Below are 54,993 nucleotides of genomic sequence, written 5' to 3' on the forward strand. Positions count from 1 at the left end.
ACGCCGGCCGGGCCGAGCAGGTACTTGTACCAGGTCTTGTCCCGCTGGCCGCAGGCCACGGTGGGCTCGCCGGGCTTGGCGTTGGTGCCGGCTTTGGCGCGCTCGGCGGGCTTGGCACAGTTCAGGGCCGTGTACTGGGCCTGAAGCTTGGCGGTGTCCGTGTTGCCCGTGGCCGAGGCGGACGGGCTGGCGGAGGTCTTGGCGCCGGACGAGGCGCTCGGGGAGGACGAGCCCGACGGCGAGGCGTCGGCCTTCAGCGCGTCGGTGACCGCGCGGCCCTGCGAGGTGGCGGAGGCCGTCGGCGAGGCGGAGGAGGACGAGGACGCCTTCTCCTTGCTGGAGCCCGACGGGCTCGGCGAGGCGCCGCCGCTGGAGGACGCGCTCGGCGAGGGGCTCGCCGGGGTGGCGCCGCTGGGCTCGCTGGCGAGCACCGGGCGGAAGTACAGCTTGGCGGTGGTGCCGACCTGCTGCTGGGCCTCCTTGGAGTTGGTGCCCTTGGGGATGTTCACGATGATGTGATCGCGCCCCTGGGTCTGCACCTCCGCCTCGGAGACGCCCAGGCCGTTGACACGGCGGTTCATGATGTCGACCGCGGTGTCCATGTTGGCCTGGTTGATCGCGGACCCCTGGTCGGCCTTCGCCTTGAGCGTGATGCTCGTACCACCGGCGAGGTCGATGCCGAGGCGCGGTGTCGTGTGCCCGGAGGCGAACATCCCGCCGGTGAGCGCCACGATGGCGATCAAAATGAGGGCCAGCGAGCGCCCTGGCTTGCTCTGGGCGCTCGCGCTCCGGCCCCTCTTAGGTGCTGCCACCTTCTCGTACTCCCTCTCGGGCCGCCCCGCGCCAGGTCGGCGCGGTCAGCCATGACATGGTGTCGGGCTCCGTGCGGCGAACAGAAGCGCCCGCGCACCCCGGGGGCGTGACTACTTCGCCTCGGAGTCGCCGTCGGTCTTCTTCGGCTCTTCGTCCGTCTTCGCCTCGGCGACCTCGGCGGCGTCGGTACCGTCCTCGGCGACGTCCTTCTTGCCGAAGTCGACGGCCTTGTCGCCGGAGGCGGCGGCAGCGGCGGGCTCGTCGGTCTCGCCGGTCTCCGTGAGGGAGGAGGCGTCGTCCGGGACGACGTCGCCGCCGGTCTTCAGGTCGTGCTCGATGCCGTGGACGATGCGGTTGTACTCGTCGTCGGTGAGGACGGCGCCGATCGCGTTCTTGGCGAAGAGGAGGTCCACGCCAGGTCCGGCGTCGAGGAGGACCGTGTCCTCGCTGACCTCCTTGACCGTCGCGTACATGCCCCCGATCGTGCGGACGCCGGAGCCGGGCTGCATCTCATTGCGCATGTTCGCGGCCTGCTGCTGCTTCTTCTTGGCCGAGCGCGTCATCAGGAACATGGCCGCGATGAGCACAATGAACGGGAGAAGGGTCAAGGTATTCACGGGACGGGGTTTCCTTCGCGCGACCGCGCGGTGAGGGCGGCCTGTTGATGGGGGTGGGTCGGCGCCGCCCGCAAGGGCGGCATCGGCGGAGTCTAAGCGAGTCCGCGCGCATGGAACAACGCTCAGCATGGCACCTGGGTTCCTGCCCCCGCCATTGCCCTCGCCGTCACGCCCCGAACAGGTCCTGTTGTCCGTTTCCCCCGGCAGCCGTGCGGGGCGGGGTCAGACCGAGGTGCGCCCAGGCGGCCGGGGTGCCGACACGGCCGCGCGGGGTGCGGGCCAGCAGGCCCTCCCGGACCAGGAAGGGCTCGGCGACCTCCTCGACCGTCTCCCGCTCCTCCCCCACCGCGACGGCGAGCGTGGACAGGCCCACCGGACCGCCGCCGAACAGCTTCAGCAGCGCCTCCAGCACCGCCCGGTCGAGCCGGTCGAGGCCGCGCGCGTCCACTTCGTAGACGGCGAGGGCGGCCCCGGCGATCTCGCGGGTGATCACGCCGTCGGCCTTGACCTGTGCGTAGTCCCGGACGCGGCGCAGCAGACGGTTGGCGATGCGGGGCGTGCCGCGGGAGCGGCCGGCGATCTCGGCGGCGCCGTCCGGCTCGATCCCGACGTCGAGCAGGCTCGCCGAGCGGTGCACGACGCGCTCCAGCTCGTGCGGCTCGTAGAACTCCATGTGCGCGGTGAAGCCGAAGCGGTCGCGCAGCGGGGGCGGCAGCAGGCCCGCGCGTGTGGTGGCGCCGACCAGGGTGAACGGGGGCAGCTCCAGGGGGATGGCGGTGGCGCCGGGGCCCTTGCCGACGATGACGTCGACGCGGAAGTCCTCCATGGCCATGTACAGCATCTCCTCGGCGGGCCGGGACATGCGGTGGATCTCGTCGAGGAAGAGGACCTCGCCCTCCTGGAGCGAGGAGAGGATCGCGGCGAGGTCGCCGGCGTGCTGGATGGCGGGGCCGGAGGTGATGCGGATGGGGGCGCCCATCTCGGCCGCGATGATCATCGACAGGGTGGTCTTGCCGAGGCCGGGGGCACCGGAGAGCAGCACATGGTCGGCGGTGGCACCGCGCGCGCGTGCGGCGCGCAGGACGAGGTCGAGCTGTTCGCGGACTTTCTCCTGGCCGATGAACTCGTCGAGGTCCTTGGGGCGCAGGGCCGCCTCGACGGCCTGGTCCTCGCCGTCGGCGGCGGAGCCCACCAGCCGCTCGGGGGCGGCGGAGTCGGTCGTGTCGTCCCAGTTCATGTGGTGTGCCTCGGGGTGGAGTGGTCGGTCAGCGGGCGCGGTTCAGGGTCTGCAGCGCTGCCTTCAGCAGCTGACCCACCTGCGGGGTGCCGCCCGCGGCCTCGGCCTGGGGGGTCACGGCGGCGACGGCCTGGTCGGCCTCGCGGGTGGCGTACCCGAGGCCGATGAGGGCCGCGTGCAGCTGGTCGCGCCAGCCCTGGGTGACGGGTGCGCCCACCGCGGGCGCGCCGACCGGCTCGCCGAGGCGGTCCTTCAGCTCCAGCAGGAGCTTCTGGGCGCCCTTCTTGCCGATGCCGGGCACGGCGGTGAGCGCTTTTTCGTCGGCGGTGGCGACGGCCCGGCGCAGCGCGTCCGGCGTGTGCACCGCGAGCATGGCCTGGGCGAGTCTCGGTCCGACCCCGCTGGCGGTCTGGAGCAGCTCGAAGACCTGGCGCTCGTCGTCGTCGGCGAATCCGTACAGCGTCAGGGAGTCCTCACGGACGACCAGGGAGGTGTGCAGCTTGGCGGGCCGGCCCTGGCGGAGCGTGGAGAGGGTGTTCGGCGTGCACTGGACGGCCATGCCGACGCCGCCCACCTCGATCACCGCCGCGTCGGGGGCGAGTGCGGCGACCGTGCCGCTGAGGAAGGCGATCATGCCGTACGGCCTTTCGTTGCGTGGGCCGAGTGCATCGCAACGGCCTGCTGGAGTCGGTACTGCGCGGGGGCGCGCCAGATGTGGCAGATGGCGAGCGCGAGGGCGTCGGCGGCGTCGGCCGGTCTGGGCGGCGCGGCGAGCCGGAGCAGCCGGGTGACCATGGCGCCGACCTGCGCCTTGTCGGCGCGTCCGCTGCCGGTGACGGCGGCCTTGACCTCGCTGGGGGTGTGCAGGGCGACCGGGATGCCGCGGCGGGCGGCGCACAGCATGGCGACCGCGCTGGCCTGGGCGGTGCCCATCACCGTGCGGACGTTGTGCTGGCTGAACACCCGCTCCACGGCGACGAATTCGGGCCGGTGCTCGTCCAGCCAGGCCTCGATGCCCTGCTCGACGGCGACCAGGCGCTGCCCCAGCTCGGCGTCCGCGGGCGTGCGTACGACACCGACGCCGATCATGGTGAGCGGGCGCCCCGCGACTCCCTCGACGACACCGACACCGCACCGGGTCAGGCCGGGGTCCACCCCCAGTACGCGCACCGCGCCCTCCCCTTCTCTGCGGCTGGACCGCCGCCGCTCTCGCGGACCCGGCCGAGCACCATCGTGGTCGCTCGACCGACGGTTGCGGCCCGTGGACGGTGATCCACGGACGACGCCAGGCTAATCGCTGCCACTGACAACGGCGGCGGGCCGGCGGGACGCGTGTCCCTCCGGCCCGCCGGAAACCGCTCGGCACACGGCCGCGCTACGCGTCGACCTTCTCCATGATCTCGTCGCTGACGTCGAAGTTGGCGAAGACGTTCTGCACGTCGTCGCTGTCCTCGAGCGCGTCGATCAGCTTGAAGATCTTCTTGGCGCCCTCCTCGTCCAGTTCGACCTGGACGGACGGCACGAAGCTGGAGTCGGCGGAGTCGTAGTCGATCCCGGCCTCCTGGAGGGCGGTGCGGACCGCGACCAGGTCGGTGGCCTCGCTGATGACCTCGAAGGTCTCGCCGAGGTCGTTGACCTCCTCGGCGCCCGCGTCCAGGACGGCGCCGAGGACGTCGTCCTCGGCCAGCTCGCCCTTGGGGACGATGACGACGCCCTTGCGGCTGAACATGTACGACACCGACCCCGGGTCGGCCATGCTGCCGCCGTTGCGGGTCATGGCGACGCGCACGTCGGAGGCGGCGCGGTTGCGGTTGTCGGTGAGGCACTCGATGAGCACCGCGACACCGTTCGGGCCGTAACCCTCGTACATGATCGTCTCGTAGTCGGCGCCACCGGCCTCGAGACCACCGCCACGCTTGATCGCGGAGTCGATGTTCTTGTTGGGAACCGACTGCTTCTTGGCCTTCTGGACGGCGTCGTAGAGGGTCGGGTTGCCCTCGAGGTCGACGCCGCCCATGCGCGCCGCGACCTCGATGTTCTTGATCAGCTTCGCGAAGAGCTTGCCGCGCTTGGCGTCGATCACGGCCTTCTTGTGCTTCGTCGTAGCCCATTTAGAGTGGCCGGACATCTGCCTGTCTCCTTCGCGTAACCCATCTCTGCAACGAACTCCAGAGATCCTACAAGGACTCCGGTGTCCGTTTGGCGCGCACCATGTCGACGAAAAGCGCGTGCACGCGGTGGTCGCCGGTCAGTTCCGGGTGGAACGACGTGGCGAGCACGTTGCCCTGGCGTACCGCGACGATGTGGCCCTCGTGCTCGGCGAGCACTTCGGCCCCGGCACCCACGGACTCCACCCAGGGAGCGCGGATGAAGACGCCCTCCACAGGATCGCCCGCGATGCCCCGGACGTCGACCGCGGCCTCGAAGGACTCGTTCTGCCGTCCGAAGGCGTTGCGGCGCACGATCATGTCGATGCCGCCGATGGTCTCCTGGCCCGAGCGCGGGTCGAGGATCTTGTCGGCGAGCAGGATCATGCCGGCGCAGGTGCCGTAGACGGGCATGCCGTCGCGCACGCGCGCGCGGAGGGGTTCCATCACTCCGAAGAGGACGGCCAGCTTGGAGATGGTGGTCGACTCGCCGCCGGGCAGCACGAGGGCGTCGACCTCGGCGAGTTCCTCGGGGCGCCGCACCGGCCTGGCCACGGCGTCGGCCGCGGCCAGGGCGATGAGGTGCTCCCGTACGTCGCCCTGGAGTGCCAGGACGCCTATGACGGGGGTGTTCATGTGACGCGTCGCCTTACCAGCCGCGGTTGGCGTAGCGCTCGGCCTCGGGCAGGGTGTCGCAGTTGATGCCGACCATGGCCTCGCCGAGGTTGCGGGAGGCGTCCGCGATGATCTTCGGGTCGTCGTAGAAGGTGGTGGCCTTCACGATGGCGGCGGCGCGCTTGGCCGGGTCGCCGGACTTGAAGATGCCGGAGCCGACGAAGACGCCCTCGGCGCCGAGCTGGCGCATCAGCGCGGCGTCGGCCGGGGTGGCCACGCCGCCGGCGGAGAAGAGGACCACCGGGAGCTTGCCCAGCTCGGCGACCTCCTTGACCAGCTCGTAGGGGGCGCGCAGCTCCTTGGCGGCGGCGTACAGCTCGTGGTTGTCGAAGCCGCGCAGGCGGGCGATCTCGTTCTTGATCTGGCGCAGGTGGCGGACGGCCTCGACGACGTTGCCGGTGCCGGCCTCGCCCTTGGAGCGGATCATCGCGGCGCCCTCGGCGATGCGGCGCAGGGCCTCGCCCAGGTTGGTGGCGCCACAGACGAAGGGGGTGGTGAAGGACCACTTGTCGGAGTGGTTGACCTCGTCGGCCGGGGTGAGCACCTCGGACTCGTCGATGTAGTCGACGCCGAGGGACTGCAGGACCTGGGCTTCGACGAAGTGGCCGATGCGGGACTTGGCCATGACCGGGATCGAGACGGCGTCGATGATGCCCTCGATCATGTCCGGGTCGGACATGCGGGCCACGCCGCCGTCCTTGCGGATGTCGGCCGGGACCCGCTCCAGGGCCATGACGGCGACGGCGCCCGCGTCCTCAGCGATCTTCGCCTGCTCCGGCGTGACGACGTCCATGATCACGCCGCCCTTGAGCTGCTCGGCCATGCCGCGCTTCACACGGGCGGTGCCGGTCTCGGGAGCCTGGTTGTCGGTGGTGGACACGGGTGACCTCACTGAAGTGGAGAAGGGTGACTGCACCGATGAGGAAACGTGAGGAGACCAGTCCACAGCAAGGGCCAATGCCGACCCGGTGGATCCTTTTGTCCGGCGAGGGGTCGCGGCGCCCGGTTCAGGCGGCCCGTTCCACCAGGGCCGCGGGCGGCTCGTCGTCCATCTCGAAGGCCAGCGGGAACGGGGCGTGGCCGGCCAGCCGGAACCAGCGCACCTTGCGGTGCTCGCGGAGCCTGCGGGCGGCTCCCACGGCGTCGTTGTGGAAGCGGCGGGCCATGGGCACCCGGCGTACCGCCTCGGCCAGCTCACAGGCCGCCTCGTCGCCGCCCGGGGCGTCCCGGACGACCTCGACCTGCCGCGGGTCCTCGAACACCGCGCGCAGGGCCTGGCTCAGCTCGCTCTCCGCGACCTCCCGCTGGTCCTCCTCCGCCTGCCGGGCGGCGTGCGCGGCCTCGTAGAGCACGATCGAGGCGGCGGGGTCGAGCACGCCCGAGGTGGCCAGTTCCTGGGTCACGGAGGCCCGCCGCAGCAACTGGGCGTCCAGCGCGGCCCGCGCGGCGTCCATGCGCACGTGCAGCCGGTCCAGCCGCCCGGCCGTCCAGCTCAGATAGACGCCGACTGCGATGAGGGCGAGGAGGATCCAGATGAGGGTTGCGGTCACGGGCGAAGGCTATCGGGACGCCGCTGCCGTGCCGTCGCCCCCGTCGGGTCAGTCCCTGGCCAGCCCGAACCGGGAACGCCGGCCCGGGCGCTCGTCCGTGGCCACCGCCGCCGTTCCGGTCGTGACGGTCTCGTAGACCGAGAGGATGTCGGCGCCGACCGTCGACCAGTCGAAGCGCCGGACGTGCGCGCTGCCCCGCTCCCGCAGTTCGGCCCGTCGCTCCGGGTCCGCCAGCAGACCCACGGCGGCCCGGGCCAGTGCGTCGGCGTCCTCGTTGGCGAAGACCTCGCCGGCCTTGCCCTGGTCGAGGACCTGGACGAAGGCGTCCAGGTCGGAGGCGAGGACGGGGGCACCTGCCGACATCGCCTCGACCAGGATGATGCCGAAGCTCTCGCCGCCGGTGTTGGGCGCGACGTACAGGTCGACGCTGCGCAGGAAGCGGGCCTTGTCCTCGTCGCTGATCATGCCGAGGAACTCCACGCGCGAGCGCAGCTCGGCGGGCAGGTCCTCGACGGCCGCCTCCTCGTCGCCGCGCCCCGCCACCAGCAGCCTCGCCCCCGGTCGGGCGGCCAGGATCCTCGGCAGCGCCCGCATCAGCACCGGCAGGCCCTTGCGAGGCTCGTCGATGCGGCCGATGAAGCCGAGCGTCTCGCCCTGCCACTGCGGCCTGGGCTCGGCCTCGGCGAAGAAGTCGACGTCGACGCCGTTGGGGATGACCACCGCGTCCCCGCCCAGGTGCTCGACGAGGGTGCGGCGGGCGTACTCGCTCACCGCTATCCGCGCGCTGATCTTCTCCAGCGCGGCCTGCAGGATCGAGTAGGCGGCGATCATGGCGCGCGAGCGGGGGTTGGAGGTGTGGAAGGTGGCCACGATGGGGCCCTGCGCGGCCCAGCAGGTCAGCAGGCCGAGGGAGGGCGACGTCGGCTCGTGGATGTGGACCACGTCGAACGCGCCCTCGTGCAGCCAGCGGCGCACGCGCGCGGCCGACAGGAAACCGAAGTTCAGCCGGGCCACCGAGCCGTTGTACGGCACCGGGACCGCGCGGCCGGCCGAGACCACGTACGGCGGCAGCGGGGTGTCGTCGTCGGCGGGCGCGAGGACGGAGACCTCGTGGCCGAGCCGGATGAAGTACTCGGCGAGGTCGCGGATGTGGAACTGGACGCCGCCGGGCACGTCCCAGGAGTACGGGCAGACGATCCCGATTCTCACGAGGGTCCCTTCGTGGGGTCCAGGTCGGCGATCCACAGCCGCTGGAGCATGTGCCAGTCCTCAGGGTGCTCGGCGATCCCGGTGGCGAAGGCGTCGGCGAGCGACTGTGTCATGGCGGACGTCTTCTCGGCCCGCGTACCCGTCTCCGGTACCTCGATCGGGGGATGCACACGGCCCTTCATGACCGGGGAGTCGTCGTACCGGAGGGTGACGGGCAGCAGCAGCGCGCCGGTCTGCTGCGCCAGCAGGGCCGGTCCCGCCGGCATCCGGGCCCGGTCGCCGAAGAAGTCCACCTCGATGCCGGACGCGGACAGGTCGCGGTCGGCGACCAGGCAGACCAGCCCGCCGTCGCGCAGCCGCCGGGCGAGGGTGCCGAAGGCCGAGCCGCCGCTGTGCGGGAGCACCTCCATGCCGAGGCCCTCGCGGTAGGCGACGAAGCGGTCGTAGAGGGTCTCGGGCTTCAGCCGCTCGGCGACCGTGGTGAACGGGGTCCGCAGCTCGGTGGTGACCCAGGCGCCGGCCAGGTCCCAGTTGGCCAGGTGCGGCAGGGCCAGGATCACGCCGCGGCCGGAGGCGAGCCCGTCGGTCAGGTGGTGGAGGTCCTTGGGCTCGAAGCCGGTCCTGACGCGCTCGGGACTCCAGGCCGGGAGCCGGAAGGACTCCATCCAGTAGCGCAGGTAGGAACGCATGCCCGCGCGCGAGAGCTCGGCCAGCCGCTCCGGGCCGGCGTCGGGCACCACGCGCGCGTAGTTGGCCTCCAGGCGCTGCACGCCCTTGCCGCGCCGCTTCCAGGCGAGGTCGGCGATGGTCCGGCCGAGGCGGACCGCGACGGGTTCGGGGAGGTTCTTGACGGTGCCCCAGCCGAGCCCGTAGAGCGCGTCGGTGAGCCGGTCCGCGGTGCTCACTTCGCCGTCTCCCTCCCCTGGGAGGCGTTCTCGCCGGCCGCCGCCTCGGCCTCGGCGGACTCGCGGCGGACGGTGACGACCCGCTGGATCAGCGTCACGAGGCTGCCCACGGCGACGATCCACAGGGCGATCGGCAGCAGCCACTGGATGCCCGGCACACCGAACTTGTGCAGTCCCGCGAAACCGGCCGCGACCAGCGAGATCACCAGCCGCTCGGCACGTTCGACGAGCCCGTTGACGGCGACCGGCAGCCCGATCGACTCGCCGCGCGCCTTGGTGTACGAGACCACCTGGCCGCTGGCCAGGCAGAAGATCGTGACGGCGCACAGGACGTTGTCGTTCCCGTTGCCCGCGTACCACAGCGCGAGGCCGCCGAAGATCGCGCCGTCGGCGACCCGGTCCAGGGTGGAGTCCAGGAAGGCGCCCCAGCGGCTGGAGCGGCCGAGCTGGCGGGCCATGTTGCCGTCGACCAGGTCGGAGAAGACGAAGAGCGTGATCACGACCGTGCCCCAGAAGAACTCGCCCCGGGGATAGAAGACCAGCGCGCCCGCCATCACACCGGCGGTGCCGATGAGCGTGACCGTGTCGGGGCTGACGCCCCTGCGGATCAGAAACGCGGCGAACGGCGTGAGGACACGCGTGAAGAATGCACGCGCGTACTTGTTCAGCATGGCCTTCCCGACGGTCGTTGTCGCCGTGGCCCTGGTGGCCTCCGGCTGGCCCATCGTAGTCACGCGTGCGCATGCGTGACGGGCGGGCACCCACGAGCCCACACGGCCGCCCCGCGCACACCCCCGGCGCGGGCACGCGTGTGTACCCGGGCCGCCGTGGCCGCTTCGCGGCCGTTCGTATGGACGCGGCGTTACGGGAGTGGAAAGCTCGAAGGACCGCGGGCGTCGCCGGAGCCGCCAGAGCACGCGGGTCCCGCGTGTCCGCGCCCACAGTGACCTCACCGTGCACGGGAGGCAGGATCATGGGCGACAAGGCACAGACACATCCCGGAGCCGCCGGCAGGGCAAGGGCGGCCGACCACCCCGCGTCCATAAGGAATGTGGTGCTGGTCGGCCACTCCGGATCGGGCAAGACCACATTGGTGGAGGCCCTCGCGCTGACCGCGGGGGCGGTGAACCGGGCGGGCCGCGTGGAGGACGGCGGCACCGTCTCCGACCACGACGACATCGAGCACCGGCAGCAGCGCTCGGTGCAGCTCTCGCTGGTCCCGGTCGAATGGGACGGCATCAAGATCAACGTCCTCGACACCCCCGGGTACGCCGACTTCGTCGGGGAGCTGAGGGCCGGTCTGCGCGCCGCGGACGCGGCCCTCTTCGTCGTCTCGGCCTCGGACGGGGTGGACGGCTCGACCCGGATGGCCTGGGAGGAGTGCCAGGCCGTGGGCATGCCCCGGGCGATCGTGGTGACGCATCTGGAGTCGGCACGCGCGAACTTCGAGGAGATGACCCGGGTGTGCGCGGAGGCGTTCGGCGGCGACGACCCCGACGCCGTGCTGCCGCTGTACCTGCCGCTGCGCGGCCCCGAGGGCCCCGACGGGCACGCTCCGGTGACGGGCCTGGTGGGCCTGCTGTCGCAGAAGCTGTTCGACTACTCGGCCGGCGAGCGCAAGGAGTCCGAGCCCGGCGAGGACCAGCTCCCGGACATCGCGGAGGCCCGTGACCGGCTGATCGAGGGGATCATCGCCGAGAGCGAGGACGAGACCCTCATGGACCGCTATCTGGGCGGCGAACAGGTCGACGTCAAGACTCTGATCGAGGACCTGGAACGGGCCGTGGCACGCGGTGCGTTCTTCCCGGTCCTGGCCGCCGCGCCCGCCGCCGAGGGCGCCCGGCAGGGGCTCGGCACGGTGGAGCTGCTGGACCTGATCACCGGCGGCTTCCCGACGCCGTTCGAGCACCCCATGCCCGGGGTCACCACGATCGACGGCAGGGCGCGTGAGCTGAAGGCCTGCGACACGGAGGGCCCGCTGGTCGCCGAGGTCGTGAAGACCTCCTCCGACCCCTATGTCGGCCGGATCTCCCTGGTCCGCGTCTTCTCCGGCACCCTGCGCCCCGACGAGACGGTGCACGTCTCCGGGCACGGGCTGGCGGACCGCGGGCACGAGGACCACGACGTCGACGAGAAGATCGGTGCGCTGTCCACCCCGTTCGGCAAGCAGCAGCGCCCCGTGACGCACGCCGTCGCCGGCGACCTGGTGTCCGTGGCCAAGCTCGGCCGCGCGGAGACCGGGGACACCCTCTCGGCCAAGGACGACCCGCTCCTGATGGAGCCCTGGCGGATGCCCGATCCGCTGCTGCCGCTGGCCATCCAGGCGCACAGCAAGGCCGACGAGGACAAGCTCTCGCAGGGCCTGGCCCGCCTGGTCGCCGAGGACCCGACGATGCGCCTGGAGCAGAACCAGGACACCCATCAGGTGGTCCTGTGGTGCCTGGGCGAGGCACACGCGGACGTCGCCCTGGAGCGGCTGCGCAGCCGGTACGGCGTCCAGGTCGACGTCGTCCCGCACAAGGTGTCCCTGCGGGAGACGTTCGCGGTGAAGGCCTCCGGGCGCGGCCGGCACGTCAAGCAGTCCGGCGGGCACGGGCAGTACGCCATCTGCGAGATCGAGGTGGAGCCGCTGCCCGGCGGCTCGGGCGTCGAATTCGTGGACAAGGTGGTCGGCGGTGCCGTGCCGCGCCAGTTCATCCCGTCCGTGGAGAAGGGCGTGCGGGCGCAGGCGGCCAAGGGCGTCGCGGCGGGCTATCCGCTCATCGATGTCCGGATCACACTGCTGGACGGCAAGGCGCACTCCGTGGACTCCTCCGACGCCGCCTTCCAGACGGCGGGCGCACTGGCGCTGCGCGAGGCCGCGGCCGACGCGCGGATCCACCTGCTGGAACCGGTGAGCGAGGTGGGCGTGCTGGTCCCGGACGACTACGTGGGCCCGGTGATGAGCGACCTGTCGAGCCGGCGCGGCCGGGTGCTCGGCACCGAGCAGGTGGGCTCGGGACGGACCCTGATCCGCGCCGAGGTGCCCGAGTTCGAGATCGGCCGGTACGCGATCGACCTGCGGTCCCTGTCCCACGGCACGGCCCGCTTCGACCGCGCCTACGCACGGCACGAGCCGATGCCTCCGCAGATCGCCGAGCGGATCCGCGAACAGGCGGGCGAGACGCCGTAACCCACACCGGTCGACTCCGTGCGCCGGTGGGTGGCTTCGGCCGTCCACCGGCGCGCTGTCGGTGGCTGCGGATACGCTGATCACCTGATCACGCCGTGCCGAACTCGTGCGGTTGTCATGCCGATTCGGCAGGTTGGCCTGTTCAACAGGTGTGCGGGGCAGTGAAGTCGGGAAGGCCGCAGGAGCGACACCGGCGGCGAGGGGGCGGGAATGTCGGTTGGTACGGAGTGGGACGGCCCGCAGGTGCCCGTCTCCGGCGACGAGGGACAGGCGGCGACGTTCGCGCTGGCCTCGGCGGCCTACCGGGACAACGTGATCGAGGACATCAAGAAGACCGACAACGAGTGGCACCAGTCGACCGTCAAGGCCGGCCGGATATCCCTGCTCAAGCCCAATCTCGGCGAGGCCTTCTCGCGGGCCGTGGTCGACCGGATGCTGGCCCCGGGCCGCAAGCCGCTCATCCAGTCCTTCGGCGCCGAGCCCCAGGTCGTGGTGGAGCACGCGCTCGCCGCGAACAACATCCGGCGCGAGCGCGACAACCGGTTGTCCGTCGTCGTGGTGCTCTGCGGCCTGATCTTCCTGCCGGGGTTCATCGGCTGGCTGCTCGTCTTCCAGCTGCGCACGTTCGTCGCCAGGCGCGACGACAAGCGCGCCGGGACGCTGGCCACGGTCCTGCTCACCGGGGTGGGTGTGCTCGCCGCGCTCTTCCTGCTGAAGATGCCCTTCGGCGGATTCTGGGGGTGGTACGCGCGCGGCTGTGTCGTGATCCCGGTGCTCGGCTGGTTCTGGGCCAAGCGGATCTGCGAGCGCAGCGCCCGGGATCTGCGGGCGCGCTGGGAGGGCCTGCTCTCCGGCAGCAGCGTCGGCGCCAAGGTGCCCGAGGCCGTGCCGCGCGCGCCGGGCGAGACCGCGGCCGAGCAGTTGCGCCAGTCGCTGGCCCGGCTCGGTGCCGAGCAGCGGTCCAACTCCGTCTTCTACGCCGGGCCCAAGGGCATACTCGGCATGGGCACCCGCTGGGGCTCCTGGCAGCTCGCCGAGGATCTGGAGCCGGCCGACCCGGCCCGGGAGATCCACCCCTTCCGCAGCTGGGACGTCATACGCGCCATCCACGACCAGCTCCGCATGCTGGAGCGGGGTCCGCTGAACACCGGCGGTTTCCCCCGGCCCTCGATACGGCACTGGATCGTCACGCCGATCGGGGAGAACGCCAAGGAGGTGTCCCGGCCCGAGGGCACCGACGTCGAGGCGTTCCAGATCAAGCAGCACGCCATACAGGACATCTGCAACAAGCAGCAGTTCGGCAGCGGTGACCGGCACTACCTGGGCGTGCAGTGGACGCTGTGGGACGGGCAGCTGGTCATCACCATGATGATCACGGTGACGGTGCTCCACGAGACGTTGCGCATCGAGGTGACCGGGCACGCCCTGGGACCGGTGAACCCGCTGTTCACCACGAAGCCGACGGCGCCCACCAAGGAGGTCGCCAAGTCGCTCAAGCCCTGGGAGAACCGCACGGTCAACCTGCCCCTGGTGCCCACCGACGAGGTGGTACGGCTCACCGCGCGCGCCCCGCTGACCTGGTACCCGCCGATGCTCAAGTGGCTCGGCGGCTCGCTCGCCCTGCCGGAGCCGTTCGGGCTGCGGCACGCCTGGGCGGACCAGCCGTGGCGGCACCGCTTCATGGCCGACGACGCGCTGCGCGCGGCCACCCCGGTGCTGCGGGTGGTGCATTCGGCCGCGATCAGGGTGCTGAAGGAGAACGGCGTGGACACCGAGAAGTTCGGCAACCGCTCGTCCGTGCTCAGCGGCCTGGTGCAGGACCCGACGCCGAAGAAGGCCGACCTGTACGACGCGTGAACGGTGCCCTCGGGACCGAGGGCACCCATGGGTCTACGCCGCCGCCGGCCAGGCCTCCGCCAGCATCTTCCTGGTGTCCGCCAGCAGCTGCGGCAGCACCTTCGTCTGGCCGACCACCGGCATGAAGTTGGTGTCGCCGCCCCAGCGCGGGACGATGTGCTGGTGCAGGTGGGCGGCGATGCCGGCGCCGGCCACCGTGCCCTGGTTCATGCCGATGTTGAAACCGTGCGCGCCGGACGCGGTGCGCAGCGCGGTCATCGCCTGCTTGGTCAGCTCGGCCAGCTCGGCCGTCTCCGGCAGGGTCAGGTCCGTGTAGTCGGCCACGTGCCGGTACGGCACCGTCATCAGATGGCCGCCGTTGTACGGGTAGAGGTTGAGGACCGCGTACACGTGCTCGCCGCGGCGGACGATCAGGCCGTCCTCGTCGGACTTGGCCGGGATCGAGCAGAAGGGGCAGCCGTCTTCGGCCCCCGGGCCGGTCGGCTTGTTCTCGCCCTGGATGTAGGCCATCCGGTGGGGCGTCCACAGGCGCTGGAACGCGTCCTGCGTCCCCACTCCGATCTGCTGTTCCGGCTCACTCGTCATGCAAGGCAGCATATGGCTTCGCCCGTTCGCGGCGTGTCGCCGGGGCGGCGAGAAGGCCGTCACCGGCCAAGCTGGGTCGGTGGACGACGAAAGCCCCGCGGCCCGCTGGGAGCAGCGCACCGAGATCCCGCTCTTCATCGGTTCGCTGATCTTCATCGCCGCCTATGCCACCCGGGTCCTGGCCGTGAGCCTGGCGTCCTTCTGGCGGGACCTGTGCCTGGTCGTGATGCTCGCGCTCTGGATGCTGTTCGCCGCGGACTACCTGGTGCGCTGGCGGCTCGGCGACCAGCGGTTCCTGCGTTTCGTCAGCACGCACTTCCTGCACACCGTCGTGGTCGTCCTGCCGCTGCTGCGCCCGCTGCGGATCGTTCCGCTCTACGACGTGATCCAGCGCCGGCAGGGGGACCCGCGCCTCTCGCTGCACGCGCGCGTGATCGCCTACGCGAGTCTGTCCACCCTGCTGCTCGGCTTCTCGGGTGCTCTCGCGGTCTTCCAGCAGGAGCGCGGGGCGCCCGGCGCGACCATGGTGACGTTCGGTGACGCCGTGTGGTGGGCCGCCTCGACCCTGAGCACGGTGGGCTACGGCGACATCACCCCGGTGACCCGGCTCGGCCGGGTGATCGCGACCGGGATGATGGCCTGCGGTCTCGGCCTGCTCGGCGCGGTGACGGGCTCGTTCTCGTCGTGGCTGATGCAGACCTTCACCCGCGAGGGCGACGAAAGGCCCCCGGGGAAGTGATCCCCGGGGGCCCCTCGGCCGGTGCGGATCAGACCTGGGCCCGCTCCGCCACGACCTTCGCGATCTTGGCGATGGCCTCGTCGAACGGGATGCCGTTCTCCTGCGAGCCGTCGCGGTAGCGGAAGGACACCGAACCGCCCGACATGTCCTCGTCGCCCGCGATGACCATGAAGGGCACCTTCTGCTTCTGGGCGTTGCGGATCTTCTTCTGCATGCGGTCCGAGGAGGAGTCCACCTCGACGCGCAGGCCCTGCTTCCTGGCCGCGGCCGCGAACTTCTCCAGGTACTCCACGTGCGCGTCGCCGATCGGGATGCCGATCGCCTGGACGGGAGCCAGCCACGCCGGGAAGGCGCCCGCGTAGTGCTCGAGGAGCACCGCGAAGAACCGCTCGATGGAGCCGAACAGGGCGCGGTGGATCATCACCGGGCGCTGCTTGGAACCGTCGGGGCCGGTGTACTCGAGGTCGAAGCGCTCGGGCAGGTTGAAGTCGAGCTGGATCGTCGACATCTGCCAGGTCCGGCCGATGGCGTCCTTCGCCTGGACGGAGATCTTCGGGCCGTAGAAGGCGGCGCCGCCCGGGTCCGGCACGAGGGGCAGGCCCTGCTTCTCGGCGACCTGGCGCAGTGTCTCGGTCGCCTCCTCCCAGACCTCGTCCGAGCCGACGAACTTCTCCGGGTCCTTGGTGGACAGCTCCAGGTAGAAGTCGGTCAGGCCGTAGTCGCGCAGCAGGCCGAGGACGAAGGTGAGCGTCTTGTCCAGTTCCTCGGACATCTGCTCACGGGTGCAGTAGATGTGCGCGTCGTCCTGGGTGAAGCCGCGGGCACGGGTGAGGCCGTGCACGACGCCCGACTTCTCGTACCGGTACACGGTGCCGAACTCGAAGAGGCGCAGCGGCAGTTCGCGGTAGGAGCGGCCGCGCGCGTCGAAGATCAGGTTGTGCATCGGGCAGTTCATGGGCTTGAGGTAGTAGTCCACGCCCTCGTCGAGCTGCATGGGCGGGTACATGCCCTCGGCGTACCAGTCCAGGTGCCCGGACGTCTCGAAGAGCTTCCCCTTCGTCGCGTGCGGGGTGTAGACGAACTCGTAGCCCTCCTCCTCGTGCCGGCGGCGCGAGTAGTCCTCCATCACGCGGCGGACGATGCCACCCTTGGGGTGGAAGACGGCGAGGCCGGAGCCGATCTGCTCCGGGATGGAGAACAGGTCGAGTTCGTTGCCCAGCTTGCGGTGGTCGCGCTTCTCGGCCTCGGCGAGGAAGTCGAGGTGCGCCTTCAGCTCGTCCTTCGACGGCCAGGCGGTGCCGTAGATGCGCTGGAGCATCGGGTTCTTCTCGCTGCCGCGCCAGTAGGCGGCCGCGTTGCGCATCAGCTTGAACGCGGGGATCAGGCGGGTGGTGGGCAGGTGGGGACCGCGGCAGAGGTCCTTCCAGCACAGCTCGCCGGTCTTGGCGTCCAGGTTGTCGTAGATCGTCAGCTCGCCGGCGCCGACCTCGACGTCCGCGCCGTCGTCGTGCGACGCCGAGCCCTTGAGGCCGATCAGCTCCAGCTTGTACGGCTCGTCGGCCAGTTCCTCGCGGGCGGACTCGTCGGTGACCACGCGGCGGGAGAAGCGCTGCCCACGCTTCTGGATCTCCTGCATCTTCTTCTCGACGGCCTTGAGATCCTCGGGCGTGAACGGCTTCTCGACGTCGAAGTCGTAGTAGAAGCCGTCCTTGACGGGCGGGCCGATGCCCAGCTTCGCCTCGGGGAAGAGCTCCTGCACGGCCTGCGCCATGACGTGCGCGGTGGAGTGGCGCAGGATGTTGAGGCCGTCCTCGGAGGAGATCTCGACGGCCTCGACCTCGTCACCGTCGGACAGCTCGTGGCTGAGGTCCCTGAGCTCGCCGGCCACGCGCGCGGCGATGATCGAGCGCTCGCCCGCGAAGAGGTCGGCGGCCGTAGTGCCCGGCGTCACCACGCGTTCTTCCCGCTCCGAATCGCGTTGGATGATCACACGGACGTCTGACACCGGTCTCTCCTGACTGAAGGTGGGTGCGGCGCCATACCAGGAGCGCGCGCACCACGGATCGTACCGACCCGGGACCGCCGACCGCGAAACGGTTACTTTCGGTCCGCCTCCCGATACGCCACCGCCGGGCGTACCGGTTCGTCTCAGTCCCCGGTTCGTCTCAGTCCCCGGGTCGTCTCAGTCCCCGTCCCGGTACGCCTCCCCGCACGCCTCCTCGAAGAAGTCGAGATTCTCGTGCAGCGACTTCATCAGCCGGTCCCGCTCGGCGTCGTCGACCTGGACGGGTACGACCGAGCCGGCGCCGGTGAGCCTGCGGAAGCCGCCCCGGCGCTCCAGCCGGCCGTGCACCCGGACCGGGAGCCCGACGAGGTGGGCGTGACCGGCGATGCGGTAGTCCTCCTCGCTCAGGGTGACGCGGACGTGCGGGACCTCGGCGCCCGCGAGCACCCGCAGCCGCACGGCACCCTCGCCGTACGGTCCGGAACGGCGCAGCCGGACGACGGCGCCGGTGATCCGGACCGGTACGGAGGGTTCGTCGCGCAGATAGCGGGCGCCGGCCGCGCGCAGGGCGGGCAGGTCGCCCGGGGAGAACTCCACGGGTTCGGCCGGGGTGGCGCAGCCCTCGGGGACGCCGGCTCCGGGCGCCCAGGCGACGGCGACGCGGGCGCCCTCGGTGCCGCGCACGAGAGCGGTGAGCGCGTCGGTCAGTTCGCGGCTGGCGCCGGCCTCGACGGCACCGTCGAAGGCGTCCATGCCGCCGGTGGCGCGCTGGTAGTCGATGGCCTCGCGGACCGCGTACAGCGCCTGGTGGAGACGGACGGCGAGCGGGCGTCCGGTGGGCACGGGCACGAAGGCGGTGAGCCGGCCTCCCTCCGCGCCGGGGCCGACGAGCACGTTCTCCAGGAGGGTCGCGGCGGCCGAGCGGTGCCGGGCGCCGTGGTAGCCGGCACGCGCGCGGGTGGCGAGCGCGGCGGCGAGGAGCAGCCGGCGGGCGGCGTCGCGCAGCCGCTCGTCGGCATTCCATGGCGCGGCCCCGGACGGTCCGCCCGGGGCGTCCCGCCACCAGCGGATCTCGTCGCTGGGCACGGCGAGGGAGATCAGCACCTCGCGCGCGGACGGGGTGTCGCTGCGGGCGAGCGCGTCGAGGGCCTCGCCGAGCAGGTCGTCGCTGTCGGGGAAGGCGCGGCTCGCGGGGACCAGCAGGCTGGTGCCGGCGCCGCCGGGGCCCGGCGGGGTCCAGCGGCTGTAGTGCCCGGCCGCTCCCCCGCGCCACTGCCAGCCGTGCCGGTGCAGCAGGGCGCCGAGCACGGCGGGGTCGACCGCGGCGGGGTCGGGCGGCCGGTGCCGGGCGAGGTCGTCGGGATGCGGCCGGGCCTGGCGCGGAAGTTCCTCCTGGGGACGGCTCCTCATGGTCTGCCTCCCGTCCCGACCCGCGTCATGATCTCGCACAGCGCCCGGTCGTCGAAGATGCGTGCGGTCGGTATCCGCACGGTGGTCCGGTGCCGGCCGGTGACCGGCCGGCCGGCGAGGTTGACCCAGTAGCAGCAGTGCCTGAGGTCGAGCCGGTCGTGGCCGGCGCGCAGCCAGTCGTCCTGGGACCTCGGGACCAGCATGACGACCAGGATCTTGTGCACCGAGACAGGTGTGCGGGCGAGTTTGCGCAGGTGGTCGTTGTCGAGCGTGAAGGAGAAGGAGCGGCCCGGGGGGTTCGGCGCGATCTGGTAGGTGCACTTCAGCTGCACCTTGATGGTGACCTCGTCGTCGACGGTGTGGCCGGGTGCGCTGTGGCTGACGTGCCAGTCGATGCCGTTGTCAGGGAAGGGCTGGGACAGCGAGCAGCCGGCCGCGGCGGCGACCGCGTGCAGATAACCGACCTGCAGTGTCTCCATGCAGGCGGTGGTGGCAAGCGTGCCGCGGAGGTGACCCGTGCGTTCGGGCAGCAGCCCGCCCCGCTCGGGCTGCGCAATGGCCATGACCAACAGCCTTCCGAGCCAAGGGTTTCCCCGTTGTGAGCCGCTGAACTGCAAAGACCCGTACTCCTGTTGTGTCCTTCCGGCGTACGGCGCAAACGGCCCGGGTATCACCAAACAGGCAGAAGACGGGATGTCACCTGCCCCGGGCGGACGAGGAGTTGTATTGCGATGACGAGCTGGTACGAGGGGCCGCTGGCCGCCTTCGACACGGAGACGACGGGTGTGGACGTCGAGGCCGACCGGATCGTGTCGGCCGCCGTCGTGGTCCAGGACGCGCCGGGCACCCGGCCGCGGATCGCCCGCTGGCTGGTGAACCCCGGTGTGCCGGTGCCCGAGGCGGCGACCGCGGTGCACGGGCTGACGGAGGAACACCTGCAGCGCAACGGCCGCTGGCCGGCGCCGGTGATGTACGAAATAGCCGACCAGCTGGCCGAGCATGCGGCGATGGGACGGCCGCTGGTGGTGATGAACGCGCCGTTCGATCTCACCCTGCTGGACCGGGAGTTGCGCCGGCACCGGGCCGCCTCGCTGGACCACTGGCTGCGGGCGGCGCCGCTGCGGGTGCTGGACCCGCGGGTGCTGGACAAGCACCTGGACCGCTACCGCAAGGGCCGCCGCACGCTGACCGACCTGTGCGCGCACTACGGCGTCAGCCTGGAGGGCGCGCACGACGCGGCGGCGGACGCGCTGGCCGCGCTGGAGGTCGTACGGGCCGTGGGCCGCCGCTTCGCGACCCGTCTGGAGCGCCTCTCCCCCACCGAGCTGCACACCCTCCAGGCCAACTGGCACGCGGCCCAGGCTCGCGGCCTGCAGGCCTGGTTCGCCCGCAGCGGCTCGGAGGAGACGGTCAGCACGGACTGGCCCCTGCGGCCCGAGCTGCCGGCGGCGGCTTGACGGTGCGGGGCGCCGGTGCCGGCGCCCCGCCGTCTCACCAGGAGCCGCCGCCCCCGCCTCCGGCACCACCGCCGACGCCTCCGGAGGTGGAGCCGCCACCGCCACCGCCGGAGCTTCCGGAGGGGGCCGGCGGGGGTGCGCTGGAGAGGATGACGGCGGCGAGCAGGACGTCGCTGCCGCTGAGGGTGGAGGCGCGCCGCGTCGACGTGGAGGCCCCGACCGCCGCCTCCCAGGCGGATTCGACACCGAGGGCCACCGCCCAGGCCGCGTACCGGTCCGCCCGCTGCCCGGTGGGCAGTTCGTCCGGGCAGGTGGCGGGGTCGGCCAAGTAGCGCCGGAACGCCTCGACCTGGAGCCAGCGGGCGGTACCGAGCGGGGTCCGCCGCTCCAGTTCCCAGTGCCGGCCGACGAGGGCGGCGCCGACTCCGGCGAGGACGGCCGCCGTCAGCAGGACCGGCCATCCGGCGGCGACGCGGCGGCCGCTCAGGACGCCCCCCGTGATCGCCAGCACGAGGCCGAGCAGCGTCCCGATCAGGCCGCCCGTCAGCGCCGCACCGGCACGGCGCCGGCCGGCCGCGTCCCACAGGTCGGACGTCGCACGCCATCGGTCCAGCCGGTACAGCAGGTCGTTCCAGCCCTGCCTGAACCAGTGGTCGCGGGTTCCCAGGGCCAGGCTGGAGCGGCCGGAGAAGATCTTGTCCAGCACCTCCTCGGTCTCCTGGTCGCCGGGCTCCCCGGAGTCGCGGCGGTCGATGACCGGATGCCGGTCGCCGCCCCGGACGGCGATGAGCCCGTCGGCCGCGGCGGTGAGCAGCCACGCGACCTGGTGGTGCTTGTCGGCGCGCTCGGTGAGCAGGATGCCGCCCTGGGCCGGGGTGAGGTCGTCGGGTGGTACGGCGGACGGCGTGAGCGTGCGGGCGAGCCGTTCGGCCTCGACGCGCCGGACCCGGCCGCCGTCCTCCGTCACGCGGTCGCGCCCGGCGTGGCGCAGCGCGCAGACCGTCAGCGCGGCGCACGTCAGCGCGACGGCCAGGAAGAGCCCGCCGTTGCGCATCGGGTGCGGGAGGGTGGTGCCGACGGCCCTGCCGGAGGGCGCCGCGGGCAGGGCCGCCGGGCCGGCGGCCTCGGTCTTCGCGGCGGTGGCGTACAGGGTGAGGCCCTCCTTGCCGCTCAGCCTGCCGACCCTGACGACGAGGTGGCCCGGCTCGCTCTGTACGGCCGTGCAGGGCCTGCCGTCGTCCCAGGTACCGCGTTCACAGCGGAGTGCGCCGAAGCCGCGGGCGCCCACGACGTGGACCTCCACGTTCGCCCGGTCCACCTTCCAGCCGGTGCCGACCGCGTCCCAGGCTAGCCGGTGTCCCTTCACCACCTCGGGGAGCACGTACTGGATGCGGTAGCGGTGGACTCCGCTGACCAGGTGGCCGGGGTCGCCGATCTTCAGCCGGTCGGCGAGGTCCCGCTCGCCCTTCTCGTCCTGGTAGTAGTCGCCGTAGGTGTCCTCGTAGGGGACCTTGTGGCCGTCCATGGTGACGCGCACGTGGTCGCCGTCCTCGAAGGGCGAGCCCGGCACGTCACGGTAGATGCCGTGCGAGTCGCCCGAGTGCCCGAAGTCGTAGTCGATGACCTCGGTGACGCGGGCGCTGCCGTCGGCGCGTATCTCGGCACCGACCCACATCGAGGTGACCCGCTCCTTGTTCGCCAGGAGTTGGGACAGTGCGACGACCCCGCCGAACACCACCAGCACGACGACGACCACGATCAGCGCCCACACTCTGCGCCGTCGTACCGGCTTTCCCCCGCGCTGTCTTCTCCTGCCTGCCCCATCGGTCACGACGCCCCCCTCAAGACGTTCGAACGGACATGAAAAAAGCCGGTCTGCGTCTGCAGACCGGCTTTCCCGGTGGGCGATACTGGGTTCGAACCAGTGACCTCTTCGGTGTGAACGAAGCGCTCTCCCACTGAGCTAATCGCCCGGGAACGCACTGAACAATACAGGGCTCCGCCGGGTTACTTCAAACCGCTCGGAGGTGGCGCAGCAGTCCGCGGCGGCCGGCGGCCATCATCAGCGCGTGGTTGGCCCTGAAGAGGGGCCGGCCCGGTACGGCGAGCCGCCTGAGCAGGGGCTTGGCCACGTCGACGACCTGGTCGTAGCGGGCGAGCGTGCCCGGGCCCGCGGGGGCGAGGGTCCAGCGGGCCCAGCCCTCGATGTCGCCGGACACGGTCACCTCCAGGACGCCCGCGGTCGGGTCGCGGCGCGTCTCGCGGGCGGTGAGCGTCATGTCGTACGGCAGCAGGGAGCGGATGGTGAGGACGCCGGTGACGGCGTCGAGGCGGGTGACCGAGCGCACCTGCGGCCACCAGCGCGGATAGTCCTCAAGCCGCTCCAGCACGGCGAACACGTCGGCCGGCGGGGCGGGCAGGGACCACAGGGTGCGGAAGCGGTAGTGGTTCCAGTCCATGGCCCGAGTCTGCCGCCGTGGCGCGCGGATCTGAGTACGCGTACTCATGCGCTCGCGAGTGACGCGCACCACACTCGGGGGGCGAGCGCCGCCGCCCGTGCGACGGCGCTCCCCCATCGCTCCCTCCAGCCGGGTATCCTGCCGCCGAGCAGGGCCAGGTTCTCGATGGCCGCGAGGCCGTACAGCGCGGTGTCGTTGGTGGCCACCCAGCTCGCCTCCGCGCCCTCGACCAGGGCGGCCGGTCCGGTCAGCCTCTCGGTCTTCCAGGGTGAGTTCTCGGTGTAGCCGTCGGAGTTGTAGAACTTGGTCCAGGCGCGCTTGGCGAGCGCCTCGTCCCCGGTCTGGACGGCGGCGTAGGCGTCGAGGCGCGAATGGCCCTGAAAGAGGATCAGGCTGCCGAAGTTGGAGCCGTACCGGGCCGCCTGCTCGGTCTTGCTCGCGTTGAAGTACCGGCAGTAGTCCAGGTACGCCTCCTTGAACTTCGGCATGTCGACCAGGTGGACCAGAGCCAGAGGGTGACCTCGGCCTCGTCGGTGTGGGCGTCGCGGATGTCGGGCTGGGCGGGGAACTTCTCCCAGAAGTCCCGCAGTCCGAAGGAGAGTCCGCCGCTCGCGCCGCCCACGTAACCGAAGCCGGAGGCCCGCCGCCCGCCGCCGGCACCGATCCAGCCGTAGCCCTTGGTGGTGCGCTTGCGCACGGTGAAGCCGTCGGCGGAGAGCTGGGAGAGGGTGTAGTCGCCCCAGTGCGGGATGTACTGGAGGCGGGTGGTGACCCGCTGGTCCCAGGTGGCCGGGTCGGGCAGCTTCTTACCCTCGAACTGGGCGGCCTGCACGGCGGCCCCCGGGTCGCGGCGGAGCCCGGTGATGCCCTGGACGGCTTCGCGGAGCAGGCCGGTGCCCTCGCCGCCGACGCGGATGTGCCGGTCGTAGGCGGCGTCACGCATCGGCACGGTGAAGCGGACGCCGAGGCCGCGGATGAAGTCGCCGCTCGCCCTGCCGGGTTCCAGGGTGCCGTCGTAGGTTGCACCATGCGGAAGGAGTCGGAGCCGGCGTAGAAGTAGAGCCGGATCGAGAACGGCAGCCAGCCGTGGCTGCCCTTGCGGTGCTTGCCGTCGATGCGGGCCACCGCGCGGACCGGGCCGTCCCGCTCGACGGTGACGGAGTCGATCGCGCCGTCGAAGCGCTCCGTCCGCACCGTCCCCTGGTCGCCGTCCTCGGCCTCGGGCTGCCGGATGAGCACCAGCCGGCCGTTCCTGGCGATCTCGGTCGATCCCCGGGTGACCGACTTGATCAGGGTCGAGCCGTTCCCGCCGATCCGCGCGGTGATGACACCGGTGGAGACGTCGACGGTGCCGCCGCTCGTGCCGACGGTGACCTTCCTGTCGGGGGCCTTGGGCGTACCGGTGGTGAGGATCAGCCTGCCGGAGCCCGAACCCAGCGCGTGCGCCGCCACTTGAGGGAGCCGTCGGGCCAGTGGGCGAGCGGCCAGGACTGTACGGGGAACTCCTTGCCGGCGGCGTCCGTGAGCTCGTGGATGGTCTTCAGTGCCTTGAAGTACTCGTCCCAGGTCCAGCCCTGTGCCGGCTCGACACCCGCCTGCTGGAAGAGCTTCTTGTCGATGACGAGTGCCATGGTGTTGGACCCGACGGGAATTCCCAGCTGCTTGCCGTCCACCTCGCCGACCTTCGTGACGCCCGCCCGGAAGTGATCCAGGCTCAGGTTCCCTTCCCGCACCTGGGACTTGAGGTCGAGGAGAATTCCGCGCTTGTCGTACTTCCGAAGAAACGTGACGGCGTTTTGGAAAACGTCCGGGGATTTCCACCGGCGGCCTGTGTCTGGAACTTCTCCCAGAACGATTGATACGTCTGGAAGTCGGTCTTGACCTTGATCTTGGGGTACTTCTTCTCGAAGAGCGCGATCGTCCGGCTGATCTTCTTGGCCCGCTCCTCGGCACCCCACCAGGAGTAACGGATCGTCACCGTTCCATCCCCGGAACCGCTGCCACCGCCACACCCGGTCGTCGCCGCGAGCCCGAGGGCGGCGGCCGAGGCACCGGCCGCCTTCAGGAGCGTACGCCTCTCAAGATTCCTGCTGGTTCCCACAGTCGGGCCCCCCGCAGCGTCGTCGCCGCTCATGAATCGTTTCAAGTAAGCGCTTGCTGGCACAAGTTACGGAGGGGCTCGGGGTGCGTCAATGATTCGGACAGGATTTTCTTCGGCCCCGGGGCTGCGGGAGTCGCGGTGGCGAAGCGGCCGGGCGCGTGACCTGACAGGTGAGGGGAGGTGCGGCCGAGGGGCCGAACACGGGGGGCGATCACCGAGGCGGCCGGAATCGGCTCCGCCGAGCCGGACGGCAACCCGCGGCGGCCCCCGCACGGGTGACCGCAGGACTCCAGCGGCGGCCGGCACGTCCCGAATGACGACGACCCACCTGCTGTTCGCAGGTGGGTCGTCTTCCGGGTGGGCGATACTGGGTTCGAACCAGTGACCTCTTCGGTGTGAACGAAGCGCTCTCCCACTGAGCTAATCGCCCGGGCGCAGGAAGAACATTACCCCATGTCAGGGGGTGCCTCCGACCAGGGGTCGGAGGCACTACCGGCGGCGCCCGGCGGACCGGCGCCGGCCCCGGTCACTGATCCTCGATCTTCCACGGCATGACGAAGCCGAACTTCCACAGGTATATCCCCGCCAGCACACCGATTATCACCAGGCCGATCACCGTCAGCGTGATGTTCCGCCGGCGCACCCGGGGATCGAGGGCCCGTTGGGCCGCCTCGGTGACCTTTCGCTTGGTCCAGCGCAGCACGAGCTGGGCCCAGACGAACTCGGTCGCCCAGATCGCCATGCCGCCGAAGATGACCACCCAGCCGGGGCCGGGCAGCGGCAGCATGACGACACCGGCCGCGACGACCGCGAGGCCGATCACGAAGACGCCGACCTGCCAGCTCAAGTGCAGCACTCTGCGTGACTTGACGAACTGCGGAGCCCGGGAGCCGAGTCCCCGCTCGGCTCGTTCCTCGTCTGCCTTCATCTCGTCCGCCTCGTCGATGGCCACCGCAACGTCGCCCCGCTCGTCACTCCCCGTATTCATACAGACAAACCCTACCGTAGTGAATCAGTCACTGGAATGGTCGCAGGTCTCACAGGAGTTCTCGGCCGGAAGAGTTACGTAAACACACGCAAAACCCTCAGAGGGGTTTACAACGGCACCGTAGGTGGCATGTCGATTTCGCCGACGTGCGAATCCCCGAGCGCACACTGAGCGAAAGGCCCTGGCGCTTATGAACACCACGGTCAGCTGCGAGCTGCACCTGCGCCTCGTTGTGTCGAGCGAGTCCTCCCTGCCTGTCCCCGCAGGCCTGCGGTACGACACGGCCGACCCCTACGCCGTGCACGCCACCTTCCACACCGGAGCCGAGGAGACCGTCGAGTGGGTGTTCGCCCGCGACCTCCTCGCCGAGGGTCTCCACCGTCCCACCGGCACCGGGGACGTCCGAGTCTGGCCGTCCCGCAGTCATGGTCAGGGCGTGGTCTGCATCGCCCTCAGCTCCCCTGAGGGAGAGGCTCTGCTGGAAGCTCCGGCGCGGGCCCTGGAGTCCTTCCTGAAGCGAACCGACGCCGCCGTGCCGCCCGGCACGGAGCACCGGCACTTCGACCTCGATCAGGAGCTGTCGCACATCCTGGCGGAGAGCTAGGTCGCGCCCCTCGAAGCCGCCCGGCGCCGTCCACTCGGGGAGACGGCTCGGGCTCAGGACAACCGCATACGGCAGGCCCGCGCCGTCACCGTGAGCGCGCACGGTGATGGCGTCCGCCTGCGTGTGTACCGCGGCCGTCCGGGCGTGGGAGACTCGGGAACCCCCAGGGGCACGGGGGCGCCGTGCCGGCGGTCCGCCGGCGGGGCGGTACCCGGTGCGGTGGGCGCGGTTGTCGCTACTATCGGCCGGCATCGGCGGGCGCCCGCCCGACCTCCATGCCAGGGAGCGAAACGTGCTGATCACCCACGACACCCGCTGCGCCCTAGACACCGTGGTGGATCTGGTGAACTCCGCGCCGGACGACGAGGCGGCGGTGGACGGACTGCCGGATGTCGCGGCACTCGCCGATTTCGTGCGAGGCCACAACGTCAGTGATGTCGGGGTGCTGTCGGAATTCGATCTGTCGGCGGTGCGCAAGGTCCGGAGCCGGTTCGCGGGGATCTTCGCCGCGCCGGACGCCCGGGCGGCGGCGGGGCAGATCAACGAACTGGTCGCCGCGGCCGGCACCACCCCGCGCCTCACGGACCACGACGGTTACGACTGGCATGTGCACTACTTCGCTCCCGGCGCGTCCGTGGCGGACCACCTGGCCGCCGACTGCGGCATGGCGCTCGCCTTCTTCGTGGTGGCCGGGGAGCAGGAGCGGCTGCGGCGCTGCGAGGCCCCGGACTGCCGGCGTGCCTTCGTGGATCTGTCCCGCAACCGCTCGCGGCGCTACTGCGACAGCCGGACCTGCGGCAACCGGCTGCACGTGGCCGCCTACCGGGCACGGCGCAAGGAAGCGGCGGGCTGACGGCCGGGCGGCAAGCGCGCGCTCATCAAGCCGACGCCGGTCCGGCGGGGCGACGCCAGTCCCGGCGGGTGACGCCGGGACGGACGTGTACGGCTCACAGCAACAGCAGATCGTGCAGCGCAGCCATGAGGATGAGACACCCGATCACCGCAAGGAAGATCATCAGCGGTGGCTGGGAAAGGGCGAAGAGGCACCCGCGCGGCTCATCCTTCGGCGGCGCGGCCTCGCTCTCTGACGTGTCCAGCATCTCGCGGGTGATGATGGCCCAGGCGGCACCCCGTTGGCGATCAGCACACTCCCCGAGTCCGGGTCTTCATCGTATTGCCCACTGACCGGTTCACCTTGGTTCCGGTTGTGAACGGTTTCAGGTCATATGCCGTGCTTCTTGAGGATGGCCTCGATGTCGCTGAAGTCGTCGGCGGAGGTCGTGCCGGCGGGCGGGGCGGCGGGCCGGGTCGCGGGGCTCTTCCCGGCGCCGAGCGAGGGGGCCGAGGCCGCAGGCGCCACCGCCTCGGACCGGGCGCCACGGGCCGCGGCGCGCTCGGCCCTGCGCTCGGCACGGGTGCCACCACGCCGGCGCTCGACGGCGCGGCTCCCCGCGAACAGCAGCCAGGCCGCGCCCAGCACGGCGAAGCCGGCCCAGGCCGTGGGGCTGAAGGCGGTGTCGGAGAGCCAGCCGACGATCCCTGTCATCACCAGGCCGATCGGCACGAGGGAGTAGGCCGCGATCCGCACGGCGGAGAGGTAGCGCTTGCGGTAGGCGGTGACCACCGCTATGCCCAGGCCCGCCGCGGAGACGGCGGAGCAGACGGTCTCGGCAATCATCCGGTCCTCCTGGCGGGCTCGGTCGGGTGGCGGGACGGGAGCGGCACGGAGTGTGCGCTTCGTCCGTTCCATCCTGCACCGTCCCGGTCCTGTGAGGCCATGCTCCGGCCCGACATCAGGGAGATCTCCGGGTCGCCTCCTCCGCAGGTCCAGTCCGCGTCCTCCCCGTAGCCGGTCCGGGCGGGAGACCCCCGAGCCGACGCGCCGGGTCCGGGCGCGAGAGATCCCGAGTCCACGGGTGGGGCCCGGACGGGAGACCCCGAGCCCACGGGTCAGGTCCGCACGGGAGACCCAGGAGCGCCGCGACGACCGCCGGGGCGGCGCCCGATTCGGCCCCCGAGGGCTCGCCTGGAAGACTGGTGCCCATGAGCGACTCCTCACCCCACCGCACCGAACCCCTCGTCCTCGACGTCTGGTGCGAACTCCAGTGCCCCGACTGCCTGAGCGCCCTGGACGACGTCCGCGCCCTGCGCGCACGCTACGGGGACCGGCTGGAGCTGCGGCTGCGGCACTTCCCGCTGGAGAAGCACAAGCACGCCTTCGCCGCCGCCCAGGCCGCCGAGGAGGCCCTGGCGCAGGGGCAGGGCTGGCCGTACGTGGAAGCGGTGCTGGCGCGGGTGTCGGAGCTGGACCGTGCTGGAGAACCCCTCCTGGTGGAGGTGGCCCGCGAACTGGGTCTGGACGCCGAGGAGTTCGACACCGCGCTGATCGACGGCCGGCACATCCTGATCGTCGACGCCGACCAGGCCGAGGGCAAGGCCATCGGCGTGACCGGTACCCCTACGTACGTCATCGGCGGCGAACGTCTCGACGGCGGCAAGAGCCAGGAGGGTCTGCGCGAGCGGATCACGGAGATCGCCGACCGGCTGCTGGCCGGGCAGGCGTGACCCGGCCCGGTCAGAGCAGCGGCTTGGTGAAGGCGGAGTCCGTCGTCTCGTAGCCCAGTGACTCGTAGAGCCGCTCGGCCGGGGCGTTGCCGGCGAAGACGTTGAGCCCGAGGACCGGCCGGCCGGCGGCGATCGCCTGGCGTTCCGCAAGCAGCATGAGCGTGCGGCCGTGTCCCCGCCCCCGGTGTGCCGGGTCGGTCTCGACGTCGAAGACGAACGCCTTGTCCTCCTGCAGGGCCAGCCACAGCACGCCCACCCGCGTCCCCGCGTGCTCCAGGACGCTGAGCCGCATGTTCTCCGTGGCCTGTCCCTGCGGCAGCAGCATCTCGTGGTCCCTGCGGGCCTTGTCGTACGCGGCCGCCTCGGGAACGCCCCGCTCGATCCACATCCGGGCGTAGTCGGCGGCCTCGTGCTCCTGCCAGGCGGCGAACTCGGCGGGGGTCATCGGCCGTGCCCGGCTGTCCGCGGGCAGTTCGGGCGGTGTGTCACCGAGGCGCTTCTCCATGCCGCGGTTGCGCAGGGTGTAGCCGAGGGCGCCGGCCAGCCGCAGCGCGGACTCCGCCGCCGCCGGGACCACGGCCTCCATCTGGGCGCAGCCCCAGCCGCGGGCGACCTCCTCCGCGGCCAGCGCGGCCACCGTCCCCCTGCCGCGCCGCCGGTCCGGCTCGGCTATCCGCAGCTCGATGACGCGCGCCACCGAGTCGCCGAGGTTCGCCGAGGTGCCGAGGCGGAGCACGCCCACGGGGCGGCCGTTCACACACACCTGGTACCGGCGCGAGCGTGTTCCGTCGGTGTTGCGCTGAAGCGGCTCGGCCGGCCGCAGGGTCGTCGTCATCACGGGTGTTCTACCCGCTCGGCGCCCCCGGGTCAGCCGAATTTCGCGCCGGTCACGGATCCAGGTCGTGCCCGGACCGCTCGTCGAAGATCCGCATCGCCTTGAGGGTCGCCGGACCGGGGGCGCCGGGCAGTTCCCGGGCGTCGACCCGGTGCACGGCCTGGACGTCGCGCAGGCTGGAGGTGAGGAAGACCTCCTCGGCGCGGTCCAGCACGTCCAGCGGCAGATCGGTCTCCCTGGCGCCGGTCCACTCCACCACGAGGGCGCGGGTGATGCCGGGGAGGCAGCCGGAGGCGACCGGCGGGGTGTGGATCTCGCCGTCCAGGACGACGAAGACGTTCGACCCGGTGCCCTCGCAGAGCTGTCCGACCGTGTTGGCGAACAGCGCCTCGGAGGCGCCGTGTTGGTGGGCGCGGGCGAGGGCGACGACGTTCTCGGCGTACGAGGTGGTCTTCAGGCCGGTGAGCGCACCCCGCTCGTTGCGGGTCCAGGGCACCGTGATCACGGCGGTGGTCTCCGGGCGGCGGGCGGTGTCGCCGAGGGCGACCACCAGGGTCGGGCCGTGCTCGCCGCGGTCGGAGCCGAGCGGTCCGTGGCCGCCGGTGTAGGTGATGCGCAGCCGGCCGAGCGGCATCGGGGTGGCTTCGAGGACGGCCGCGCAGGCGCGGCGGACCTCGTCGAGGTCGGGGTCGGGCAGGCCCAGGCCGCGGGCCGAGCGGGTCAGCCGGTCCAGGTGGCGGGTGAGCGCGAAGAGGCTGCCGTCGACGGCCTTCACCGTCTCGAAGACGCCGTCGCCGACGGTCAGCCCGTGGTCGAAGACGGACACCCGGGCGGAGTCGATGTCCCGCAGTGCGCCGTCGAGCCAGATCCTCATGTGAGAGCCCTTCCACTTTCCTGGTACAGCCCCGACGCTACCGCGAGCAGCCGGGACGCCTTCAGCTCGGTCTCCCGCCACTCCCCCTCGGGGTCGGATCCCCAGGTGATGCCGGCGCCGGTGCCGAAGCGCAGCACCGGCGTGCCGGGGGCGGAGCGGTCGATCCAGAAGGTGCGGATGCCGACGGCCAGCTCGCCGACGCCCCGGTCGGCGTCGACCCAGCCGATGCCGCCGCAGTACGGGCCGCGCGGGGCGGGCTCCAGCGCCTCGATGATGCTGAGCGCGCTGGACTTGGGGGCGCCGGTGACGGAGCCGGGCGGAAAGGCCGCGGCGAGCAGTTCCGGCCAGCCGGTGTCCGGGCGCAGTTCGCCGCGGACCGTGGAGACCAGGTGGACCAGGCCGGGGTGCTTCTCCACGACGCACAGGTCGGGAACGCTCACGCTGCCGGTGGCGCAGACCCGTCCGACGTCGTTGCGGACCAGGTCCACGATCATCACGTTCTCGGCGTAGTCCTTCTCCAGCAGGTCCGCCTCGGTGCGGCCGGTGCCCTTGATGGGGCCGGACTCGACGGTCCGGCCGGCGCGGCGCAGGAACAGCTCCGGCGAGGCGGTGGCGATCTCGACGCCGTGCCCGGGCAGCCGGATCGTGCCCGCGTACGGCGCCGGGTTGCCGCGGGCCAGCAGGGCGGTCAGGGCGTCCACGTCGGCGTCGGGGTCGACGGGCGCGCTCAGCACCCGGCAGAGGTTGGCCTGGTAGACCTCGCCGGCGGCGATGTGCTCGCGGATCCGGTGCACGGCCGCGGTGTACCCGGCGCGGTCCAGCGAGGAGGTCCACTCGGTCACCGCCGGGCCACGCCAGCCGCCCGGCACCGGGGCGGGCACCGGCTCCTGCCGGACCTCGGCGAAGCGGGCGCAGGTCAGCCGGCCCTCGAAGTCCGCGCAGACCGCCCAGAAACCGGCCGAGTCCAGGGCGGTGGGATCGTCGGTGACGTCGAGCAGACCGGTGGCGAGGCGGGTGCCGAAACGGGCCAGGGAAGGTGGGCCGGAAGGGTGGTGAAGCACAAGGTCGAGTCTAGGGCTGGTGTCCGAATCGCGGCCGGGAGATGTCCCCCCGGAACCACCGGCCGCCCCATGCGCCGGGTGCAGCGCAGCACGCTGCGCAAACGCGTTTTTGTACTGGCCCGGGAATCCGCTAGAGTTCAACACGTCGCCGGGACGCGAGAGCGGACCGAAACGACAGGCGGACGTAGCTCAGTTGGTAGAGCGCAACCTTGCCAAGGTTGAGGTCGCGAGTTCGAGCCTCGTCGTCCGCTCGAAGGAAGAAGGGGTCATCCCGATCCCCTACACTCCTGGTGGAGTGGCCGAGAGGCGAGGCAACGGCCTGCAAAGCCGTCTACACGGGTTCAAATCCCGTCTCCACCTCCAAGGACGATTAGCTCAGCGGGAGAGCGCTTCCCTGACACGGAAGAGGTCACTGGTTCAATCCCAGTATCGTCCACTGGATCCGTCGGCTCGTACGGCAGGACCCGAACCCGCGCGATTAGCTCAGCGGGAGAGCGCTTCCCTGACACGGAAGAGGTCACTGGTTCAATCCCAGTATCGCGCACTGTCTGTGACTCCCGGGTCACAGCCCGCGGACGATTAGCTCAGCGGGAGAGCGCTTCCCTGACACGGAAGAGGTCACTGGTTCAATCCCAGTATCGTCCACGCAGCAAGAAGCCCCCGGCCGTCTCGTACGGCCGGGGGCTTCTTCGTGGTACCGGCCCGGATCAGCTGGAGAACAGCATGTGGCCGAAGCTCTTGTGGCGGTGGTGACCGCCGTAGTGGCCGCCGTGGTGGCCACCGCCGTGCGGGGCGCCCCAGGCGGGGGCGGACGGAGCCGGGTACGCCTGCGGGGCGGCCGGGGGCGGGGGCGCCGGCTGGGACCACTGGGACTCCAGACGGGTCAGCGCCTCCAGCTCGCCGTAGTCGAGGAAGATGCCGCGGCAGCCGCTGCACTGCTCGATCTGGACGCCGTTGCGGTTGTAGGTGTGCATCGGCGCATGGCACTTCGGACACTGCATGGTCGGCTCAACTCCTCGCCTGTCGGTCCTGCTTCGCGTTTCCCCAGGACAGACTCCGTGCGGCCCCGGTCGGTTGCACCCTACGCCGGGAAACCGCGCGTCAACTGGCGGGGTACGGCACTCATTCGGGCACAGGCGTCGACCAGGGCCTGCTCCACCTCGTCCAGCGGGCGGCCGGCGTCGATCGCCTTGGTGAGGGCGCGGGCCGCGGTCTGCGCGGTGAGCGCGCGGGCGGGGACGTCCAGGGCCGGCCAGGGGTCGCCGTCCGCCGGTACGGCGGGGCCGCCGGCCTCGCGGTAGGCGGCCAGGAACCGGGTCCACTCGTCGGGCGGGAGCAGGCCGCAGGCGAACCACGCGGCGGGGCGGGCGAGGTCCCAGGCCGGGACGCCGAGGCCGAGGTCGTCCAGGTCGATCAGCCGCCAGGGGCCGTCGGGTGCCGGGTGCCGCACGAGCTGGCCGAGGTGCAGGTCGCCGTGGCAGAGAGCCGGGGTGCCGGGCATGGGCGCCTCGGCGCGGGCCCAGGCGGGGAGGGCGGCCCAGGCGCGGAGGACGGGCGGCCCGGCCGGGTGGGGGGCGGCGCTCAGAGCCGTGCGCAGGCGGGCGAGGGCGTGGGCGGCCTTGGCGGGGCCGCGCATGGGGGGCGGGGGGACGCGGTCGCCGGGGGCCGTTCGGTGCAGGCGGGCGAGGAGGGTGGCGGCCGCTTCCCAGGGGGCGGCGTCGGGGTCGTCCGGGTCGACCGGGGTGCCGTAAGGCCAGAGGGTGACGAGGCGGTCGTGCAGGGCGGTGGGGGTGGGGGTGAGCGGGGGCAGGAGGACGTCCGGGACGCGGGCGGCCGTGGCCAGGCGGAGGGTGAGGCCGGCGGGGTCGGTGTCCGGGGCGTGGGCCTTGGCGACGGTGCCGGCGTGCCGGACGACGGTGGCGTCGGGGCGGTCGGCGAGGGTGATTCCCGGGCAGGTGCAGGGGGCTCCGCCGGGGAGCTGGTGGGGGTGAGCGGTGGCTATGGCCTTTGTGGTGAGCGCGGTCAGGAGGTTCAAGGGGTCACTTCGGCCTCGGGGGTGGGGCGGTGTCGAGTGAGCGTACGCCTGCGGCGGGCGGTGCTGTGACGGTGGACGGTGTCCTGGGCTCTGGCTCGGCGGGGTTGGGTGCCGGTGCCGTGATGGCGGGGCCGCGCCGGTGCCGGCCCGAGGGTGTTTCGCTCGCCCCGCGCTTGGGGGGTGCCGCTGCGCCCACCCGTGCCGCCCCAGGCGGCACGCATGCCCGCAGCGGGGCGGGTCGAGTGCCCATAGCTGGGCGGCACCCATGCCGCGGCTGGGCGGGCCGGGACTCGCGACTGGGCGGGTCCAGTGCCCATAGCTGGGCGGGCCGGGTGCCCACAGCTGGGCGGCACTCATGCCGCAACTGGGCGGGACTCGTGGCTGGGCGGTTCGGGTGCGCGTGGCCGAGTCGTGGAACGGCGTAATGCCGGCGCAGCTCCCCAGCTGCGCCGGCATTTCTGCCGTCCGCCGCACCCCCGTCCCCACGGGGTTTCATGGATGGATGTCCCCGCCCGGACCGCTCTTCCGGGCCTGGGGTCGCCGCTCAGCGCCCCAGCATCACACCCACGGACGACGCCTGTGTGGCCACCGTCTCCCAGCCGTCGAAGACGAGCAGGAGCAGGGCCGCCAGAGGGAGGGCCATGAGCGTCGCCACCAGGGGGTGGCGGCGGCCCGTGCGGCGGGGGGCGAACGTGGTGCGCCGTGGTGCCGTGTGGGCCACGGTCCCTCTCCTGACCGTGTCTGCCGTACTGACTCTTGTTCCGGCAGCGGCGGGTGTCTGACCTCGGGGGACGAGTGCTGCACCCGCCGCTTGACCTCAAATCTAGGCGCGCGCTGCCAGGCGGGCGTCATGCCCTCGTACCGATTGGCGGGCCTCCCGGAGGATGAGCGGCATCCGGCGGAGTACTCCCCTGGGTGGAGACATGGACCTGACTCTCGGGGTCTTCCCGGAGGGGGCGCCCGCTGTGTCCCGTCATGTCCGGACCTGCCGGCGCGGCACTTCGAGTGAGTTCGATCACTTCCTCCGTTTCCGGGCGGTCGGAGGCGGGTGTCCGGATCGTCCGGTGACCGGTCCCGCCGGGCGCGGTCCGGTTCGGTCGCGAGTGCCGCGTCGCGGCCGCCGTGGCCTGCGCGCGGTCGCGGTGCGTCGGATCAACGTCCGTGTCATGAGGTCCGGTTGGAGTCGGCATGGTCTCAATGGCACTGCGCGGGACGGCTTCCTGACCTTGTCTCACCTCTGTCCGCGCGCGGTGGACAATCCCTCGGGCCGAGAGGGCGCGGCCTATGCGCGCGGGCGGCCGTGGAAACGTAAGCTGTGGCACGTCACAGGGACCGGGCAGCGGGGATGAACATGGCGATGATGCGCCTGAGGCGCGAGGACCCGCGCGTCGTCGGCTCGTTCAGGCTTCACCGACGGCTCGGCGCGGGCGGGATGGGCGTGGTCTACCTCGGCTCCGACAAGAAGGGCCAGCGGGTCGCGCTCAAGGTGATCCGGCCCGATCTCGCGGAGGACCAGGAGTTCCGGTCGCGCTTCGCCCGTGAGGTCTCGGCGGCCCGGCGGATCAGGGGCGGGTGCACGGCCCGGCTGGTGGCCGCGGACCTGGAGGCCGAGCGGCCCTGGTTCGCCACGCAGTACGTGCCCGGGCCCTCCCTGCACGACAAGGTCGCCGACGACGGCCCGCTCGGCGCGGCCGACGCGGCGGCGATCGGCGCGGCCCTGTCCGAGGGGCTGGTGGCCGTGCACGAGGCCGGCGTCGTGCACCGGGACCTGAAGCCGTCCAACATCCTGCTGTCCCCGAAGGGGCCGCGGATCATCGACTTCGGCATCGCCTGGGCCACCGGCGCCTCCACGCTCACCCACGTCGGCACGGCGGTCGGCTCGCCGGGCTTCCTCGCCCCGGAGCAGGTGCGCGGCGCCGCCGTGACCCCGGCGACCGACGTGTTCTCGCTGGGCGCGACGCTGGCCTACGCGTCGACCGGCGACTCACCGTTCGGGCAGGGCAGTTCCGAGGTGATGCTGTACCGCGTGGTGCACGAGGAACCGCAGCTGCACGGTGTACCGGACGCTCTCGCCCCGCTGGTCCGGGCCTGTCTCGCCAAGGACCCCGACCACCGGCCGAGCACGCTGCAACTGTCGCTCCGGCTCAAGGAGATCGCCGCCCGCGAGGCACAGGGCCTGGCCGACGTACGGCCGCCCGCGCCGCGCGTCGCGGAGGCGGACCTGCCGACCGGGCGGCTCGCCGACACCTACCCCGAGCAGCAGCGCGCCCAGCGGCGCGCTGCTCCCGGCACTCCGGTGCCGCGTGGGAACACGCCCGCCAGGGGCGGTGCGCCCGCCCGCGGCGGCAGCGTTTCGCGGGGCGGCGGGGTGGCTTCGCGCCCCGGCACGGCCCGGTCCACCCCGGTCCCTCGCGGCGGCCCGCGCTCCGGCAGCGGCAGCCGGCCCGGTCCGCGCAGCGGCACCGGGCGGCCGGCCCCGCGCCCGACGGGAAGCCGGCTGCGGCCGGCCAATCCGCGGCTGCTGCGTCAGCGGCTGTTCGTGTTCGTCGTGGTGACGTTGCTGGTCGCGCTCGGCATCGCCGTCGCCCAGGGCTGCCAGGGTCCGGCGCGCGGTCTGGGCGACGACGGGCGGCGGCAGCGCGTGGGACTGCGGCTGGGTTCGCACCCGTCGGCCGAGGGGCGTCCGGTGTCCCCGGTTCAGGCCCCGGGGCGGCCCGAGGCCACCGCGTAGAACGCCACCGCGGCGGCCGCGCCGACGTTCAGGGAGTCGACGCCGTGGGACATCGGGATGCGGACCCAATCGTCGGCGGCGGCCAGGGCCTTCGTGGACAGGCCGTCGCCCTCGGCTCCGAGCATCAGGGCCACCCGGTCCATCCGGTGCGGGGCGGCCTCGTCGAGGGTGCGGGCCCTGTCGTCCGGGGTGAGCGCGAGGAGGGTGAAGCCTGCCTCACGGACCCCGTCCAGGCCCTTGGGCCAGGTCTCCAGGCGGGCGTAGGGCACGGAGAAGACCGCGCCCATCGAGACCTTGACGCTGCGCCGGTACAACGGGTCGGCGCAGTCGGGCGAGAGCAGCACCGCGTCCATGCCGAGGGCGGCCGCGGAGCGGAAGATCGCGCCGATGTTGGTGTGGTCGTTGACCGCCTCCATGACCACGACCCGCCGGGCGTCGCGCAGCAACTCCCCCGTCGTCGGCAGCGGCTTGCGCCGCATGGAGGCGAGTGCGCCGCGGTGGACGTGGTAGCCGGTGACCCGCTCGGCCAGGTCCGGGGTGACCGCGTACACCGGGGCCGGCATCGCGTCGATGACGTCCCGCATGACGTCGACCCACTTGGCCGAGAGCAGCATGGACCGCATCTCGTACCCGGCGTCCTTGGCCCTTCTGATGACCCTCTCGCCCTCGGCGATGAACAGGCCCTCGGCGGGCTCGCGCCTGCGGCGCAGCTCGACGTCGGTCAGGCCCGTGTAGTCGCGCAGGCGGGGGTCGTCGGGATCCTCGATGGTGATGAGCTCGGCCACGGGGTGATACTGCCTTGTCCTGGGGTGGGTCGGTTGCCGGCGGCTGGGAAGAGGGTGCGGTGCCGGGTGCTGCTCCGGGTCACGCGTGATCAGGCCGCCGGTTCGGGACCCACGTTCACGACCTCGCCCACGACGATGACCGCCGGGGGCCTGACGTCCTCGGTGCGCACGGTCTCGGCGACCGTGGCGAGGGTGGCGTCGACGCGGCGCTGCGCGGCCGTCGTGCCCTCCTGGACGAGGGCCACGGGGGTCTCCGGCGACCTGCCGTGCGCGACGAGCGTGTCGGCGATCTTCCCGATCTTGTCGACGCCCATCAGGATCACCAGCGTGCCGGTCAGCCGGGCCAGCGACGGCCAGTCGACCAGGGAACGCTCGTCGTCGGGGGCGACATGGCCGCTGACCACGGTGAACTCATGGGCCACGCCCCGGTGGGTGACCGGGATGCCGGCCGCGCCGGGCACGGAGATGGAGCTGGAGATGCCGGGGACGACCGTGCACTGGATGCCGGCCTCCGCGAGCGCCTGGACCTCCTCCATGCCCCGGCCGAAGACGAAGGGGTCGCCGCCCTTGAGCCGGACCACCGACCTGCCCTGCTTGGCGTGCTCGATCAGGGCGTTGTTGATGGCCTCCTGGGCCATGTAACGGCCGTACGGGATCTTCGCCGCGTCGATGACCTCGACGTGCGGCGGGAGTTCGGCGAGCAGGTCGCGCGGGCCGAGGCGGTCGGCGATGACCACGTCGGCCTCGGCGAGGAGACGGCGGCCGCGGACGGTTATCAGGTCCGGGTCGCCGGGGCCGCCGCCGACAAGCGCGACTCCGGGGGTGCGGGTGCGGTGGTGGGGGGCGACGAGGGTGCCGTCGCGCAGGCCCTCGACCACCGCGTCGCGGACGGCCGCCGTGTGCCGGGGGTCGCGGCCGCGGGCGTCGGTGGTGAGGACGGCCACCGTGACGCCCTCGCTGTGTCCGGTCGCCGGGGTCCAGGCGGTCGCCCGGTCGGCGTCGTCGGAGCGGACGCACCAGACGCGGTGGCGCTCCGCCTCGGCGGACGCGGCGGCGTTGGTCTCGGGGTCGCTGGTGGCGATGAGGACGTACCAGGCCTGCGCGAGGTCGCCCTCGGCGTACGGCCGGCGGTGCCAGGTGATCTCGCCGCCGTCCGCCATGGCCTCGACGGAGGGCGTGGCCTCAGGGGAGACGAGGACGATGTCGGCGCCGGCCGCGATCAGCGCCGGGAGGCGGCGCTGGGCGACCTGGCCGCCGCCGAGGACGACCACGCGGCGGCCGGAGAGGCGGAGGCCTACGGGGTAGGCGGGGTGTTCGGCCATGACGGACGGCTCCTCGTGCAGCTCTGCGATGGGCGCGCCGCGGCTTTGGAGCGGCCCTGACGTGCGGATTTTAAGGCGTCGGAGCGAGCGGGGCACGGGCGGTCCGGCAGCTGAACACCGGACCGCCCGCCGCGGGGCCGCTACTTCTCCGTGACCCCCGCCGAGTCGAACGTGGCCACCTCGTGCATCGCCCGTGCGGTGCTCTGCACCAGGGGCAGGGCCAGCAGGGCGCCGGTGCCCTCGCCGAGACGGAGGTCAAGGTCGACCAGGGGACGCAGGCCCAGCTTGTTGAGCGCCGCCACATGGCCGGGCTCGGCGCTGCGGTGGCCGGCGATGCAGGCCGCGAGGACCTCGGGGGCGATCGCGCGGGCGACCAGGGCCGCGGCGCCGGCGCTGACGCCGTCCAGGATCACCGGCGTACGCAGGGAGGCGCCGCCGAGGAGCAGGCCGACCATGGCCGCGTGCTCGAAACCGCCGAGGGCCGCGAGGACGCCGATCGGGTCGGCCGGATCCGGCTGGTGCAGGTCGAGGGCGCGGCGGACGACCTCGGTCTTGCGGGCCAGCGTCTCGTCGTTGATGCCGGTGCCCCGGCCGGTGACCTCGGCCGGGTCGGCGCCGGTGTACACCGAGATCAGCGCGGCGGACGCGGTGGTGTTGGCGATGCCCATCTCACCGGTGAGCAGCGCCTTGTTGCCGGCCGCCACCAGGTCGCGGGCGGTCTCGATGCCGACCTCGATGGCGGCCTTGGCCTCCTCGCGGGTCATCGCCGGGCCGGTGGTCATGTCGGAGGTGCCGCCGCGGATCTTGCGGGGCAGCAGTCCGGGTGTGGCCGGCAGATCGGCGGCGACACCGACGTCCACGACGCACACCTCGGCGCCGACCTGGCCGGCGAAGGCGTTGCACACCGCTCCCCCGCCGAGGAAGTTGGCCACCATCTGCGCGGTGACCTCCTGCGGCCAGGGGGTCACGCCCTGGGCGTGCACTCCGTGGTCGCCGGCGAAGATCGCGACGGCCGCGGGCTCCGGGATCGGCGGCGGGCACTGCCGGGACAGCCCGGACAGCTGGGCGGAGATGATCTCCAGCATGCCGAGCGCGCCGGCCGGCTTGGTCATGCGCTTCTGGCGCTCCCAGGCCTCGCCGAGCGCCTTGGCGTCGAGCGGGCGGATCTGTGCGACGGTCTCGGCAAGCAGGTCGTGGGGTTCCTCTCCGGGCAGGGCGCGGCGGCCGTACGTCTCCTCGTGCACCACCCACGACAGCGGGCGCCGCTTGGACCAGCCGGCCTGCATCAGCTCGGGTTCGTCCGGGAACTCGTCGACGTATCCGACGCACAGGTAGGCGATGACCTCCAGGTGCTCGGGCAGGCCGAGGGCGCGGACCATCTCGCGCTCGTCGAAGAAGCTGACCCAGCCGACTCCGAGGCCTTCGGCGCGGGCGGCGAGCCACAGGTTCTCCACCGCGAGCGCGGCGGAGTACGGGGCCATCTGCGGCTGGGTGTGCCGGCCGAGGGTGTGGCGGCCGCCGCGGGTCGGGTCGGCGGTGACGACGATGTTCACCGGGGTGTCGAGGATGGCCTCGATCTTCAGTTCCTTGAACTGCTTGGCCCGGCCCTTGGGCAGCGACTTGGCGTAGGCGTCCCGCTGGCGCATGGCGAGTTCGTGCATGGCCCGCCGGGTGTCGGCGGAGCGGATCACGACGAAGTCCCAGGGCTGCGAGTGGCCCACGGAGGGCGCCGTGTGGGCCGCTTCCAGGACGCGCAGCAGCACCTCGTGCGGGATCGGGTCGCCGCGGAAGCCGTTGCGGATGTCGCGGCGTTCGCGCATCACCTTCAGGACGGCCTCGCGTTCGGCGTCGTCGTAGGCGGGCGCGGCCGGACCGGTCGACTGTCTCGGCTCCTCCACCGCGGCCGTGTCCTCCTCCTGGTCGGCGGCCCTGGTCCGCAGGTCCTCAGCGTGCTGTACGACACCGGGGGCGGCCTCGGTGTCCGGCTCGGCCGGTGCCACGGCGGGCTCGGCCTCGCGGGGCGCGGGCACGGTGGCCACCGGCTCCTGCTGCTCCTGAGCGGGCAGCACGATGGGGTGCGGCGGGGTCGGGGCCAGGTGCGGTGTGGTCGGCACCTGGCCGTCCACGGGCACGAACTGCCCGAGCGGCTGCTCGGGGTCCGGCCGCAGCGGAACGGCGGAGGGCAGGGGCTCGGCGGGTGCGGCCGGGTCCGTCTCGGCGGCGGGCGCGGGCGTCACGGTCTCGGCGGCGGCCGGTGCGGGCGTGGCCTCGGCGGGCGTCGGCTCGGCGGGCGTCGGCTCGGCGGGCTGGTGCTGCGGGCCCGAGGGAAGGCCGGCGCCGGTGGCCGGGGCGGGCGTGCCGTCGGCAGCCGTCCGGGCGGTGGCGTCCAGAGCGGCCTGGGGCTGGAGCTGGGGCTGCTGCGGGGCGGGCGCCGCGTCGCCGTCCTGCGGGGCGGGTGCGGTGAGCTGCGGGCCCTGCGCCTGCGGGACGACGGGCTCGGGTGCCTCGGTGGCCGGCGGGGCGGTCACGGCCTCCGGTGCCGGGGCGACGGGCTGGGCGGCCTGCACCGCTTCAGGGGCCTGGGCCGACTCGGGGACCTGCACCGCTTCAGGGGCCTGGGCCGACTCGGGGACCTGCACCGCTTCAGGGGCCTGGGCCTGTGCGGGCGCCGGCAGCGGCTCCGGGGCGGGGGCCGGTGCTGCGGCCTCGGCCTGCGGGGGCGCCGCGGCCGGAGTGTCGGCGGGCGCGGCCGGCTGAGCCTCGGCGGGCTGGGCCTCGGCGGGTGCCTCGCCGTAGCCGGGCACCTCGACGGGACCGGAAGCCTGCGCGGGAACGGTCTCGGCCGGCTGAACCGCTTCGGCCGGGTCGGTCATGTCCTGAGGCGTGACCGCGGCGACGTCCGCCGCCGGGTCCGCACCCGGTGCCTGAACGGCGTCGGCGGCTTCCGGGACGGCTCCGGACGCCACGTCCACGGCAGGGGCGTCCCCGGCGGGCACGGCCTCGGCGGCGACCGGTGCGTTTTCCTCCGGTTCTTCCGGCTGGACGGGCTCGGCGGCCTCGCCGGACACCTCGGGCTCGGGCGCGTGAACCGGCTCGGTGCCCTCGACCTGCGCCGACGTGCCCGGAACGGCCTGGTCCGCGACGTGCGAGGCATCCGGACCGGGGATCACCTGGCCGGGCTCGGCGCCCTGGGCCGCTTCCCCCGCCTCGGTCTCGGGTACGACTCCCCCGGCCTCCGCCACCGGCGGCGCCTCCACCACGGGCGGCGTGTCCGCGCTGCCGTCCGTACCGGGAACGGCCGCGGCCCGCGGTTCCTGACCGGCGTCGACCGGTACCGGACCGCCCTCGGCAGCCTGCGCCTGGTCCGCCGGAGCGGTGTACACCCCGTCGTGACCGTGCGCGGGCTGGACCCCGTCGTGGCCGTGCACACCCTGGGCCGCGCCCGGAGCCTGCGCCCCCGCCTGGGTGGTGAGGCGGTCCAGCGTGGCCTGGGCGGCGCCGGAGGCGTCGGCGGTGGGCTCGGGCTCACCGGCCGGAGCAACCGTTTCCGCAGCCGGCGCCTGAGCGTCGGCCTGGGCCACGGCGGCGGGCGCGGCCCAGGGGGCCGCGGTCTGCGGGGCCGCGCCGGACAGGGCCTGGACGCCGAGGTAATCGGGCCCGGTCGTGGCCGGTCCGGACTGCCGGGCCGGCACTCCGGCGGGGCCGCGGTCGGCGAGGGAGCGGACCGGGCTGGCGGAGGCGTCGGGGATCGGCGGGCCGAGGTGCAGCGGCCGGCGCGGCTGCTGTGCCGCTGCCGCCGTCGCCTCGTGCGGGGCCGAGAGAATGGGGGAAGAGGGTACGGACGCCGGACCCGAGTCGGGCAGCCGGACGCCGCTGAGGTCGACGGAGCCGCTGTCCCGGCCGGCCGTCTCGTGCGGACCGGGTTCATGGAAGGTCTCGACGACGGGTTCCGGCGCGGGCGGCGGAACCTCGTTGCCCCAGGCGCCCTGAGCACCCGGCAGCAGCAGGTCTTCGTCCTCGGCGGGAAGCTCGGAGAGGTAGGTGTACGCGCCGTGCGCGGGGACGCCCGGCTGCTCCACCATGCCTGCGCTCTCCGGCTCTCCCTCGGCCGGGACCTGGCCGGTGTCGGTCATGCGTACCCCTCGCCCATCGGTTTAGTGCTTCTCTACGACCAGCTCACCCGGAACGGCGCACCGACCGCCCCGCAGTGAAGAACGAGCGTGCGTGCCCAGCGGCACGAACGACCGCCCGGAAAAGGCGACAAAGCCATTCAGTGGCATTGTCCCGGCCGTTCGGCCGTCGCGACAGCATGATCCGCGACAGCCCGCTGTGGACTGCGCCACGTTGCGCGTCCTCGGGTTCTGCCGTACCACACCCATCCCAAAACGGGCGCGCTTTCCGGACATTGACGAACGAAGTTCCGGGCCACCGGTACGGCACAACGATCGGCCAGCCTACCGCGCGCGGTACGACAAGAGGATCACGGGGCGCGATCGGGCGGGGCCCCGCCCGTCGGCCGGCCGCCGCCCCTCAACGAGGCGCTTCGCGCCGCTGGATTTCCCCGGTGAGCAGGAACGCGACGTTCCGCTCGGTCTCCCGCCAGGCCCTGGTGTCCAGTTCGACGGACTGCAGTAGGGCGCACTCGACCCGGTATCCGTGCTCGGTCAGTCCGCGGCCGACGAGTTCGGCCTCGTCACGGGTCGCGGCGTGGGTGACGATGCGCTGCGGCCGGCGGTCGGCGACCGCGGAGACCACGGCCGCTCCCCCGCCGCCCACGCGTACGACGTCGGGTTCGGGCAGGTTCTCGAGGACGTGCGGGGCGGTGCCCTGGACCAGCTGGAGCTGGACGCCGAAGCGGCGCGCGGCGGCCTCGGTCCGGGCGCAGGCCTCGGGCAGCCGGTCGACGGCGATGACGGCGGCCCCGGCGCGCGCGGCCTCCGTGGCGAACGCGCCGCTGCCGCAGCCGATGTCCCACACGAGGTCGCCGACGCGCGGTCCGAGACGGGCGAGTTGGGCGGCCCGCAGCAGCTGGGTCTCGCCCTCGCCCAGACCGCCGTGCGCGCCGTACTCCTCGTCCGGCTGCACCCAGCCGCGCGGCCCGGTGCCCGGGTCGCGGCCGGAGATCCAGCCGCCGTCCTCGGCCGCCGCCGCCCGGCCGCCGACGACGATGACGACGTTGGGGTCGCGCCAGGTGTGGTCGGCGGCCTTGTCGGAGGTGACGACGGTGACCTGTTCGCGTGCGGTGCCCAGTTCCTCGCAGATGACGAAGGTGCGGTGGACCCCCTCCATCAGGAGGCCGAGTTCGGCGGGTCCGGCGCCCGGTGAGGTGAGGACGGCGACCTTGGTGTGGGCGCGGCACACGTTGACGGCGCGGCGCAGGGTGCGCCGGTGGGCGACGACCACCTGGGCGTCGTCCCAGGGCATGCCGGCACGCGCGAAGGCGGCGGCCACGGAGGAGACGGCGGGGACGACCTCGACCTCGAGTCCGAACTCCGGTGCCCGCAGGGTCCGTACGACGCCGAAGAAGCCGGGGTCGCCGTCGGCGAGCACGACCGCGGTGCCGCGGTGCGCGGCGATGCGACGGGCGGCCAGGGCGACGCTGCCGAGGCGGACGCGCTCGGCGGCGGGCGGGATGTCGGGGAGCGCCAGGTGGTGGACCGCGCCCGCCACGAGCGTGGCGGCGCCGAGGGCGGCGCGTGCCGCCTCGGTCGGCGGCGAGCCGTCCCAGCCGATCACCGTGACCCGGTCGGCCATCGTCGTCAGTCTCCGTTTTCGCAGGTCGTCTGGGGTACGGGCCCTGGGTGGGCACCGCGAGCGTACCCGGTGAAGCCGGCGGACGCGCGGTGGGGGCGGCGGTGCGCGGTTGTGTGCGGCCCGGTGGGGTTCAGTTCCAGTCGGAGTAGGAGCTGAAACCACCGGTGTCGGCGAACTGCTCGTCGCCGCCTTCGAGGTCCTCCGGCAGCAGGCTCCAGACGATGAAGTCGGTACGGGTGTCGGTCCAGGTGCCGTCCGCGGTGCGGAGGTGGACTATGCAGGCGTTGCGCAGCACGCCCTCGCTGATGCAGCCGATCTTCTGGGCGACCTGCTGGGAGGCGGTGTTGTCGGCGGCGGTGCGCAGCTCGATGCGCTCAAACTTCTGGTCGCCGAAGAGCCATTGGGCGGTGGCGAGCGCGGCCTCGGACGCATAGCCCTCGCCGCGGGCCCAGGGCGCGATGATGTACGACAGCTCGGTGGCGCGGATGTGCCAGTTGGTCCTGGTCAGCTGGACGATGCCGACCAGGCGCTGGGTGAGGAACTCGGTGACCGCGAGGTCCAGGCCCCGGCCCGCGGCGCGTTCGGCGGGCGCGTACGCGGTGATCCAGTGCCGGGCGCCGTCCTCGGTGAACGGCTGCGGTACGTCGGTCCAGGCGGCGATCTGCTCGTCGTTCATCATCTCGGCCATCGCGGGCACGTCGTCCTCGTCGAGGGGTCGCAGCACCAACCGCTCCGTGCTGATGGAGATGTTGGGGAAGGTGCTACTCATGCGCCGCTCCGTAACCTTCGAAAAACCTGCAGGGGCTGCTGAACTGCCCAGCATGCAGCATGAAAGCACCGAATCGCACAACGGGGCCCACTCCTTGTGAGGAAGCGGACCCCGTGCGTGGCGATATGGGATCAGAAGGACGGGATGACCGAGCCCTGGTACTTGTCCTCGATGAACTTCTTCACCTCGGGCGAGGTCAGCAGCTTGGCGAGCTTCTTGACCCGGGGGTCCTTCTCGTTGCCCTCCTTGACCGCGAGGAAGTTGCCGTACGGGCTGTTCTTCGCGGACTCCAGGACCAGTGCCTCCTGGGCGGGCTTGATGCCGGAGGAGATGGCGTAGTTGCCGTTGATCACCGCCGCGTCCACGTCGTCCAGGGAGCGCGCGGTCTGGGCCGCCTCGACCTCCTTGAACTGGAGCTTCTTCGGGTTCTTGGTGATGTCCCGCGGGGTGGCCTCGGTGCCGACGCCGTCCTTGAGGGTGATCAGCCCGTTGGCGGCGAGCAGCTTCAGGGCGCGGGCCTCGTTGACGGCGTCGTTCGGGACGGCGATGGTCGCACCGCTCTTCAGGGCGTCGGCCTTCTTGACCTTGTGGGAGTAGAGGCCGAGCGGTTCCAGGTGCACCGTGACGACGGGCGCGATGTGGGTGCCGCGCTTCTTGTTGAAGTCGTCGAGGTACGGCTGGTTCTGGAAGTAGTTGGCGTCCACCGAGCCGTCCTCGGTCGCCGTGTTCGGCGTGATGTAGTCGGTGAACTCCTTGACCTCGAGGTCGAGGCCCGCCTTCTTCGCCAGGTTCTTCTCGACGAAGTTCAGGATCTCGGCGTGCGGGGTCGGGCTCGCGGCGACGACCAGCGGGCCGCTGTAGTCGGAGGAGCCGGCGGAGTCCTTGTCGGAGCCGCAGGCGCTGAGCCCGAGGGTGAGGGCTCCGGCGGCGAGGACGGCGGTGGTGAGCTTGGCGGTGTTACGCACGAAAAGTGCCTTTCCTTAAGGGTGGTGCGGCCCCGTGATGGGTGCACGGGGAGTTCTGGAGGCGGGGCGGTGGCGCTCAGGCGACCTCGGTGATGTCGGCGGCCGCGGGCTCCTTGGCCTTGAGCAGGCGGAGCTTCGGCGCGGGGCCGGAGCGGGCGCCGCGGTGGTGCAGCGCGCGGGCCGCGTAGTCGCCGGCGAACTGGATGAGGGAGATGACGACGGCGAGGATCGCCACGATCATCCACATCAGGCCGGTCTCGAAGCGCTGGTAGCCGTAGCGGACGGCGAGGTCGCCGAGGCCGCCGGCGCCGACGGTGCCGGCCATGGCGGAGTAGCCGATGAGGGCGACGAGGGTGGTGGTCGCGGAGGCGATCAGCGACGGCAGGGCCTCCGGCACGAGGACCTTGCGGACGATGGTGAGGGTGTTGCCGCCCATCGACTGCACGGCCTCGACGAGCCCGCCGTCCACTTCGCGGACGGCCGTCTCGACGAGGCGCGCGAAGAACGGGATGGCGCCGATGGCCAGCGGCACGATGGCCGCGTCACGGCCGATGCTGGTCCCGGTGACCCACCGGGTGAAGCTGGTCAGGGCGACCATGAGGATGATGAACGGCATGGAGCGGGTGATGTTCACGACCTGGCCGAGGACCTTGTTCACCACGACGTTCTGCAGCAGGCCGCCGCGCTCGCTGAGCACGAGCAGGATGCCCAGCGGAAGACCGGCGGCGACGGCGATGAGCGTGGACCACCCGACCATGTAGGCGGTGTTCCAGCACTCCGGTTCCAGCAGCGACCACATCTCGGACCAGGTCACTTCGCGCCCTCCTTCACCAGCACGGGCTCCTGGCCCTCGTGTTCGACGACGTCGATCTGCAGGCCCTGCTCGCGCAGGAAGCCGACCGGCACCACGTTGTCCTCGTAGCGGCCGGGCAGCTCGATGCGCATGCGGCCGATCTGGAGTCCGCCGACGGTGTCGATGGCGGCACCGAGGATCGAGATGTCGATGTTGTAGGTGCGCGAGAGCTGGGAGATGACCGGCTGGGTGGCGGCCTCGCCGTGGAAGGTGACGTCCAGGACGGTCCGGTCGGTGCCGGTGGCCTCGCCCCCGACCGGGAAGAGGGCGGAGGCCAGCTCGGAGCCCGGGGTGGCCAGCAGCTCGCTGACCGTGCCGGACTCCACGATCCGGCCCTTCTGCATGAGGGCTGCGGAGTCGCAGATCTGCTTCACCACGTCCATCTCGTGGGTGATGAGCAGGACGGTCAGGCCGAGCTGCCGGTTCAGGTCGCGCAGCAGTTGCAGGATCGAGCGAGTGGTCTCCGGGTCGAGGGCGCTGGTGGCCTCGTCGGAGAGCAGCACCTTGGGGTCGCCGGCCAGGGCGCGGGCGATGCCGACGCGCTGCTTCTGGCCGCCGGAGAGCTGGGCGGGGTGGGCCTTCGCCTTGTCGGCGAGACCGACCAGGTCCAGCAGCTCCAGGGCCTTGCGGGAGCGCTCCTTGCCGGACTTGCCGAGGATCTCCAGCGGCAGTTCGACGTTGTCCTGCACGGTCCGCGAGGAGAGCAGGTTGAAGTGCTGGAAGACCATGCCGATCCGGCTGCGCGCCCGGCGCAGTTCCCGGCCGGCCCGCGGGCCGTGGCCGGCGAGGGCGGTGAGGTCCTGTCCGGCGACGGTCACGGTGCCGGAGGTGGGCCGCTCCAGCAGGTTGACGCAGCGGATGAGCGAGGACTTGCCGGCGCCGGACTGGCCGATGACGCCGTAGACCTCGCCCTCGCGGACGTGGAGATCGACGCCGTCGAGGGCGGTGACCTCGCGGCCGCGGGAGCGGTAGACCTTGGTCAGGCCCGATGTGGTGATCACAGGGATTCCGTCACTGTCGAGTGCGCGGGCGTGGGTGTGCCCGGGCACGGGTGCATGCATTGCATTCGGTCAGGGACGCGGCACGGTTCTCGCTGTGGCGATGGAACCGGGGAGAACATCGTGTGCGCTGGGCGGCGTCAGTCCGCGCGGCGGCGGGGACAGGCCACGGCTCTCGCTTCGGGGCGCGAGGCTCGGGTGGTGCGGGGGCCCTCTAGAAGGCGCACATTCGACACATACAGCGAGCACCGGGCGGCATGGTCGCCTCGGTCGCAGGGGTGCGGCTGCTCGTCGTGGTCATGCGATCAGTAAACCAGACCGACGGTGCTGACCGGCGACGGCCGTCCGCATAGTGGACAGCCGTGGACAGTGACAGGACACGCTCAGCCGCGGACGGAGATCTCCACACCCTCGTCGGTGACCAGTGCGGACAAGGCCGAGAGGTCCCTGACCACCAGGTCGGCCCGCAGTTCCGCGGCCGGGTGGGTTGTGGTCAACGCCACGGTGGTCATACCGGCCGCGCGGCCCGCCTGGAGCCCTGCGGGGGCGTCCTCGAAGACCACGCAGTGGGCCGGGTCCACGCCGAGCTGCCGGGCCGCGAGCAGGTAGGGCTCCGGGTCGGGCTTGCCGCGGGTGATGTCGTCGGCGGCGACGAACGTCTTGGGCAGGATGCCGACGGCGTCCAGCCGGGCCTCGGCCAGCCGCCGGGTGGCGGAGGTCACGACGGCCCAGCGGTCGGCGGGCAGCGAGTTGAGGAAGTCCCGCGTCCCGGGCAGCAGCCGCACCCCTCCGCCGGGCACGTCCTCGACCTCGAGCTGCTCGACCCGCGCGACCGCCTCCGGGACAAGGCGGGCGGGCAGCAGGTCGGCGACTATCTCCGCCGCGGGCCGCCCGTGCAGCTCCACCCGCCGGAACTCCTCGGCCGTGATCCCGTACTCCCGCGCCCAGCGCGTCCAGCAGCGCTCGACGGATTCGAGCGAGGAGACCAGGGTGCCGTCGTTGTCGAACAGGAGGGCTTGTGCGTGGATCGTCATGGTCTAGACCCTACGGCGTACAGCGGGGTCGGCGGCGGCGGGCCGTTTCCGCCGTAATAGGGTCACCGCATGCTCAATGCCCTGACGCTGGTGACCGGGCTCACCGCGCTGCTGCTCGCCGCCTGGTGCGGCTGGGCCGCCTACCGGGACCAGCCGACCAAGGACTGGCACTTCATCGGCATGGCCGTGGTGTCCCTGCTGGCCGTGGTCCAGTTGGTCGTCGGGGTCGTCCGGCTGGCGCGGGGCGAGAAGCCGGAGCAGGGCACGGCGATCTTCGTGGCGTATCTGCTGGGCGCGTTCGCCTGTGTGCCGGCGGCGGGCTTCATGTCGCTGGCGGAGCGGACCCGCTGGGGCTCCGTGACGGTGGCCGCCGGCGGCGTGGTCCTCGCCGTGCTGGAGGTGCGGCTGTATGACATCTGGGGAGCCTGAGATGACGGCGGTTCAGGAGAAGCCGGCCCGGTTGATCAGCGGGCCGGGGATGCTGCTGGTGTGGTTCTACGGCGTGATGGTGGTCGGGGCCGTGTCGCGCTCGGTGTACCAGATCGCGACGGACTTCGGCCGGGCACCGCTGGCCTACTCGCTGTCGGCGGTCGCCGGCCTGGTGTACGGGTTCATCACGTACTCGCTGGTCCGGGGCGGGGAGACGGCCCGCAGGGCGGCACTGGTGTGCTGTGCCGCCGAGCTCGCGGGCGTGCTGATCGTGGGTACCTGGACCCTGGCCGACCCCTCCGCCTTCCCGGACGCGACCGTCTGGTCCGACTACGGCATGGGGTACGTCTTCATCCCGGTGCTGCTGCCGCTGTCGGCGATGTACTGGCTGCGCAGGTCGCGCGAGCGCGTCACGCGGTAGCCGCGTACGTGCCCGCCCGCTTCTCCAGGACGATCAGCTCCACTCCGTCGGCGCCCGTGGACCGGCCCACCGTCTCGTAGCCGACCCGGCGGTACAGCCGGAGGTTGCCCTCGCTGCGGTGGCCGGTGTGCAGGCGGAACCGGGTGGCGCCGCGCTGCTCGGACAGTGCCGTCTCGGCCGCGCGCAGCAGCCGCGCGCCGATGCCGTGGCCCTGGAGCCGCGGGTGGACGCAGAGCTTGCCGATGGCGGCCGCGCCGTCCTCGGTCACCTTGCCGCGCACCGAGCCGACCACCTCCTCGCCGAGCCGTGCGACGAACACGCAGTCGGCGACGACCTCCTGACGGACGGAGTCCAGGCTCTGCACGAGCGGGTCGATGCGGTAGTTGCCGTACAGCGCCGCCTCGCTCTGGAAGCACAGGTACTGGAGCCTGAAGATCTGCTCCGCGTCCTGCTCGGTCGCCACCGAGATGGTCACGCTCATGCCCATGTGCGCATGCCTCCCGCTCACCTGATCACCGGTCGTCCCCCACTCCTATCCCCGCGCTTCGCGGGCCGCAACCTCCGGCGTGAGCAATCGCCGCAGACATCCCAGACATCTGGAGCGTTCCGGTCCGAGACTGCCCTGTGAGATACCCAACTCCCCGGCGATCTCCCGGTATGTCGGGTCGTTCGGCGAGAGCAGCGCCTCCAGCAGCCGGGGGCAGCGCCCGGGCAGTGCGCGGACCGCTTCGCGCAGGGCCCGGTACCGGGCGGCGTTGAGGGCGAGCTGCTCCGGTCCGGGGCGCGCGTCGGCCGGTTCGGCTCCGTACGGCCGCTCGCGCCGGGCGGTACGGCGGCCGCGGCGGGCCTCGGCGCGAACGGCGCCGCGCAGCCAGCCGTGCGGGTCCGGCGGCGGCCCGCCGGCCGCCAGGCGCTCCAGCAGCCGCAGCCAGACGGCCTGTTCCAGGTCGGCCGGCTCGCTCCCGGCCGCCTGCGCCTCGGCGGACGCCTCGGCGGTGAGCAGGGGGCCGAGGGCGGCCACCAGGTCGTGCGTCATACGCGGAACGACGCGCCGCCCCGGTGCCGGGTTCCGGGACGGCGCACGCTCACCCCGAAAGGTGTGTGACGGCCGGGGTGTTGACGCGGGCCGCGGGGTCAGCGGGCCAGGAAGTCGGCCCGGGCGAGCAGGCCGGTGTCGGCGTTGTCGGTGAAGACGCCGTCGATACCGGTGGCGAAGTACGTGGCGAAGGCGCCGAAGGCGTCACCGTAGGCGTCCGCCGCGCCACCCTTGCGGTACTCGGCCGGGAGGAAGGGGTTCTCGTTGCGCATGGTGTAGGGGTGCAGGATCAGCCCGACCTTGTGCGCGTCGGCGACCAGCGTGCTCGGCTCGGCGAGGGTGCCGTCCGCCTTCCTCGGGATGACCAGGTCGAGGGTGGGGCCGATGCCCTGGGCGTAACCAGCCATCTCCCGCAGGCCCTTGGGCGCGATGAGGTCGGCGACCGTGCGCGGGTCGCCCGAGTCGACGAAGTCGTAGGGGCGGCTGTTCGCCGAGGAGAGCAGCACGACGAGCGGGTTGTCGACGAGCCGGTTCAGCCGCTGGATGCTGGTCGGCTCGAAGGACTGCAGGATCACCGGCGCGTTCCGGCCGTCCTTGCCGTACTTGCGCAGCAGCTTCGCCACCCGCTCCTCCAGGCCGAGGCCCAGCTTGCGGAAGTAGGTGGGGTGCTTGGTCTCCGGGTAGATCCAGACCTGCCTGCCCCGCCTGCGGGTCTGCTCATCCTGCCACCTCAGGACCTCTTCGAAGGTGGGGATCTCCCAGCGGCCGTCGTAGAGGGTGTTGTGCGGCCGGTTGGCCGGGATGCGCTCGACGGCGCGCAGCGTCTTCAGCTCGGCCAGGGTGAAGTCCTCGGTGAACCAGCCGGTGGTGGAGACGCCGTCCAGCACCTTGGTGGTCCTGCGGCTCGCGAACTCGGGGTGCGAGGCGACGTCCGTGGTGCCGCCGATCTCGGGCTCGTGCCGGCAGACGAGGTGGCCGTCCCGGGTGGGCACCAGGTCACCGGCCTCCACGATGTCCGCGCCGAGGTCGAGGGCCAGCTCGTAGGAGCCGAAGGTGTGCTCGGGGCGGTAGCCGCTGGCCCCCCGGTGGCCGATGATCGTCGGGATTGGCAGGCTCTTCAGCCCGCGCCCCCCGTGTGCGGCCGTCCCGGTACCGGCCGCCCGGGCGGCGCCGGGCAGTCCGAGGACCACCCCGCCCGCGCCGAGCACCGCCGCGCCGAGCACGGCCCGCCGTCCGGTGGTCCGCTGCCGCTCGTCCGCCCGGTCGCCGTCCATGCGGTCCATGCGCCCTCCTGCCGTTCGCTGCGTGTCTGTCCCCGGCGTTCCGGTTCCGGGGCGCCGGTGCGCGCCGATCGTAGGGGTGCCGGTGTGACGTACGGGAGACCCTTGTCCGAACAAGCGGGTGACGCCGGTTGTCCGGCGGGCGGCGGAATGTGACGGTGCGTCGGCATCGCCGGGAGCGGAACGGGTAGCCGGACGGTACGGGCTCCGCGCGATGTCCGTCACATCGCCCACCCGGACGCCACACCTGTGTTCCGGCGCTTCACCGCAGGTAAACCAGTGTCAACAGTGCGTAAGACCTCGGTGAACCGGGCCTCCCCGATGTGCGCTTCCCCCGGAGCCGCGAGTAATGTCCTCACCTGCACAGACACATATCGCCCACCTCGACATCGGAGGACCCGTTGTCCCGCTTCGCGCTCATCAAGGCAGTGCTCGGACCGATCATGCGTCTGATGTTCCGCCCTCAGGTGGAGGGCGTGGAGCACATCCCGGGGGACGGGCCGGTCATCCTGGCCGGTAATCACCTGACCTTCATCGACTCGATGATCCTGCCCCTGGTCTGCGACCGTCAGGTCGTCTTCATCGGCAAGGACGAGTACGTCACCGGCAAGAACCTCAAGGGCCGGCTCATGGCGTGGTTCTTCACCGGCGTCGGCATGATCCCGGTGGACCGCGACGGCGGCCGCGGCGGTGTGGCGGCCCTGATGACCGGGCGCCGCGTCCTCGAGGAGGGCAGGATCTTCGGCATCTACCCCGAGGGCACCCGCTCCCCCGACGGCCGCCTCTACCGTGGCCGCACCGGCATCGCCCGGCTCACCCTGATGACGGGCGCCCCGGTGGTCCCGTTCGCGATGATCGGCACGGACAAGCTCCAGCCGGGCGGGTCGGGCATCCCGCGGCCCGGCCGGGTGACCGTCCGCTTCGGCGAGGCGATGGAGTTCTCCCGGTACGAGGGGATGGACCGGGACCGCTACGTGCTGCGGGCGGTGACCGACTCGGTGATGGCCGAGGTCATGCGGCTGTCGGGTCAGGAGTATGTGGACATGTACGCGACCAAGGCGAAGGCAGCCTGAGCCTCCGGCGGTTCGGCGGCTTTTCGGCTGCGGGTGCGTGGGGGCTCGTCGCGCAGTTCCCCGCGCCCCTTTGGGTCACTCCGGGTCTTCCAGTTTCTGTTCCTTCAGCAGGAACCACGCCGCCGCCGCTGTGGCCAGCAGGACCGCTGCTCCCGCTCCGCATGCGAGGTGGAGGCCGTGGACGAAGGAGTCGCGGGCGGCGTCCAGCATGTGCTGGGCGGGGAGGGACGGCATGTTCTTCGCCGCCTCCACGGCGCCGCCCAGTGACTCGTGGGCCTGGGCCGGGGTGCCCGCCGGGCCGGTGAAGCCGCGGTAGGCGCCGGTCACGATGGAGCCGAGCAGGGCGATGCCCAGGGCCGCGCCGAGTTCGTACGCCGTCTCCGAGACCGCGGACGCCGCGCCCGCCTCGTTCTTGGGGACGCCGGCGAGGATGACGTCGGCGGTCACGGTGAACGAGAAGCCCGCGCCCACACCCACGACGAGCAGCGCGGCGCCGAGCAGCGGGTAGCCCGTCGACCGGCTCAGCGTCGTCAGCACGGCCAGGGCCGCACCGACCGCCGCCAGGCCGCCGGAGACCACCACCCGCACCGAGAAGCGGCGGGCCGCCCGGCCCGCGACCAGGCCGGCCGCCACCGCGCCCACGGCCGCGGGCAGTTCGGCCAGGCCCGCCTCGAACGGACGCCTGCCCTGGACGAGTTGCAGGTACTGGGAGAGGAAGAAGACCAGGCCGGACATGCCCAGCACGGTCAGCAGGTCGGCGAGGACCGCACCGCTGAAGCCCCGGCGCCGGAACAGACGCATGTCCAGCAGCGGGACCGGCATGGTGAGCTGTCGGCGTACGAAGCCGTACAGCGCGGCCGCGCCGAGCAGGCCCGCCGCTGCCGCGACCGGGGTCGGGCCGTGCGCGGCGGCGTCCTTGACCGCGTACACGACGCCGATCATGCCGACGAGGGACAGCACGACACTGCTCAGGTCCCATGGCCCGGGGGCGGGGTTGCGGGACTCGGGCAGCGTGCGGATGCCGACCAGGACCAGCACCGCCATGACCGGCAGGTTGATCAGGAACACCGAGCCCCACCAGAAGTGCTCCAGCAGGAAGCCGCCCGCGATGGGGCCGACGGCGGTGCCGGCGGAGGCGGTGGCGCCCCAGATACCGATGGCGAGGCTGCGCTCGCGCGGGTCGTGGAAGAGGTTGCGGATCAGGGCGAGGGTGGCGGGCATCAGGGTGGCGCCCGCGACGCCGAGCAGCGCCCGCGCCAGGATCATCAGTTCGGGTGTGGTCGCGTAGGCGTTCAGGACGGATATCGCGCCGAACGCCGTGGCGCCGGCGAGCAGGATGCGCTTGCGGCCGATGCGGTCGCCGAGGCTGCCCATGGAGACCAGCAGCCCGGCGATGACGAAGGAGTAGACGTCCCCGATCCACAGCAGCTGGGTGCCGGAGGGGCGCAGGTCCTCGCTGATGTAGGGGGTGGCGAGACCGAGGACGGTGGCGTCGACGGCCACCAGCAGCACGGCCAGGACGAGGACCGAAAGCGCGAGCCAGCGGTCCGGGCGCCTCACCGCCCCGGTCGTGCCGGCCGGCTGCAGGGTGCTGGTCATGATTCCTCTCTCCGCGGTGCGTTCGCACGTCGTGCGCCGCCGAG

At 72.3% G+C, this 54,993-nt stretch carries 53 protein-coding genes, 7 tRNA genes and 1 pseudogene (2 of these 61 only partly in view); 16 read left to right on the forward strand and 45 right to left on the reverse strand.

The genetic code is table 11. The features are described 5' to 3' along the window. The 12 genes from secD to pgsA all read right to left on the reverse strand — a co-directional run. A protein-coding gene (secD, locus tag AB0924_RS03160) for a protein translocase subunit SecD (RefSeq protein WP_358938194.1) crosses the window boundary here: on the reverse strand, positions 1-812 show its beginning. Its footprint begins 964 nt before the window's first position; the window shows 812 of its 1,776 coding nt (coding positions 1-812); the start codon lies at positions 810-812; the stop codon falls past the left edge of the window. 111 nt (positions 813-923) lie between these two features. After that, the gene (gene yajC, locus AB0924_RS03165) at positions 924-1,430 is read right to left on the reverse strand and encodes a preprotein translocase subunit YajC (protein WP_358940164.1); all 507 of its coding nucleotides are present in this window, start codon (positions 1,428-1,430) and stop codon (positions 924-926) included. Between the two features lie 166 nt (positions 1,431-1,596). Next, complete coding sequence (gene ruvB / locus AB0924_RS03170) at positions 1,597-2,667, reverse strand: Holliday junction branch migration DNA helicase RuvB (RefSeq protein WP_366910524.1); 1,071 nt, start codon at positions 2,665-2,667, stop codon at positions 1,597-1,599. Between the two features lie 28 nt (positions 2,668-2,695). Further along, the gene (ruvA, locus tag AB0924_RS03175; protein WP_366910525.1) at positions 2,696-3,301 is read right to left on the reverse strand and encodes a Holliday junction branch migration protein RuvA; all 606 of its coding nucleotides are present in this window, start codon (positions 3,299-3,301) and stop codon (positions 2,696-2,698) included. Further along, the gene (ruvC, locus tag AB0924_RS03180) at positions 3,298-3,837 is read right to left on the reverse strand and encodes a crossover junction endodeoxyribonuclease RuvC (protein ID WP_358940161.1); all 540 of its coding nucleotides are present in this window, start codon (positions 3,835-3,837) and stop codon (positions 3,298-3,300) included. The genes ruvA and ruvC overlap by 4 nt, the downstream gene beginning before the upstream one ends. Before the next feature lie 205 nt (positions 3,838-4,042). Beyond that, a complete protein-coding gene (locus AB0924_RS03185) occupies positions 4,043-4,795 on the reverse strand; it encodes a YebC/PmpR family DNA-binding transcriptional regulator (protein ID WP_358940160.1) in 753 nt (250 codons plus the stop codon). Between the two features lie 49 nt (positions 4,796-4,844). Beyond that, positions 4,845-5,450, reverse strand: a complete 606-nt coding sequence (gene pdxT, locus AB0924_RS03190) for a pyridoxal 5'-phosphate synthase glutaminase subunit PdxT (RefSeq protein ID WP_358940159.1) — start codon at positions 5,448-5,450, stop codon at positions 4,845-4,847. 13 nt (positions 5,451-5,463) lie between these two features. Beyond that, positions 5,464-6,369 carry a pyridoxal 5'-phosphate synthase lyase subunit PdxS gene (gene pdxS / locus AB0924_RS03195; protein ID WP_358940158.1) on the reverse strand — a complete coding sequence of 302 codons (906 nt, stop codon included), beginning with the start codon at positions 6,367-6,369 and terminating at the stop codon, positions 5,464-5,466. 127 nt (positions 6,370-6,496) lie between these two features. Beyond that, on the reverse strand, positions 6,497-7,039 hold the full coding sequence (locus AB0924_RS03200) for a hypothetical protein (RefSeq protein WP_366910526.1): 543 nt from the start codon (positions 7,037-7,039) through the stop codon (positions 6,497-6,499). A 48-nt stretch (positions 7,040-7,087) separates the two neighbouring features. Continuing rightward, positions 7,088-8,248: a glycosyltransferase family 4 protein gene (locus tag AB0924_RS03205; protein ID WP_366910527.1), complete on the reverse strand. Its 1,161-nt coding sequence runs from the start codon at positions 8,246-8,248 to the stop codon at positions 7,088-7,090. Continuing rightward, a complete protein-coding gene (locus AB0924_RS03210) occupies positions 8,245-9,153 on the reverse strand; it encodes a phosphatidylinositol mannoside acyltransferase (RefSeq protein WP_366910528.1) in 909 nt (302 codons plus the stop codon). Before AB0924_RS03210 ends, AB0924_RS03205 begins: the two co-directional genes overlap by 4 nt. Further along, a complete protein-coding gene (gene pgsA, locus AB0924_RS03215) occupies positions 9,150-9,878 on the reverse strand; it encodes a phosphatidylinositol phosphate synthase (protein ID WP_358940165.1) in 729 nt (242 codons plus the stop codon). The genes AB0924_RS03210 and pgsA overlap by 4 nt, the downstream gene beginning before the upstream one ends. 248 nt (positions 9,879-10,126) lie before the next feature. Between pgsA and AB0924_RS03220 the strand changes: the two genes are divergently transcribed. Then, entirely contained in the window at positions 10,127-12,325 is a 2,199-nt protein-coding gene (locus AB0924_RS03220; RefSeq protein WP_358940154.1) for an elongation factor G-like protein EF-G2, read from the forward strand. Between the two features lie 210 nt (positions 12,326-12,535). After that, entirely contained in the window at positions 12,536-14,182 is a 1,647-nt protein-coding gene (locus AB0924_RS03225) for a hypothetical protein (RefSeq protein WP_358940153.1), read from the forward strand. Between the two features lie 33 nt (positions 14,183-14,215). Here AB0924_RS03225 and AB0924_RS03230 read toward each other — a convergent pair whose 3' ends face one another. After that, entirely contained in the window at positions 14,216-14,779 is a 564-nt protein-coding gene (locus AB0924_RS03230; RefSeq protein WP_358940152.1) for an HIT domain-containing protein, read from the reverse strand. Positions 14,780-14,846: 67 nt separating this feature from the next. On the opposite strand from AB0924_RS03230, the gene AB0924_RS03235 reads away from it, so the two are divergent. Next, entirely contained in the window at positions 14,847-15,506 is a 660-nt protein-coding gene (locus tag AB0924_RS03235) for a potassium channel family protein (RefSeq protein WP_358940151.1), read from the forward strand. 28 nt (positions 15,507-15,534) lie between these two features. Here AB0924_RS03235 and thrS read toward each other — a convergent pair whose 3' ends face one another. The 3 genes from thrS to AB0924_RS03250 form a co-directional block, all read right to left on the reverse strand. Then, complete coding sequence (gene thrS, locus AB0924_RS03240) at positions 15,535-17,511, reverse strand: threonine--tRNA ligase (RefSeq protein ID WP_358940150.1); 1,977 nt, start codon at positions 17,509-17,511, stop codon at positions 15,535-15,537. A 177-nt stretch (positions 17,512-17,688) separates the two neighbouring features. Then, entirely contained in the window at positions 17,689-18,921 is a 1,233-nt protein-coding gene (locus tag AB0924_RS03245) for a hypothetical protein (protein WP_366910529.1), read from the reverse strand. Further along, positions 18,918-19,484 (reverse strand): DUF4365 domain-containing protein, encoded by a 567-nt coding sequence (locus AB0924_RS03250; protein WP_358940148.1) that lies wholly within the window; start codon positions 19,482-19,484, stop codon positions 18,918-18,920. The genes AB0924_RS03245 and AB0924_RS03250 overlap by 4 nt, the downstream gene beginning before the upstream one ends. Positions 19,485-19,652: 168 nt before the next feature. Here AB0924_RS03250 and AB0924_RS03255 point away from each other — a divergent pair, with 168 nt between their 5' ends. Continuing rightward, a complete protein-coding gene (locus AB0924_RS03255; RefSeq protein WP_358940147.1) occupies positions 19,653-20,378 on the forward strand; it encodes a 3'-5' exonuclease in 726 nt (241 codons plus the stop codon). Positions 20,379-20,412: 34 nt separating this feature from the next. Here AB0924_RS03255 and AB0924_RS03260 read toward each other — a convergent pair whose 3' ends face one another. The 7 genes and pseudogenes from AB0924_RS03260 to AB0924_RS03290 all read right to left on the reverse strand — a co-directional run bounded on the left by AB0924_RS03260 (position 20,413) and on the right by AB0924_RS03290 (position 25,926). Further along, a complete protein-coding gene (locus AB0924_RS03260; RefSeq protein WP_366910530.1) occupies positions 20,413-22,209 on the reverse strand; it encodes a DUF2207 domain-containing protein in 1,797 nt (598 codons plus the stop codon). A gap of 70 nt (positions 22,210-22,279) precedes the next feature. After that, positions 22,280-22,351, reverse strand: a tRNA-Val gene (locus AB0924_RS03265). Positions 22,352-22,390: 39 nt separating this feature from the next. After that, a complete protein-coding gene (locus AB0924_RS03270) occupies positions 22,391-22,837 on the reverse strand; it encodes an SRPBCC family protein (RefSeq protein WP_358940145.1) in 447 nt (148 codons plus the stop codon). Positions 22,838-22,968: 131 nt separating this feature from the next. Beyond that, a pseudogene (locus AB0924_RS03275) lies at positions 22,969-24,594 on the reverse strand (extracellular solute-binding protein); the annotation flags it as partial. After that, a complete protein-coding gene (locus AB0924_RS03280; protein WP_366910644.1) occupies positions 24,552-24,971 on the reverse strand; it encodes a hypothetical protein in 420 nt (139 codons plus the stop codon). The gene AB0924_RS03280 and the pseudogene AB0924_RS03275, both read right to left, overlap by 43 nt. A 325-nt stretch (positions 24,972-25,296) precedes the next feature. Continuing rightward, positions 25,297-25,368, reverse strand: a tRNA-Val gene (locus AB0924_RS03285). Positions 25,369-25,464: 96 nt separating this feature from the next. Next, the gene (locus AB0924_RS03290; protein ID WP_358932256.1) at positions 25,465-25,926 is read right to left on the reverse strand and encodes a TIGR02611 family protein; all 462 of its coding nucleotides are present in this window, start codon (positions 25,924-25,926) and stop codon (positions 25,465-25,467) included. 190 nt (positions 25,927-26,116) lie between these two features. Between AB0924_RS03290 and AB0924_RS03295 the strand changes: the two genes are divergently transcribed. Continuing rightward, positions 26,117-26,530, forward strand: coding sequence for an SsgA family sporulation/cell division regulator (locus AB0924_RS03295; RefSeq protein WP_004002642.1), 414 nt, complete (start codon positions 26,117-26,119; stop codon positions 26,528-26,530). A gap of 292 nt (positions 26,531-26,822) precedes the next feature. After that, positions 26,823-27,383, forward strand: a complete 561-nt coding sequence (locus AB0924_RS03300) for a CGNR zinc finger domain-containing protein (RefSeq protein ID WP_358932254.1) — start codon at positions 26,823-26,825, stop codon at positions 27,381-27,383. A 94-nt stretch (positions 27,384-27,477) separates the two neighbouring features. Here the strand turns inward: AB0924_RS03300 and AB0924_RS03305 are convergent, their stop codons facing one another. After that, positions 27,478-27,630, reverse strand: a complete 153-nt coding sequence (locus tag AB0924_RS03305; RefSeq protein WP_174266498.1) for a hypothetical protein — start codon at positions 27,628-27,630, stop codon at positions 27,478-27,480. 122 nt (positions 27,631-27,752) lie between these two features. Then, positions 27,753-28,208, reverse strand: coding sequence for a hypothetical protein (locus AB0924_RS03310; protein WP_358932252.1), 456 nt, complete (start codon positions 28,206-28,208; stop codon positions 27,753-27,755). A 365-nt stretch (positions 28,209-28,573) separates the two neighbouring features. Between AB0924_RS03310 and AB0924_RS03315 the strand changes: the two genes are divergently transcribed. Beyond that, positions 28,574-29,095 (forward strand): DsbA family protein, encoded by a 522-nt coding sequence (locus AB0924_RS03315; RefSeq protein WP_359546980.1) that lies wholly within the window; start codon positions 28,574-28,576, stop codon positions 29,093-29,095. A gap of 10 nt (positions 29,096-29,105) precedes the next feature. On the opposite strand, the gene AB0924_RS03320 is transcribed toward AB0924_RS03315, so the two are convergent. Genes AB0924_RS03320 through AB0924_RS03330 form a run of 3 tightly spaced genes read right to left on the reverse strand, consistent with a single transcriptional unit; the run spans position 29,106 to position 31,865 of the window. Next, positions 29,106-29,930 carry a GNAT family N-acetyltransferase gene (locus AB0924_RS03320; RefSeq protein ID WP_366910531.1) on the reverse strand — a complete coding sequence of 275 codons (825 nt, stop codon included), beginning with the start codon at positions 29,928-29,930 and terminating at the stop codon, positions 29,106-29,108. Positions 29,931-29,982: 52 nt separating this feature from the next. Next, positions 29,983-30,804 carry an aminodeoxychorismate lyase gene (locus AB0924_RS03325; protein ID WP_366910532.1) on the reverse strand — a complete coding sequence of 274 codons (822 nt, stop codon included), beginning with the start codon at positions 30,802-30,804 and terminating at the stop codon, positions 29,983-29,985. Continuing rightward, complete coding sequence (locus AB0924_RS03330; RefSeq protein WP_358932244.1) at positions 30,801-31,865, reverse strand: chorismate-binding protein; 1,065 nt, start codon at positions 31,863-31,865, stop codon at positions 30,801-30,803. The genes AB0924_RS03325 and AB0924_RS03330 overlap by 4 nt, the downstream gene beginning before the upstream one ends. A gap of 178 nt (positions 31,866-32,043) precedes the next feature. On the opposite strand from AB0924_RS03330, the gene AB0924_RS03335 reads away from it, so the two are divergent. The 5 genes from AB0924_RS03335 to AB0924_RS03355 all read left to right on the forward strand — a co-directional run bounded on the left by AB0924_RS03335 (position 32,044) and on the right by AB0924_RS03355 (position 32,510). Then, positions 32,044-32,116, forward strand: a tRNA-Gly gene (locus AB0924_RS03335). Positions 32,117-32,154: 38 nt separating this feature from the next. Beyond that, positions 32,155-32,228 (forward strand) — tRNA-Cys (locus AB0924_RS03340). A 1-nt stretch (position 32,229) separates the two neighbouring features. After that, positions 32,230-32,301: transfer RNA gene (locus tag AB0924_RS03345), tRNA-Val, on the forward strand. A 36-nt stretch (positions 32,302-32,337) separates the two neighbouring features. Continuing rightward, positions 32,338-32,409: transfer RNA gene (locus AB0924_RS03350), tRNA-Val, on the forward strand. A 29-nt stretch (positions 32,410-32,438) separates the two neighbouring features. Further along, positions 32,439-32,510, forward strand: a tRNA-Val gene (locus AB0924_RS03355). 62 nt (positions 32,511-32,572) lie between these two features. Here the strand turns inward: AB0924_RS03355 and AB0924_RS03360 are convergent. The 3 genes from AB0924_RS03360 to AB0924_RS03370 form a co-directional block, all read right to left on the reverse strand. Next, complete coding sequence (locus tag AB0924_RS03360) at positions 32,573-32,866, reverse strand: zf-TFIIB domain-containing protein (RefSeq protein WP_358932242.1); 294 nt, start codon at positions 32,864-32,866, stop codon at positions 32,573-32,575. An 80-nt stretch (positions 32,867-32,946) separates the two neighbouring features. After that, entirely contained in the window at positions 32,947-33,867 is a 921-nt protein-coding gene (locus tag AB0924_RS03365; RefSeq protein WP_366910640.1) for an aminoglycoside phosphotransferase family protein, read from the reverse strand. Between the two features lie 577 nt (positions 33,868-34,444). Continuing rightward, complete coding sequence (locus tag AB0924_RS03370; RefSeq protein ID WP_185091440.1) at positions 34,445-34,621, reverse strand: hypothetical protein; 177 nt, start codon at positions 34,619-34,621, stop codon at positions 34,445-34,447. A gap of 624 nt (positions 34,622-35,245) precedes the next feature. On the opposite strand from AB0924_RS03370, the gene AB0924_RS03375 reads away from it, so the two are divergent. Then, positions 35,246-36,631 carry a protein kinase gene (locus AB0924_RS03375; protein ID WP_358932273.1) on the forward strand — a complete coding sequence of 462 codons (1,386 nt, stop codon included), beginning with the start codon at positions 35,246-35,248 and terminating at the stop codon, positions 36,629-36,631. On the opposite strand, the gene AB0924_RS03380 is transcribed toward AB0924_RS03375, so the two are convergent. The 9 genes from AB0924_RS03380 to AB0924_RS03420 all read right to left on the reverse strand — a co-directional run bounded on the left by AB0924_RS03380 (position 36,598) and on the right by AB0924_RS03420 (position 49,111). Next, the gene (locus tag AB0924_RS03380) at positions 36,598-37,416 is read right to left on the reverse strand and encodes an RNA methyltransferase (RefSeq protein ID WP_366910533.1); all 819 of its coding nucleotides are present in this window, start codon (positions 37,414-37,416) and stop codon (positions 36,598-36,600) included. The genes AB0924_RS03375 and AB0924_RS03380 overlap by 34 nt on opposite strands. A gap of 89 nt (positions 37,417-37,505) precedes the next feature. Further along, the gene (cobA, locus tag AB0924_RS03385) at positions 37,506-38,738 is read right to left on the reverse strand and encodes a uroporphyrinogen-III C-methyltransferase (RefSeq protein WP_358932239.1); all 1,233 of its coding nucleotides are present in this window, start codon (positions 38,736-38,738) and stop codon (positions 37,506-37,508) included. Positions 38,739-38,878: 140 nt separating this feature from the next. Further along, the gene (cobT, locus tag AB0924_RS03390; protein ID WP_366910534.1) at positions 38,879-42,871 is read right to left on the reverse strand and encodes a nicotinate-nucleotide--dimethylbenzimidazole phosphoribosyltransferase; all 3,993 of its coding nucleotides are present in this window, start codon (positions 42,869-42,871) and stop codon (positions 38,879-38,881) included. A 397-nt stretch (positions 42,872-43,268) separates the two neighbouring features. Then, a complete protein-coding gene (gene cbiE / locus AB0924_RS03395; protein WP_366910535.1) occupies positions 43,269-44,492 on the reverse strand; it encodes a precorrin-6y C5,15-methyltransferase (decarboxylating) subunit CbiE in 1,224 nt (407 codons plus the stop codon). Between the two features lie 130 nt (positions 44,493-44,622). Next, positions 44,623-45,261 (reverse strand): GNAT family N-acetyltransferase, encoded by a 639-nt coding sequence (locus tag AB0924_RS03400; RefSeq protein ID WP_358932232.1) that lies wholly within the window; start codon positions 45,259-45,261, stop codon positions 44,623-44,625. Positions 45,262-45,392: 131 nt separating this feature from the next. Then, positions 45,393-46,226, reverse strand: a complete 834-nt coding sequence (locus AB0924_RS03405) for a MetQ/NlpA family ABC transporter substrate-binding protein (RefSeq protein WP_358932230.1) — start codon at positions 46,224-46,226, stop codon at positions 45,393-45,395. A gap of 76 nt (positions 46,227-46,302) precedes the next feature. Continuing rightward, the gene (locus AB0924_RS03410; protein WP_358932228.1) at positions 46,303-47,040 is read right to left on the reverse strand and encodes a methionine ABC transporter permease; all 738 of its coding nucleotides are present in this window, start codon (positions 47,038-47,040) and stop codon (positions 46,303-46,305) included. Continuing rightward, the gene (locus AB0924_RS03415; RefSeq protein ID WP_358932226.1) at positions 47,037-48,080 is read right to left on the reverse strand and encodes an ATP-binding cassette domain-containing protein; all 1,044 of its coding nucleotides are present in this window, start codon (positions 48,078-48,080) and stop codon (positions 47,037-47,039) included. The genes AB0924_RS03410 and AB0924_RS03415 overlap by 4 nt, the downstream gene beginning before the upstream one ends. Before the next feature lie 380 nt (positions 48,081-48,460). Beyond that, positions 48,461-49,111, reverse strand: a complete 651-nt coding sequence (locus AB0924_RS03420) for an HAD family hydrolase (RefSeq protein ID WP_358932224.1) — start codon at positions 49,109-49,111, stop codon at positions 48,461-48,463. 69 nt (positions 49,112-49,180) lie between these two features. On the opposite strand from AB0924_RS03420, the gene AB0924_RS03425 reads away from it, so the two are divergent. Next, on the forward strand, positions 49,181-49,540 hold the full coding sequence (locus tag AB0924_RS03425; RefSeq protein ID WP_359547005.1) for a hypothetical protein: 360 nt from the start codon (positions 49,181-49,183) through the stop codon (positions 49,538-49,540). 1 nt (position 49,541) lies between these two features. Then, positions 49,542-49,961: a hypothetical protein gene (locus AB0924_RS03430; RefSeq protein WP_358932220.1), complete on the forward strand. Its 420-nt coding sequence runs from the start codon at positions 49,542-49,544 to the stop codon at positions 49,959-49,961. Here the strand turns inward: AB0924_RS03430 and AB0924_RS03435 are convergent. The 3 genes from AB0924_RS03435 to AB0924_RS03445 all read right to left on the reverse strand — a co-directional run bounded on the left by AB0924_RS03435 (position 49,951) and on the right by AB0924_RS03445 (position 52,271). After that, positions 49,951-50,448 carry a GNAT family N-acetyltransferase gene (locus tag AB0924_RS03435; protein WP_358932218.1) on the reverse strand — a complete coding sequence of 166 codons (498 nt, stop codon included), beginning with the start codon at positions 50,446-50,448 and terminating at the stop codon, positions 49,951-49,953. The two genes, AB0924_RS03430 and AB0924_RS03435, sit on opposite strands and share 11 nt — an antisense overlap. Before the next feature lie 45 nt (positions 50,449-50,493). Next, positions 50,494-50,997: a sigma-70 family RNA polymerase sigma factor gene (locus tag AB0924_RS03440; RefSeq protein WP_366910536.1), complete on the reverse strand. Its 504-nt coding sequence runs from the start codon at positions 50,995-50,997 to the stop codon at positions 50,494-50,496. Positions 50,998-51,095: 98 nt separating this feature from the next. Continuing rightward, positions 51,096-52,271 carry a glycerophosphodiester phosphodiesterase gene (locus AB0924_RS03445; RefSeq protein WP_358932271.1) on the reverse strand — a complete coding sequence of 392 codons (1,176 nt, stop codon included), beginning with the start codon at positions 52,269-52,271 and terminating at the stop codon, positions 51,096-51,098. A 407-nt stretch (positions 52,272-52,678) separates the two neighbouring features. On the opposite strand from AB0924_RS03445, the gene AB0924_RS03450 reads away from it, so the two are divergent. After that, positions 52,679-53,350, forward strand: coding sequence for a lysophospholipid acyltransferase family protein (locus tag AB0924_RS03450; protein WP_358932216.1), 672 nt, complete (start codon positions 52,679-52,681; stop codon positions 53,348-53,350). A 75-nt stretch (positions 53,351-53,425) separates the two neighbouring features. On the opposite strand, the gene AB0924_RS03455 is transcribed toward AB0924_RS03450, so the two are convergent. Then, entirely contained in the window at positions 53,426-54,949 is a 1,524-nt protein-coding gene (locus AB0924_RS03455; protein ID WP_366910537.1) for an MFS transporter, read from the reverse strand. After that, a protein-coding gene (locus AB0924_RS03460) for a helix-turn-helix domain-containing protein (RefSeq protein WP_358932211.1) crosses the window boundary here: on the reverse strand, positions 54,946-54,993 show its 3' portion. The gene runs 519 nt beyond the window's last position; only the last 48 of its 567 coding nucleotides appear in the window; its start codon lies beyond the right edge, outside the window — the gene reads right to left on this strand; it ends in the stop codon at positions 54,946-54,948. The genes AB0924_RS03455 and AB0924_RS03460 overlap by 4 nt, the downstream gene beginning before the upstream one ends.

Source organism: Streptomyces sp. NPDC047869, assembly GCF_040704065.1.
GTDB lineage: Bacteria > Actinomycetota > Actinomycetes > Streptomycetales > Streptomycetaceae > Streptomyces.

What these genes read in the sequence shown, in the direction of transcription:
- ruvB (WP_366910524.1), bottom strand. Translation starts at nt 2,667, where the DNA reads ATGAACTGGGACGACACGACCGACTCCGCCGCCCCCGAGCGGCTGGTG.
- ruvA (WP_366910525.1), bottom strand. Translation starts at nt 3,301, where the DNA reads ATGATCGCCTTCCTCAGCGGCACGGTCGCCGCACTCGCCCCCGACGCG.
- AB0924_RS03185 (WP_358940160.1), bottom strand. Translation starts at nt 4,795, where the DNA reads ATGTCCGGCCACTCTAAATGGGCTACGACGAAGCACAAGAAGGCCGTG.
- pdxT (WP_358940159.1), bottom strand. Translation starts at nt 5,450, where the DNA reads ATGAACACCCCCGTCATAGGCGTCCTGGCACTCCAGGGCGACGTACGG.
- pgsA (WP_358940165.1), bottom strand. Translation starts at nt 9,878, where the DNA reads ATGGGCCAGCCGGAGGCCACCAGGGCCACGGCGACAACGACCGTCGGG.
- AB0924_RS03220 (WP_358940154.1), top strand. Translation starts at nt 10,127, where the DNA reads ATGGGCGACAAGGCACAGACACATCCCGGAGCCGCCGGCAGGGCAAGG.
- AB0924_RS03225 (WP_358940153.1), top strand. Translation starts at nt 12,536, where the DNA reads ATGTCGGTTGGTACGGAGTGGGACGGCCCGCAGGTGCCCGTCTCCGGC.
- AB0924_RS03230 (WP_358940152.1), bottom strand. Translation starts at nt 14,779, where the DNA reads ATGCTGCCTTGCATGACGAGTGAGCCGGAACAGCAGATCGGAGTGGGG.
- AB0924_RS03245 (WP_366910529.1), bottom strand. Translation starts at nt 18,921, where the DNA reads ATGAGGAGCCGTCCCCAGGAGGAACTTCCGCGCCAGGCCCGGCCGCAT.
- AB0924_RS03250 (WP_358940148.1), bottom strand. Translation starts at nt 19,484, where the DNA reads ATGGCCATTGCGCAGCCCGAGCGGGGCGGGCTGCTGCCCGAACGCACG.
- AB0924_RS03255 (WP_358940147.1), top strand. Translation starts at nt 19,653, where the DNA reads ATGACGAGCTGGTACGAGGGGCCGCTGGCCGCCTTCGACACGGAGACG.
- AB0924_RS03270 (WP_358940145.1), bottom strand. Translation starts at nt 22,837, where the DNA reads ATGGACTGGAACCACTACCGCTTCCGCACCCTGTGGTCCCTGCCCGCC.
- AB0924_RS03280 (WP_366910644.1), bottom strand. Translation starts at nt 24,971, where the DNA reads ATGAGCGGCGACGACGCTGCGGGGGGCCCGACTGTGGGAACCAGCAGG.
- AB0924_RS03290 (WP_358932256.1), bottom strand. Translation starts at nt 25,926, where the DNA reads ATGAATACGGGGAGTGACGAGCGGGGCGACGTTGCGGTGGCCATCGAC.
- AB0924_RS03295 (WP_004002642.1), top strand. Translation starts at nt 26,117, where the DNA reads ATGAACACCACGGTCAGCTGCGAGCTGCACCTGCGCCTCGTTGTGTCG.
- AB0924_RS03305 (WP_174266498.1), bottom strand. Translation starts at nt 27,630, where the DNA reads ATGCTGGACACGTCAGAGAGCGAGGCCGCGCCGCCGAAGGATGAGCCG.
- AB0924_RS03310 (WP_358932252.1), bottom strand. Translation starts at nt 28,208, where the DNA reads ATGATTGCCGAGACCGTCTGCTCCGCCGTCTCCGCGGCGGGCCTGGGC.
- AB0924_RS03315 (WP_359546980.1), top strand. Translation starts at nt 28,574, where the DNA reads ATGAGCGACTCCTCACCCCACCGCACCGAACCCCTCGTCCTCGACGTC.
- AB0924_RS03320 (WP_366910531.1), bottom strand. Translation starts at nt 29,930, where the DNA reads ATGACGACGACCCTGCGGCCGGCCGAGCCGCTTCAGCGCAACACCGAC.
- AB0924_RS03325 (WP_366910532.1), bottom strand. Translation starts at nt 30,804, where the DNA reads ATGAGGATCTGGCTCGACGGCGCACTGCGGGACATCGACTCCGCCCGG.
- AB0924_RS03360 (WP_358932242.1), bottom strand. Translation starts at nt 32,866, where the DNA reads ATGCAGTGTCCGAAGTGCCATGCGCCGATGCACACCTACAACCGCAAC.
- AB0924_RS03375 (WP_358932273.1), top strand. Translation starts at nt 35,246, where the DNA reads ATGAACATGGCGATGATGCGCCTGAGGCGCGAGGACCCGCGCGTCGTC.
- cobA (WP_358932239.1), bottom strand. Translation starts at nt 38,738, where the DNA reads ATGGCCGAACACCCCGCCTACCCCGTAGGCCTCCGCCTCTCCGGCCGC.
- cobT (WP_366910534.1), bottom strand. Translation starts at nt 42,871, where the DNA reads ATGACCGACACCGGCCAGGTCCCGGCCGAGGGAGAGCCGGAGAGCGCA.
- cbiE (WP_366910535.1), bottom strand. Translation starts at nt 44,492, where the DNA reads ATGGCCGACCGGGTCACGGTGATCGGCTGGGACGGCTCGCCGCCGACC.
- AB0924_RS03400 (WP_358932232.1), bottom strand. Translation starts at nt 45,261, where the DNA reads ATGAGTAGCACCTTCCCCAACATCTCCATCAGCACGGAGCGGTTGGTG.
- AB0924_RS03420 (WP_358932224.1), bottom strand. Translation starts at nt 49,111, where the DNA reads ATGACGATCCACGCACAAGCCCTCCTGTTCGACAACGACGGCACCCTG.
- AB0924_RS03425 (WP_359547005.1), top strand. Translation starts at nt 49,181, where the DNA reads ATGCTCAATGCCCTGACGCTGGTGACCGGGCTCACCGCGCTGCTGCTC.
- AB0924_RS03430 (WP_358932220.1), top strand. Translation starts at nt 49,542, where the DNA reads ATGACGGCGGTTCAGGAGAAGCCGGCCCGGTTGATCAGCGGGCCGGGG.
- AB0924_RS03435 (WP_358932218.1), bottom strand. Translation starts at nt 50,448, where the DNA reads ATGGGCATGAGCGTGACCATCTCGGTGGCGACCGAGCAGGACGCGGAG.
- AB0924_RS03440 (WP_366910536.1), bottom strand. Translation starts at nt 50,997, where the DNA reads ATGACGCACGACCTGGTGGCCGCCCTCGGCCCCCTGCTCACCGCCGAG.
- AB0924_RS03445 (WP_358932271.1), bottom strand. Translation starts at nt 52,271, where the DNA reads ATGGACGGCGACCGGGCGGACGAGCGGCAGCGGACCACCGGACGGCGG.
- AB0924_RS03455 (WP_366910537.1), bottom strand. Translation starts at nt 54,949, where the DNA reads ATGACCAGCACCCTGCAGCCGGCCGGCACGACCGGGGCGGTGAGGCGC.